The 57,671-nt window shown below is 67.7% G+C and carries 45 protein-coding genes, 1 tRNA gene and 2 pseudogenes (1 of these 48 running past the window's edge); 29 read left to right on the top strand and 19 right to left on the bottom strand.

Annotated elements, in window-relative coordinates; all coding sequences use genetic code 11:
- From pbpC to AB4120_RS26330, 4 genes are all read right to left on the bottom strand, one after another.
- Positions 1 to 1,075: the beginning of a penicillin-binding protein 1C gene (pbpC, locus tag AB4120_RS26345; protein ID WP_441643033.1), read on the bottom strand. The gene continues 1,151 nt to the left of window position 1, outside the view; 1,075 of the gene's 2,226 nt are visible here — the first part of the coding sequence; the start codon lies at positions 1,073 to 1,075; its stop codon lies off the left edge, out of view.
- Complete coding sequence (locus AB4120_RS26340) at positions 1,072 to 1,785, bottom strand: lysoplasmalogenase (protein WP_441643032.1); 714 nt, start codon at positions 1,783 to 1,785, stop codon at positions 1,072 to 1,074. Before AB4120_RS26340 ends, pbpC begins: the two co-directional genes overlap by 4 nt.
- A complete protein-coding gene (locus AB4120_RS26335; RefSeq protein ID WP_441643031.1) occupies positions 1,782 to 7,823 on the bottom strand; it encodes an MG2 domain-containing protein in 6,042 nt (2,013 codons plus the stop codon). Before AB4120_RS26335 ends, AB4120_RS26340 begins: the two co-directional genes overlap by 4 nt.
- A gap of 93 nt (positions 7,824 to 7,916) precedes the next feature.
- Positions 7,917 to 8,396, bottom strand: a complete 480-nt coding sequence (locus AB4120_RS26330) for an Lrp/AsnC family transcriptional regulator (protein ID WP_092292059.1) — start codon at positions 8,394 to 8,396, stop codon at positions 7,917 to 7,919.
- A 141-nt stretch (positions 8,397 to 8,537) separates the two neighbouring features.
- On the opposite strand from AB4120_RS26330, the gene phhA reads away from it, so the two are divergent.
- From phhA to AB4120_RS26310, 4 genes are all read left to right on the top strand, one after another.
- Positions 8,538 to 9,461, top strand: a complete 924-nt coding sequence (phhA, locus tag AB4120_RS26325) for a phenylalanine 4-monooxygenase (protein ID WP_441643030.1) — start codon at positions 8,538 to 8,540, stop codon at positions 9,459 to 9,461.
- A 36-nt stretch (positions 9,462 to 9,497) separates the two neighbouring features.
- Positions 9,498 to 9,821: a 4a-hydroxytetrahydrobiopterin dehydratase gene (locus AB4120_RS26320; protein ID WP_255370721.1), complete on the top strand. Its 324-nt coding sequence runs from the start codon at positions 9,498 to 9,500 to the stop codon at positions 9,819 to 9,821.
- Between the two features lie 109 nt (positions 9,822 to 9,930).
- Positions 9,931 to 10,635: a response regulator transcription factor gene (locus AB4120_RS26315; RefSeq protein ID WP_092290948.1), complete on the top strand. Its 705-nt coding sequence runs from the start codon at positions 9,931 to 9,933 to the stop codon at positions 10,633 to 10,635.
- Positions 10,574 to 12,280 carry a sensor histidine kinase gene (locus AB4120_RS26310; protein ID WP_392388472.1) on the top strand — a complete coding sequence of 569 codons (1,707 nt, stop codon included), beginning with the start codon at positions 10,574 to 10,576 and terminating at the stop codon, positions 12,278 to 12,280. Before AB4120_RS26315 ends, AB4120_RS26310 begins: the two co-directional genes overlap by 62 nt.
- Before the next feature lie 13 nt (positions 12,281 to 12,293).
- Here AB4120_RS26310 and AB4120_RS26305 read toward each other — a convergent pair whose 3' ends face one another.
- Complete coding sequence (locus AB4120_RS26305) at positions 12,294 to 12,791, bottom strand: SET domain-containing protein (RefSeq protein ID WP_144202715.1); 498 nt, start codon at positions 12,789 to 12,791, stop codon at positions 12,294 to 12,296.
- Positions 12,792 to 13,644: 853 nt separating this feature from the next.
- Here AB4120_RS26305 and AB4120_RS26300 point away from each other — a divergent pair.
- From AB4120_RS26300 to AB4120_RS26290, 3 genes are all read left to right on the top strand, one after another.
- A complete protein-coding gene (locus AB4120_RS26300; protein ID WP_092290955.1) occupies positions 13,645 to 13,923 on the top strand; it encodes an HU family DNA-binding protein in 279 nt (92 codons plus the stop codon).
- 241 nt (positions 13,924 to 14,164) lie between these two features.
- The gene (locus tag AB4120_RS26295) at positions 14,165 to 15,145 is read left to right on the top strand and encodes a DUF2272 domain-containing protein (protein WP_441643029.1); all 981 of its coding nucleotides are present in this window, start codon (positions 14,165 to 14,167) and stop codon (positions 15,143 to 15,145) included.
- 172 nt (positions 15,146 to 15,317) lie between these two features.
- Positions 15,318 to 16,166, top strand: a complete 849-nt coding sequence (locus AB4120_RS26290) for an aquaporin (protein WP_441643028.1) — start codon at positions 15,318 to 15,320, stop codon at positions 16,164 to 16,166.
- Here the strand turns inward: AB4120_RS26290 and AB4120_RS26285 are convergent.
- Positions 16,110 to 17,150: pseudogene (locus AB4120_RS26285) on the bottom strand (carbohydrate porin); the annotation flags it as partial. The gene AB4120_RS26290 and the pseudogene AB4120_RS26285 sit on opposite strands and share 57 nt — an antisense overlap.
- 931 nt (positions 17,151 to 18,081) lie before the next feature.
- Between AB4120_RS26285 and AB4120_RS26280 the strand changes: the two are divergent.
- The 5 genes from AB4120_RS26280 (at position 18,082) to AB4120_RS26260 (ending at position 24,739) form a co-directional block, all read left to right on the top strand.
- Entirely contained in the window at positions 18,082 to 19,221 is a 1,140-nt protein-coding gene (locus AB4120_RS26280) for a TRAP transporter substrate-binding protein (RefSeq protein WP_149137058.1), read from the top strand.
- Between the two features lie 110 nt (positions 19,222 to 19,331).
- Positions 19,332 to 20,234 carry an EamA family transporter RarD gene (gene rarD, locus AB4120_RS26275; RefSeq protein WP_149137057.1) on the top strand — a complete coding sequence of 301 codons (903 nt, stop codon included), beginning with the start codon at positions 19,332 to 19,334 and terminating at the stop codon, positions 20,232 to 20,234.
- A 121-nt stretch (positions 20,235 to 20,355) separates the two neighbouring features.
- A complete protein-coding gene (gene dinB, locus AB4120_RS26270) occupies positions 20,356 to 21,528 on the top strand; it encodes a DNA polymerase IV (protein ID WP_149137056.1) in 1,173 nt (390 codons plus the stop codon).
- A 79-nt stretch (positions 21,529 to 21,607) separates the two neighbouring features.
- Positions 21,608 to 22,801 carry an MFS transporter gene (locus AB4120_RS26265; protein WP_441643027.1) on the top strand — a complete coding sequence of 398 codons (1,194 nt, stop codon included), beginning with the start codon at positions 21,608 to 21,610 and terminating at the stop codon, positions 22,799 to 22,801.
- 168 nt (positions 22,802 to 22,969) lie between these two features.
- Entirely contained in the window at positions 22,970 to 24,739 is a 1,770-nt protein-coding gene (locus tag AB4120_RS26260) for a diguanylate cyclase (protein WP_441643026.1), read from the top strand.
- A gap of 30 nt (positions 24,740 to 24,769) precedes the next feature.
- Here AB4120_RS26260 and AB4120_RS26255 read toward each other — a convergent pair whose 3' ends face one another.
- Complete coding sequence (locus AB4120_RS26255) at positions 24,770 to 25,270, bottom strand: hypothetical protein (RefSeq protein ID WP_149137055.1); 501 nt, start codon at positions 25,268 to 25,270, stop codon at positions 24,770 to 24,772.
- Positions 25,271 to 25,646: 376 nt separating this feature from the next.
- On the opposite strand from AB4120_RS26255, the gene AB4120_RS26250 reads away from it, so the two are divergent.
- The 6 genes from AB4120_RS26250 to AB4120_RS26225 all read left to right on the top strand — a co-directional run bounded on the left by AB4120_RS26250 (position 25,647) and on the right by AB4120_RS26225 (position 31,792).
- Positions 25,647 to 26,603 carry a tripartite tricarboxylate transporter substrate binding protein gene (locus tag AB4120_RS26250; RefSeq protein WP_149137054.1) on the top strand — a complete coding sequence of 319 codons (957 nt, stop codon included), beginning with the start codon at positions 25,647 to 25,649 and terminating at the stop codon, positions 26,601 to 26,603.
- A gap of 141 nt (positions 26,604 to 26,744) precedes the next feature.
- Positions 26,745 to 27,218, top strand: coding sequence for a tripartite tricarboxylate transporter TctB family protein (locus AB4120_RS26245; RefSeq protein ID WP_144202693.1), 474 nt, complete (start codon positions 26,745 to 26,747; stop codon positions 27,216 to 27,218).
- Between the two features lie 18 nt (positions 27,219 to 27,236).
- A complete protein-coding gene (locus tag AB4120_RS26240; RefSeq protein WP_149137053.1) occupies positions 27,237 to 28,751 on the top strand; it encodes a tripartite tricarboxylate transporter permease in 1,515 nt (504 codons plus the stop codon).
- Positions 28,752 to 28,852: 101 nt separating this feature from the next.
- Entirely contained in the window at positions 28,853 to 29,293 is a 441-nt protein-coding gene (locus AB4120_RS26235) for a PaaI family thioesterase (RefSeq protein ID WP_149137052.1), read from the top strand.
- A 21-nt stretch (positions 29,294 to 29,314) separates the two neighbouring features.
- A complete protein-coding gene (locus AB4120_RS26230; RefSeq protein ID WP_441643025.1) occupies positions 29,315 to 30,241 on the top strand; it encodes a patatin-like phospholipase family protein in 927 nt (308 codons plus the stop codon).
- Between the two features lie 69 nt (positions 30,242 to 30,310).
- Positions 30,311 to 31,792: a dihydrolipoyl dehydrogenase family protein gene (locus AB4120_RS26225; protein ID WP_441643024.1), complete on the top strand. Its 1,482-nt coding sequence runs from the start codon at positions 30,311 to 30,313 to the stop codon at positions 31,790 to 31,792.
- 70 nt (positions 31,793 to 31,862) lie between these two features.
- Here the strand turns inward: AB4120_RS26225 and AB4120_RS26220 are convergent.
- From AB4120_RS26220 to def, 8 genes are all read right to left on the bottom strand, one after another.
- Positions 31,863 to 31,938, bottom strand: a tRNA-Phe gene (locus AB4120_RS26220).
- A gap of 62 nt (positions 31,939 to 32,000) precedes the next feature.
- Positions 32,001 to 32,720 (bottom strand): response regulator, encoded by a 720-nt coding sequence (locus AB4120_RS26215; protein WP_149137051.1) that lies wholly within the window; start codon positions 32,718 to 32,720, stop codon positions 32,001 to 32,003.
- A 51-nt stretch (positions 32,721 to 32,771) separates the two neighbouring features.
- On the bottom strand, positions 32,772 to 35,252 hold the full coding sequence (locus AB4120_RS26210; RefSeq protein ID WP_441643023.1) for a sensor histidine kinase: 2,481 nt from the start codon (positions 35,250 to 35,252) through the stop codon (positions 32,772 to 32,774).
- Positions 35,249 to 36,109, bottom strand: a complete 861-nt coding sequence (locus AB4120_RS26205; RefSeq protein ID WP_149137050.1) for a DUF4390 domain-containing protein — start codon at positions 36,107 to 36,109, stop codon at positions 35,249 to 35,251. The genes AB4120_RS26210 and AB4120_RS26205 overlap by 4 nt, the downstream gene beginning before the upstream one ends.
- An 8-nt stretch (positions 36,110 to 36,117) precedes the next feature.
- Positions 36,118 to 37,491, bottom strand: a complete 1,374-nt coding sequence (gene rsmB / locus AB4120_RS26200) for a 16S rRNA (cytosine(967)-C(5))-methyltransferase RsmB (RefSeq protein WP_149137049.1) — start codon at positions 37,489 to 37,491, stop codon at positions 36,118 to 36,120.
- 129 nt (positions 37,492 to 37,620) lie between these two features.
- Positions 37,621 to 38,481 (bottom strand): zinc metalloprotease HtpX, encoded by an 861-nt coding sequence (gene htpX / locus AB4120_RS26195; protein ID WP_441643022.1) that lies wholly within the window; start codon positions 38,479 to 38,481, stop codon positions 37,621 to 37,623.
- Positions 38,482 to 38,621: 140 nt separating this feature from the next.
- Positions 38,622 to 39,617, bottom strand: a complete 996-nt coding sequence (gene fmt / locus AB4120_RS26190; protein WP_441643021.1) for a methionyl-tRNA formyltransferase — start codon at positions 39,615 to 39,617, stop codon at positions 38,622 to 38,624.
- A 126-nt stretch (positions 39,618 to 39,743) separates the two neighbouring features.
- Positions 39,744 to 40,250 carry a peptide deformylase gene (gene def, locus AB4120_RS26185; protein ID WP_149137047.1) on the bottom strand — a complete coding sequence of 169 codons (507 nt, stop codon included), beginning with the start codon at positions 40,248 to 40,250 and terminating at the stop codon, positions 39,744 to 39,746.
- Between the two features lie 161 nt (positions 40,251 to 40,411).
- Between def and AB4120_RS26180 the strand changes: the two genes are divergently transcribed.
- From AB4120_RS26180 to AB4120_RS26165, 4 genes are all read left to right on the top strand, one after another.
- Positions 40,412 to 41,587 (top strand): LysM peptidoglycan-binding domain-containing protein, encoded by a 1,176-nt coding sequence (locus tag AB4120_RS26180; protein ID WP_149137046.1) that lies wholly within the window; start codon positions 40,412 to 40,414, stop codon positions 41,585 to 41,587.
- Positions 41,588 to 41,637: 50 nt separating this feature from the next.
- Positions 41,638 to 42,750 (top strand): DNA-processing protein DprA, encoded by a 1,113-nt coding sequence (gene dprA, locus AB4120_RS26175; protein WP_149137621.1) that lies wholly within the window; start codon positions 41,638 to 41,640, stop codon positions 42,748 to 42,750.
- A gap of 73 nt (positions 42,751 to 42,823) precedes the next feature.
- The gene (locus AB4120_RS26170) at positions 42,824 to 43,225 is read left to right on the top strand and encodes a thioredoxin family protein (RefSeq protein WP_149137045.1); all 402 of its coding nucleotides are present in this window, start codon (positions 42,824 to 42,826) and stop codon (positions 43,223 to 43,225) included.
- A gap of 165 nt (positions 43,226 to 43,390) precedes the next feature.
- Positions 43,391 to 46,099: a DNA topoisomerase III gene (locus tag AB4120_RS26165; protein WP_149137044.1), complete on the top strand. Its 2,709-nt coding sequence runs from the start codon at positions 43,391 to 43,393 to the stop codon at positions 46,097 to 46,099.
- Between the two features lie 67 nt (positions 46,100 to 46,166).
- On the opposite strand, the gene AB4120_RS26160 is transcribed toward AB4120_RS26165, so the two are convergent.
- Positions 46,167 to 47,081 carry a LysR family transcriptional regulator gene (locus AB4120_RS26160; RefSeq protein ID WP_149137043.1) on the bottom strand — a complete coding sequence of 305 codons (915 nt, stop codon included), beginning with the start codon at positions 47,079 to 47,081 and terminating at the stop codon, positions 46,167 to 46,169.
- A 191-nt stretch (positions 47,082 to 47,272) separates the two neighbouring features.
- Here AB4120_RS26160 and AB4120_RS26155 point away from each other — a divergent pair, with 191 nt between their 5' ends.
- A complete protein-coding gene (locus tag AB4120_RS26155) occupies positions 47,273 to 47,524 on the top strand; it encodes a hypothetical protein (RefSeq protein ID WP_149137042.1) in 252 nt (83 codons plus the stop codon).
- A 128-nt stretch (positions 47,525 to 47,652) separates the two neighbouring features.
- Here the strand turns inward: AB4120_RS26155 and AB4120_RS26150 are convergent, their stop codons facing one another.
- From AB4120_RS26150 to AB4120_RS26140, 3 genes are all read right to left on the bottom strand, one after another.
- The gene (locus AB4120_RS26150; protein WP_149137041.1) at positions 47,653 to 48,093 is read right to left on the bottom strand and encodes a hypothetical protein; all 441 of its coding nucleotides are present in this window, start codon (positions 48,091 to 48,093) and stop codon (positions 47,653 to 47,655) included.
- 206 nt (positions 48,094 to 48,299) lie between these two features.
- Entirely contained in the window at positions 48,300 to 48,494 is a 195-nt protein-coding gene (locus tag AB4120_RS26145; protein ID WP_092291010.1) for a YbdD/YjiX family protein, read from the bottom strand.
- Between the two features lie 35 nt (positions 48,495 to 48,529).
- Positions 48,530 to 50,605 (bottom strand): carbon starvation CstA family protein, encoded by a 2,076-nt coding sequence (locus AB4120_RS26140; protein WP_149137040.1) that lies wholly within the window; start codon positions 50,603 to 50,605, stop codon positions 48,530 to 48,532.
- Positions 50,606 to 50,973: 368 nt separating this feature from the next.
- On the opposite strand from AB4120_RS26140, the gene AB4120_RS26135 reads away from it, so the two are divergent.
- From AB4120_RS26135 to AB4120_RS26110, 6 genes and pseudogenes are all read left to right on the top strand, one after another.
- A complete protein-coding gene (locus AB4120_RS26135; RefSeq protein ID WP_149137039.1) occupies positions 50,974 to 52,392 on the top strand; it encodes a cache domain-containing protein in 1,419 nt (472 codons plus the stop codon).
- Positions 52,389 to 53,114: a response regulator gene (locus AB4120_RS26130; RefSeq protein WP_441643020.1), complete on the top strand. Its 726-nt coding sequence runs from the start codon at positions 52,389 to 52,391 to the stop codon at positions 53,112 to 53,114. Before AB4120_RS26135 ends, AB4120_RS26130 begins: the two co-directional genes overlap by 4 nt.
- Positions 53,115 to 53,426: 312 nt before the next feature.
- Entirely contained in the window at positions 53,427 to 54,557 is a 1,131-nt protein-coding gene (locus AB4120_RS26125; protein WP_144202647.1) for a TRAP transporter substrate-binding protein, read from the top strand.
- A gap of 103 nt (positions 54,558 to 54,660) precedes the next feature.
- The gene (locus tag AB4120_RS26120) at positions 54,661 to 55,308 is read left to right on the top strand and encodes a TRAP transporter small permease subunit (RefSeq protein ID WP_149137038.1); all 648 of its coding nucleotides are present in this window, start codon (positions 54,661 to 54,663) and stop codon (positions 55,306 to 55,308) included.
- Positions 55,305 to 57,266, top strand: coding sequence for a TRAP transporter large permease (locus tag AB4120_RS26115; RefSeq protein WP_149137037.1), 1,962 nt, complete (start codon positions 55,305 to 55,307; stop codon positions 57,264 to 57,266). The genes AB4120_RS26120 and AB4120_RS26115 overlap by 4 nt, the downstream gene beginning before the upstream one ends.
- A gap of 104 nt (positions 57,267 to 57,370) precedes the next feature.
- Positions 57,371 to 57,671, top strand: a pseudogene (locus AB4120_RS26110) (RNase A-like domain-containing protein); the annotation flags it as partial.

Here is a 57,671-nt window from a genome sequence, read left to right as displayed (position 1 = left end):
GCGTCGAGCCGGCCTGACGCGGCGCGGCGGCGTGATCGACCTGCGCCGCCGACGACAGCGCGCCCGAGGAGCCCACATAGGCCAGCACGTCGCCGCTGGCATTGTCGATGACCACCACGGCGCCGTCCTCGGCATTGCGCCCGGCCAGCTCGCGCAGATGGCGCGACAGGCTGTCCACGGCCACGCGCTGCACCTCTGCATCGAGCGTGGAGGCGATGCGCGCCGGCACCGGCCGCCCCGCTGGCAGCGCCTCGCGCGTGCGGGCGATGATCGCGCGCGCGAGGTGCGGCGCCAGGTTGGCCCGGAAGCTGGCGTCCGGCACGCTGGCCGACTTCGCCAGGGCCAGCGCCGTGAAGCCGTCCAGCCCGTCGCATTCGCGCGGCTGCTTCATCTCGCGCAGGATGCGGCACGCCCGCGCCGACACCTGCCCCGGCGCGGCGTTAGGGCTGCGCACCAGTGCCACCGCCAGCGCCGCCTCGCGCGCGTTCAGGCCGCTCGGCACCTTGCCGAACAGCGTCTGGGACATCGCCGAAAGCCCCACCAGCTCGCCCCGGAACGGCACGAGGTTCAGGTATGCCTCAAGGATCTGGTCCTTGCTCCAGCCATGTTCGAGCGAGGCGGCGCTGACCGCCTGCCCCACCTTCTGGCCGAAGCTGCGTCCGCGCGCGGCACGCAGGTCTTCGTCGAGCAGTCCGGCCAGCTGCATGGTCAGCGTGGACGCGCCGCGCGTGCGCGTGTTCCACATATTGGCCCACGCGGCGGCGGCCACGCCCTGCCAGTCCACGCCGCTGTGTGCGTAGAAGCGCCGGTCCTCGGACAGCACGATGGCCGTGCGCAGGGCCGGCGAGGTGTCGGCCAGCGTCACCCAGTCGCCACGCCGCACGCGGAAGTCGTCGCGCACGCGCGCCACCGGCTCGCCATGGCGATCCACCACGACGATGTCGGCGCTGCGCCAGTTGTCGCGCACGTCGCGGAAGGCGGGCACCGCCGCCGCCGAGGACGCGGCGGTCGCCAGCCCGAGCAGGACGAGGGGGGCGATTGGGGCAAACAAGCGGCGGCGCGACATCATCGTCATCGCTCCCCAGCTTCCCCGCGCGCCGACACCACCCCCGCCACCAGCAGCACCTGCGCCAGCGCGTAGGTCCACCAGATGCCGAGTTGGTAGGTATCGAACGGCGACAGGAACCTGGCCATGCCGATCATGGCGTCCGAGGCAACGAAACACAGCGCGCCCAGCGCGGCGAGCGGCGTTGGCAGCTGCGCCAGCAGCGCCGCGCAGGCCATGGCCGCCAGGGCGCCGATGTAGACCGTGACCGGCAGCGCCATCTCGCCAAGATTGGGCCAGAAGCGGCCGAGCAGCGCGCCCGCTGCCCCGATCACGAGCCCGCAGCCCAGCAGCCGCTGCGGGCGGAGATCGCTGGCCATGGGCACGAACAGGCGCAGGTAGGCCAGGTGCGCCAGCAGGAAGGCCCCTAGCCCGCCGAGGAACGAGATCTTCAAGCCCGGCAGCGCGAGCAGGAAATCGCCGATCGCCGAGAAGACGAGCGCCACCACCAGCCAGCGGCGCTCGCCAAGTGGACGATGGAACCATGCGGCGCGTGCCAGCATGATCGCCATCGCGGTCTTCCAGGCCGGCTGGTAGGCAATCTGGCCGGTCAGCGGCGTGCCGGCCGGCAACTCCATCGACGCCTGCATCAGCAGCACGCCATAGACCACGCCGGCCAGCGTGCCCGCGATCCACCACTCGCGCACGCGCGGCAGCATGCGCATCGCGATCCAGCTCATGGGCGGGCTCCCACTGTCACCTTGGCGTTGGGCGCGGCGCCGAACACGTCGGGTGCGTAGAGCGCCTCCACGCGCGTGGGCGGCAGCGCGAACTCGCCGGCGTTGTTGAGGCGCACCGTGTACTCCACCGCCACGTTGCCCTTGGGCAGGTAGCCGAAGTACTCGCGGTACGACTCGGGCGTGCGCTCGGTGAAAGTGGCCCACGACTTCTTTTCACCGCTTGTGGCGATCTGTGAATCACGCCCCAGCCCGCTGCCGAGGATGGTGGCGCCAGTGGGCACCGGATCATTCACCACCACCCAGGTCATGTCCGCCTGCGCGTCGATCTCAAGCCGCACGCGGTAGCTGTCGCCGCGCGACCACTTGCCCGCCACGGCCTGCTCCACCGGTGTGACGGTACGCTTGATGCGATAGCCCGCCGCCACCGGATCGCGCAGCGGCACGGCGGCCATTGCGCGCACCGTGGCCCAGGGACGGCCCGCGCCCTGCTGCTCGACCTGCAGGGCGCCGGTCGTGCCGGCAGCGGGCCACGGCAGGTCCACCGCGCCGCTCGCCACGCCATCCTTCTTCGTCGCGCCCGACCAGTCGAACGTGCGCGAGGCATCGCCCAGCGTCACGCGCGCGCCGCCCGCCACCGGTGTCTTCTCGAACACCTGCGCGTAGCGCTGCACCGCCAGCACGCCCCAGGCGTTGGCCGTGGTCGTGCCCCACGCGCCGCGCGTCTGGCGGCCCAGCAGGCCGGTCACCAGTTGCGGCACGTCGTCCTTCCAACCCGGCAGTTGCGTGGCCAATGCCAGCAGCTTCGCAGCGTTGACGTCGCCGTTGGCCATCAGCCACCACCAGTCGTCGCTGCGCTCGGTCGAGAACACCAGCCGCGTGCCCTGCACCGTGAGGCGGCTGCGCAGCAGTTGCTGGGCTTCGGCGAGGCGCTTGTCGTGCTCGGGGATGTCAGTCACGCGCGAGAGCAGCGCCAGCCAGTCGATCAACGCCGAGGTGGGCCACTGCGCGGGCAGGATCTGGATGCTGCCGAGCATGCGCGCCTGGGCGTGGCCAGTACGGGAGAGTGCTTCAAGCGCGGCCAGCTTGCGCACGTCGAGGTCCATCGACGCGGACGCCGGCGCCCAGCGCGGCAGCGTGATACGGCCGTCGACGAACGCCGTCAGCCCACGCTCCATCTGCGCGCGCTGCGCCTCGGGGAGGCGCAGCGGCAGGCCGGCCCGCGCGGCTTCGTCGGCCACGGACAGCAGGTAGGCCGTCAGCACCTCGCTGCCCGCGCTCGCGTCGCTCTGCAACGGGAAGTAGGCCGCCAGGCCGTTGCTGTCAAGGTAGGACGGCAGTTGTGCCATCAGCGCGTCCCACGCCGCCGTATCGCCCAGCCCGAGCGACTTCGACGTGCGCTGCTCCAGGCAGCTATAGGGATAGTGGCGAAACCACTCGCGCACCCCGGGCATGCCGCCCGCCAGCGACGACTGCATGGTCACCTGCATGCCGCCGCGCAGCTTGCCGGATGGATCGGTCAGCGCGCCGGCCGGGGCCTGCACCGGCACCGAGACGGTCGGCGCCATCTGCGCCAGCATCGCCTGCTGCGCGGTGACGGGCACCGCCGGCACGATCTGCTGCGAGAGCTTGAGGCGGTCGGCGGCCGCCTGGGCCGGATTCGTACCGCCCTTCTCGGTCGCCGCCACCTCCCACATCACCGTGCCGCTGCGGCTGTAGGCCAGCAGCGCCGGCGCGGTCACGTCCCAGCCAATCTCGCGCGAGGCGCCGGCCGGCAATTCCACGGTCTGCGCCGGCAGCGTCTGGGCATCGACCAGCGTGGCGCGCGCCGTGGCCTCCACGGTCATCGCCCGTTGCGTGGTGTTGCGCAGCGTGAACATGGCGCGATACTTGTCGTCCTCGCGCACCAGCAGCGGCAGGCCCGAGATCATCTGCAGGTCCTGCGTGGCGGCAACGGTGGCGCTGCCGGTGCCGAAGCGGCCCACGCCGAGGTCGGCCACGGCGACAATGCGGAAGCTCGCCAGCGAGTCATTGAGCGGTACGTCGAGCGTAGCCCGCCCTTCGGCGTCGAGTTGCACGCGCGGGTTCCACAGCAGCAGGGTGTCGAACAGTTCGCGCGTCGGGCTCTTGCCCCCGCCCCCGCCGGCCGGCACGGCCTTGCGGCCATAGTGGCGCCTGCCGATGATTTCCATCTGCGCGGTCGAGGTCTCCACGCCATAGCTGCGCCGTTGCAGCATCGCGTCGAGCAGGTTCCAGCTCGTGTTCGGCATCAGTTCGAGCAGCGCCTGGTCCACGGCGGCCAGCGCCACCTCGCCGTTGGCGGCCGGCTTGCCGTCCGGCAGTTTCACCTGCACCGTCACGCGTGCCTTGCCGCGCACCGGGTAGGTGGCCTTGTCCGGCGTCACGGTCACGTCGAGCCGGTGCGCTTCATTGCCGACGCGGATCTCGGCCAGCCCGAGCCGGAACGCCGGCTTGGACAGGTCCACCAGCGGCGATGGCGCCACGTAGTCACGCCCCTCGCTGCGGAAGGCGCGCCACCAGTCCACCGGCTGGCGCCAGCCCCAGGTGAAGAACGAGTACCAGGGCACGTCGCGCAGCCGCCCGCGCACGCTCAGCACGGACACGTAGACGTTCGGCCCCCATTCCGGCTTTACCTTGAGCCGCACCGTGGGATCGGTGCCGTTCAGCTCCACCACCTGCGTTTCGAGGATGCCTTCCCGTTCGATGGCGACCAGCGCCGTGGCATGGCGGAACGGCATGCGCACCTGGAACACGGCGGTGTCGCCGGGCGCGTAGGCGCGCTTCTCCGGCAGCACGTCCATGCGGTCGTGGTTCTCGCCGCCGAACCAGAGTTCGCCCTGGCGCGTGACCCAGACCGTGGTGGAAGCCTGCGAGACGCGCCCGTCCGCATCGCGCGCATTGGCGATCAGCTCCACCTGCCCTGCCTGCGCCAGCGACACATCGCAGCGCATGCGGCCCTGCGCGTCGGTGCGCGACTCGCACACCACGCCCAGGTCCTTGCTCTCGGTGCGGTTGTCATAGCGATAGAAGCCGCCCACCACACGCTGGCGGGCCGACGTGGTGATGCGCGCACGCGCCTTGACCTGCACCGGCGTATCGGCCACCGGCTTGCCCTGGGTGTCGAGCACCACGCCCTGCACCGACAGTTTCTGGCTCACCGATACCCAGCTGGCCGCGCGGATGCCCGCCACTACGGCGGCCGGCCACACCGGCACGGTCTGGCGCAGGGTCTGGATCTCGCCGTTCGGGTCGGCAAAGCCGGCCTCCAGCACGAGGTCGCCCGGCGTGGTGATCTTCGGCAGGTCCTTGACGGTGACCTTGCCGTTGCCGTCCTTGTCCAGCGTGACGGGCAGCTTGTCGGCGACCAGCTTCTCGCGGCTCTCGCCGGAGGTGTCCTCGCTGTCCTCGTCATCGACGGTGGCTTTCTCGTCCTGCGCGCGCGGCGGCTGGAACGAGAAGTCGTCGAAGTCGGCGAAGTTGACCGGCTTCTCGCGCAGCAGCGCCGACAGGCGCACCGGCAGGCCGGCCGCGCCGCCACCGTTCAGGTAATGGATTTCCACGCCGACCGGCACCTCGGCCGGCGCCACCAGCGCGCTGCCCTTGGCCTTCGGGTCCTTGGCCGTGCTCAGCGTGCCAGCCAGCACCGGCAGGCGGAACGCTTCCACGCGGAAGGTGCCGCCGTCGAGCGTGCGGCCATCGGCATAGACCAGCCCCACGCTGTAGACGCCCAGCTTGGCCGCCTGCGGGATCTGGAAGGTGCTCTCGGCGCTGCGCCCGCCCGTGGCCGTGGTGCGCCAGGCCAGCGGCAGTTCGTAGGTCTGGCCGCTGCCGTCATGCGTGACGACGGCCTTCTCCGGCATCGACGCCGGCAGCGCAAAGCCCTGCGCGGTCTCGCTGCGCAGCAGGTGCTTCATCGACACCGTCTCGCCCAGCCGCAGCAGCGTGCGGTCGAAGATGGTGTGCGCGCGCACGGTCTGCTTCGGGCTCATGTCGGTGGGCACGTTGAAGCGCCACGTCTCGATGCCACGGTTCCAGTTCGACATCACAAAGGCCATGTCGGCCTTGCCGCGCGCCTTCGGGTGGTCGGCGGCAATCCGTGCGGAGACGAAATAGCCGTCCATGCCGTTGCCGCAGTCCTGGTAGCGCTGGTCCGGCAGCTTGGCGAAGCGGGCGACGCCGGTGGCGTCGGTGGTGCCTTCGCCCAGCAGGGCGCCGTCGCAGCTGCGCACCGCGATGCGGGCGTTAGCGACGGGCTTGCCGTCGTCGAGGCCGGTGACCCAGGCCAGCCCGCTCATCTCGCCGTCGGCAGTGCCGCGCGCCAGCTTGAAATGAACGCCGAGGTTGGTCACCAGCGCCGCCGTGCGCACGTACATCGGCTCGGACTTGCCGAGCAGCGCGGCGCCCAGCATCGGCGAGGCGATTTCCACCACATGGAAGCCCGGCTCGGGCAGCGGAATGCCGACAACCTCGAAAGGCCGGGGCGAGGTGTCGGACGACTTCGGGATCGCCAGCGTCTGCGCGCCCGCCACGCCGCGCAACAACGGCACCGAGCGCGTCTCGATGGCCGGGGCGTTGCGCGGGCTGCGCACCGCATAGGGCGGCTTGCCGGCGCGGATCGCGTCGATCTGTTCCTTGGTCCAGGTGTTCTCGTGCATGCGCTTGACCATGCCGAACCAGCGCAGGATGGCCGTGTCGTCATCCACCTTGAGCCGCGCCACGGTGCCGGCTTCGGCGCGCACGAACGTGGCGGGCAGGTCGGCCTCCACGTTGCGCAGCGTCACGGGCAGCAGGGGCGGATAGTCGGCCGGCGACTTGCCGCGCGGCACATCGGCGAAACGCTCCACCACGCCAAACGGCGCGGCGGCGAACTTGGCCAGCGGCGGCAGCGCGCCGGTGGTCAGCTTGATCGGGAACAGGTCCGCATTGGTCAGCGGGCGGCCGCTGTCGTCCTTGATGTCGCGCGGGGCCTCGATGGTCAGGCTGGCGCGCTCGGGGAACGGCGCGGTGAAGCGGACCGACTCCACCGGGGCATCGGGCGGCTGGTCCGGGTCGAAGGTCGGCGCACGCGGGCCGGAGGGGGTCTTCAGGACGATGTGCTCGGCCACCTTGCGCGGAATCGGCGCGGTGAAGGTCACGGTCATCGGGCGCAGCGGCGTGCAGGGCGCCTCGGCCCGTTCGCGCTCGCAGGTGAAGCCAGCGGCGAAGGCTTCGCGCACGGTGTAGTCGAAGCGGCGCGGCGCCGTGGTGGCGATGCCGGAGGGTGTGGCGATGCCCGCATCGAGCACGAGCTGCATGCGCGCGCCGGCCGGCAGCTTCTGCTGGCAGGCCAGCAGGTGCACCGCCTCGCCTTCCCGTTTGGCGATCTCGTTCCAACCGACCGCCGCGATCACGTCCGTGCGCTCCTTGCCGGCCAGCAGCCGCACCGGAATGCGCTCGCCCAGGCCCTCGGCCTGGCACCACGCGTGTTCGCGGATCGACCCGGCCGTGGCCGCGCCGTTGAAACGCAGCACGAAGACCTGGTCTTCCTCCACCTGTCCGCCGGATGGCCGGGCCGAGACCACCGTGGGCCCGCCGGTCTCGAACCGGTACTCCGGCTTGCCGGTGTAGGCCTTGCCGGCCACGCTCTTGAGCCCGCTGGAAATGCGCACCGTGCAGCGCATGCCGGGCGGCAGGTCACGTTCGAAGTCGAACACCCAGTTGGTGGCGTTGACCCAGCGCCCGCTGCCGGCGGCCGCGCCGCCGGTGCAGGACACCGCCGCGGGCGGCGCGGCGTTGAGGTCGCCCATCGGCACCATCGGCTCGTCGAACCGGATTGCCACCTGCCGCACCTGGGGCACCACCCCTTCGGGCGAGAAACGCGCGATCTGCGCGGCCTGCGCTTCCCCAGCGCCCAGCCCGACCAGCCCGCCCAGCCCCGTCAACGCGGCCAGTCCGGCCAGTCCCGCGCCCAGCGCGACCCGCCTGCCAAACGTGGTGGCGTACCCGCCGCTGCGACCCGAGGTGACAATCGTCCCCATCATCCTTTCCTTGTTGGATTTGGCTCGGGGCGAGGGTGACATGCGCGGATGGCAAGCGCAAGCCTCTGCACATTTGGGATTTGGTATAGGGCTGATTCAGCGCAAATGTGACAGCGGCAGCGGTCCTTCGCGCTTCAGCGCGGTCAGCACGATGTTGGACCGCACGCTCTCCACGCCGGGCACGCGCATCAGGCGCTTCATGGTGAACTCGGCCAGCGTGGGCAGGTCCGGCACCACCACGCGGACGAGGTAGTCGGCCTCGCCAGCCACCGAGTAGCACTCCTGCACTTCTTCGAGCAGCAGGATTTCCTCGCGGAAGCGTTCGATGATGGTATCGCCGTGGTGGGCCAGCTTCACACTAATAAAGACCAGCACGCCCAGCCCCAGCGCTTGTGGCGAAAGATTCACACGGTAGCCGGTGATCACGCCATCGGCTTCGAGCTTGGCCAGCCGGCGGCCGACCTGGCTGGGCGACAGGTGCACCCGTTCCGCCAGTTGCTGGTGGGTGGAGCGCCCGTCAGCCTGCAGGGCGGTCAGCAGGGCGAGGTCGTAGGGGTCGAGGCTGGCAGTGTTCATGGTGCGCAGCAAATCCGCATTCTGGATCAGAAATATGCAGGTTACCTGCATGCGCCGACGAAACCAAGCCGTTTATGCGGCCTGAATGCACGCCCACGCGCCTACACTGTGCATAAATTCCGCATCGCTGGAGACGCACAGATGAACGCCACCCCGGACACCACCGCCGACTTTGCCGGCACGATGACCGCCAAGCTCAGGGAACAATTCGAGGCCGGCCTGCTGTCCGGCGACGAACTGCGTCCCGACTTCACCATCGCCCAGCCGGTGCACCGCTACACCAGCACCGACCACGCCATCTGGCGCAAGCTCTACGACCGCCAGGCCTCGATGCTGCAGGGCCGGGTCTGCGACGAGTTCCTGCAAGGGCTGGCCACGCTGGGCATGGAGCGCGACCGCGTGCCCGAATTCGACCAGCTCAACGAGACGCTGATGCGCGCCACGGGCTGGCAGGTGGTGGCCGTGCCGGGCCTGGTGCCGGACGAGGTGTTCTTCGAGCACCTGGCCAACCGCCGCTTCCCGGCCAGCTGGTGGATGCGCAAGCCCGAGCAGCTGGACTACCTCCAGGAGCCGGACTGCTTCCACGACGTGTTCGGCCACGTGCCGCTGCTGATCAACCCGATCTTCGCCGACTATATGGAGGCGTACGGCAAGGGGGGCCTGAAGGCGGCCAAGCTTGGCGCGCTGGACATGCTCGCGCGCCTGTACTGGTACACCGTGGAATTCGGCCTGATCCAGACCCCGGCCGGGCTGCGCATCTTTGGCGCGGGCATCCTGTCCAGCCAGGGCGAATCGATCTACAGTCTGGATTCGAACAGCCCGAACCGGATCGGCTTCGACCTGCACCGCATCATGCGCACGCGGTACCGGATCGACACCTTCCAGAAGACCTACTTCGTGATCGACAGCTTCGAACAGCTGTTCGACGCCACGCGGCCGGACTTCACGGACCTGTACCCGCAACTGCGCGCGCTGCCGACGCTGGGCGCCGGCGATGTGGCCGAGGGCGACCGCGTGCTGAACGTCGGCACCCGCGAGGGCTGGGCCGACAGCGACGATATTTGACAGCGACATCCGACAGCGACATCCGCGCCGCAGAACATTCATAACACCGAGGCCATCATGACCCCTCTTTCGCAAGACGCCCGCGCCAGCCTGCTGGCCGGGCTGCCCGGCTGGACCCCGGTCCAGGACCGCGACGCCATTCACAAATCCTTCAAGTTCGCCGATTTCAACGCGGCGTTCGGCTTCATGACGCGCGTGGCGCTGCATGCCGACAAGGTCGACCACCATCCCGAATGGTTCAACGTCTACAACCGGGTGGACATCACCCTGTCCACCCACGACGCCAACGGCCTGACCCAGCGCGATATCGATCTGGCGCGCTTCATTGAGCAGGCCTTCAGCGGCCCGCCGGCGCGTTGAAGTCACGCTATAGATAACTGCTGCCCGCTGAAGGGCAACTGAAAGGCAGCGCGTGGGGCTGCCCTGTACAATCGGCGGCATTGCCCCACAACGCCCCGAGCCCCCTGCCATGCGTATCCTGCTGATCGAGGACGACCGTCAAATCGCCAGTGGCGTGGAGGCGGGCCTGACCCGCGCCGGCCACCAGGTACGCGTGGTCCATGACGGCGTGTATGCCACGGATCACCTGCTGCGCGAGCAGCACGACCTCGTCATCCTCGACCTGGGCCTGCCCGGCATCGACGGCATGACGCTGCTGGCCCGCTACCGTGCCCGCAACCGCACCACGCCGGTCATCATCCTCACCGCCCGCGACGAACTCGAAGACAAGCTGTCCGGCCTCAACGCCGGCGCCGACGACTACCTCGTCAAGCCCTTCGCGCTGCCCGAGCTGGAAGCGCGCGTGCGCGTGCTGCTGCGCCGCAGCCAGCATGGCGAGGCCGCGCCCGAGCGCGACGTGCGCCTGGGCCGCCTGCGGCTGTCCGGCAACGACCGCCGCATGTTCGTCGATGGCAAGCCGCTGGAGCTGTCGCCGCGCGAGTTCGCGGTGCTGGAGTTGCTGCTCCAGCGCCAGGGCCGCGTGGTGAGCAAGGCGCAGATGCAGGACCACCTGGCCACCTTCGCCCACCCGGCTGGCGAGGGCGGCGATACCGTCGGCGACACCGCCATCGAGGTCTATGTGCACCGCGTGCGCAAGAAGCTCGAGGAAGCGGATGTCGAAATCGTCACCGTGCGGGGCTTCGGCTACCTGCTCCAGATTCGTGGCGGACACTGACTCTCCCTCCTCCGCGCGTTCGCGGCAGGTCCGCGCCTCGAACCCGAGCCTGCGTGTCCACCTGTTGCGCGCGCTGGCCACGCCGCTGTTCGCGCTGGTGCTGGTCAGTGGCTCGCTCTCCTACTGGCTCGCGGCGCACTACACCACCCAGGTCTTCGACCGCGCGCTCTACGGCGTGGCGAACAATATCGCCCAGCAGATCCGCATTGCCGGGCCGCGCCTGGATCAAGATATTCCGACGATCGCCCAGACGCTGGTCGAGGCCGAAGGCTCCGACCGCATCTACTGGCGCATCCACGGCCCGGACGGGCTGATCGGCGGCATGGACACCTGGCTCGGCTACGGCACGGGCCAGACCACGCTCCACGACGCGCGCCTGTTCTACGCGTGGTTCAGCGGCCGCCAGGTACGCGCCGTGCGCCTGCCGGTGACGCTGCCGAGCCCCGCCTCGGACGAGTTCGGCACAAGTAGCGAGGGCACGCTGTCGCGCGGGCCCATCGTGGTGGAAGTCGCCGAATTGCTAGACCGCCGGGAGACCGCGGCGAACGAGATCCTGCTGTCGGTGTCGGTGCCGCTGATCCTGCTGCTGCTGGTGGGCAGCCTGATCCTGTCGCACGTGCTCAAGGAGGAACTGGTGCCGCTCCAGATCCTGACCGACAAGCTCAACCGCCAGACCGCGCGCTCGCTGGCCGCGCTGGACGAGACCCAGGTGCCGGCCGAGGTCGAACCGCTGATCCGCGGCCTGAATGCACTGCTGGCGCGCCTGCGCGATGCGCTGGACGCCCAGCGCAAGTTCATCGCCGATGCCGCGCACCAGCTGCGCACGCCGCTGACCGCCGTGAAGCTTCATGCGGACCGCGCGCTCGATGCCGAGTCCCCCGACGTGGCCCGCCACGCGCTGCGCGAGGTGCAGACCGCCGCCGACCGCGCGGTGCGGCTGTCGAACCAGTTGCTGTCGCTGGCACGGGCGGAGCCGGGGCTGTCGCTGGAGCGGCTGGGCCCGGTCGAACATTTTGATCTGGCCGAACTGGCCTTCGAGATTGGCGCGGAATGGGTGCCACAGGCGCTGGCCCGGCGCGTGGACCTGGGCTTCGAGATCCTGCCCGGCCCCACTTTCACCGGCAGCGCGCCGGCCACGGTGCGCGGCAACCGGCTGCTAATGCGCGAGGCGCTCTCCAACCTGATCGACAATGCCGTGAAATACGTGCCGGCTGGCGGACGCATTACGGTGCGCGCGGGCGGCGAGGCCATGGGCCATCGCGGCATGGCCGTGGTGATGGTGGAAGACAACGGCCCCGGCATTGCACCGGCGCGGCGCGAGGAGGTCTTCAAGCGCTTCTTCCGGGGCGATCACACGCCTGGCGCCCAGGCGGTACAGCAGGCTGTGCCGAGCGGTGCCGGCCTGGGGCTGGCCATCGTGCATGAGATTGTCTCGCTGCACCAGGGCACCATCCGCATCGAGGATGTGCCTGCGCCCTCCCCGACGCCTGCTCCGGCGCCGTCCGCCCTGTCAGCCGTGGTGGCTGGCCATGGGGATCACGAGGAACGGCGCGACGCGCCGGGCGCCGAACCGGCCCCCCGGCGCGCGTCGATGCGGTTTGTGATCCGCATCCCCTGCGAAGCGCCCGGCACGCCTGCGGGCTGATCTTCCCGACGTCTTACTTGCGTTCCTTGGGTGCCAGCATGGTGCCCCGGCACTTCGGGCTGCCGCAGCGGCACTCGTATTCCTTCTTCAGCTTCTTGGTATAGCGCGCGTCTATCACCAGGCCATAATCATAGAACAGTTCTTCGCCCTGGGCGATATCGCGCAGCGCGTGGATGAACACACGGCCCTTCTTCTCGCGCGCCTCGCAGTTCGGCTCGCAGGCGTGGTTGATCCAGCGCGCGCGGTTGCCGCCGAACTTGGCGTCGATCACGTCGCCATCGTCCAGGCTGAAGTAGAAGGTGTGATTCGGGTCGGCCGGATCATGCGGATGGCGCTTGAGCGCCTCTTTCCACGAGATGTGCTCGCCCTTGTACTCGATCACGCGCTCGCCCTCGGCGATGTTGCCGATCGCGTATACGCCCTTGCCGTGCACGCCTGACTGGCGCACCTCGATGCGGTCACTGGCGCTCTTCTTCTTGCCCGCCTTCTTTGCCTTGCCTTGTTCCGACATGTCGCTGTTTCCCCGTCAAACCGATAACTGCCGGTCCACCCGGCGCGCCCCGGATGATACCTGCCAACCATGTCGGCGCGACACCCCTTTTCGGCCCCGGTATACCGCCGCCCATGTGGATAAACCGGCCAAAATCTGTGGATAAGCGCGCGGGTTTGGTGTGGGCGGCAAGGGGGTGACATGGGGATGGCGCAGGAACAAGTCGACGAGGTATACGGCCCACCCTCCTCCGGAGGGTTGAGTCATCCACGCCGGCCAACAACTGCTCCCTGTGCTTTCGGTATACGTAAACATCTGATCCGATTGAGGTATACGTGGTTATCCACAGAAACGGGCGCCCTCTATTGACTACTACTATTCGTATACATAAAAGAAAGATGTAAACCGAAAGCACGAGAGCCGGGAGCGCAGCGAGGTATACGTCCGACACCCTCCGACTTTTGGAGGAAGGCCGTTTTGGACGTCGATGAAAATTTGAGCAGCCCCCATTTTTCCCGTATACCGGCAAACAGCGCGGGAGGCAGCGCGGGAGGCAGCGGCACGCGGACGCCCTGGAAGCCCTTCAGACGCTTTTGGCCGCGTATACGTCCCCAGCCCCCTGCGCGGCGCGTATACGCCTCTGAAGGGCTCTGAGCGCTTCCAGGCCCCTACGGCGTGACGCGTATACCGCTTCCAGACCGCCCTGGCGCGCCCTCTCGCCAAGGCCTGGCAATGGCTGACGTAACAATCTGTTCCCGGTGCGCCTTCCCCGACACGGTATGATGTGGCCCGCGGCGTCTTTGCCGGTGCGGGTTCCAGCGGAGCCGGCGCGGCTGGGACGTCAGTGTTTTTTCAACTCGAGACGGAGTGAAGCATGACGAAAACCGAACTGATCGACGCGATTGCAGCTGGCGTGGACGGTCTGACCAAGGCCAAGGCGGAACAGGCACTCAACGTGACGCTTACCGCGATCATGGATGCCGTGGCCAAGGGCGATACCCTGAGCCTGATCGGCTTTGGCACCTTCAGCCAGGGCGAGCGTGGCGAGCGCATGGCGCGCAACCCGCGTACTGGCGAAGAAATCAAGGTGGAAGCTGCCAAGACCGTGAAGTTCAAGGCGGGCCAGAAGTTCAAGGACGCCGTCAACCAGTGATGCTTGCGGGCCGATGAATCAGCCCGGTTTGCAAGACCCCGCCGTGCCGCCACCGGACGCCGTCTCCGGCGCAGGTGCGCGCCAGGCGGGGGACGTTATCCACAACAGTATTCCCGCCTCCGTGCGCGGCAAACCGCACAGCCCCAACGTGCCGTCTGATGGCGGCCGCAATGCTCCTCAAAATGGCGTCCGGACGTGGCCAGCACTAGGATCCTCGGGCGCCGCCCTCCGTGGCCCCGCCATGCCGTCCAGCCCGCTCGCATCCAGATTTCCACAGCGTTATACACAGCGCTTTCCACACAAGGCTCCACAGCTTTCTCCACAGGCACTGACTCGGCGTTTGCTGAGTGTGGTGACACTTGCCGCGGTGGCCGTGCTATGGGGTTGCAGCGCCGCGCCGCCGCGCACGGCGCGTCCGCAGGCCGTGCCGTTGCCCGACCTGGAGCGCGTGGTCACCACGCCCGGCGCCACGCCGCGCGAGCGCATTGTCGAGATCGCCATGCAGGAGTGGCGCAAGTGGGGCAGCCAGACCATGCGCATTGGCCGTGACGATGCCGCCTGCGTGACGCACAGTCCCCTGCCCGCCCCGGTGGTCGCCCAGCCGTTTACGCCCATCGCCCCGGAAGGCGCCCAGTCGGCGGACGATGAAACGGACGAGAACGGGCATGCAACCGATTGCATACGCTTTCCCGATGGCACCGGCATGGAAGCCACCGCGCAAGGCTGCCGGATGGCCCAACGTTACTGGGGCATCGTGGGCGAGGCGCCCGATTGCCGCCAGGTGACGCAAGGCGCGTGGGCGTGGTCGGCCGTGTTCATTTCCTGGGTGATGCGTAAGGCCGGGCTCAACAACGACCAGTTCCTGACCGGTCAGTCCCATGCGATGTATGTGGTGGATGCGCGGGACGGCAAACTGCCGCGCCCCGCCTTCCATATCGAGCCGATGCCGGCGCTGCCGCGGCCTGGCGATGTCATCTGCGCGCCGCGCGGGCGTGACAAGTACCTCGAGAATCTGTCCGAGATCGGCTTCGGCACCACGCCAATGCATTGCGACATCGTCGTGGCCGTGGACCCCGCCGCGCGCGTGGTGCGGGCCATCGGCGGCAATGTGCAGCAGTCGGTGACCATGAGCGAGATCGACCTCAACGATGCCGGCCAGCTCGACGCCTTCACCAACTCCCACATGCCGTGGCTGCTGGTGATGCGAAACGATTTGCAGTGATGGGACGAATCACGTGGATCAAATTTCACGTGGGTTCATCTGTACCATGAATGATTAGGCCAACCGGCCCCCATTCCAAACCCACGGTTCATTCACACCATCGCTGCCACGCGTTGATCGGCAGGCGCTGACGCGGAACACTGCGCGGTCCCTCTTTATCCCGCCTGCCGCGATGCGCCGCCTGCCTCCCAGCCCCCTGCCGTCCCTGCCCACCCTCGCCCGCCGGCTGGTGGCCGAAGGGATCGGCACGGCCTTGCTGGTCGCCATCGTGGTCGGCTCCGGCATCCGCGCGGAACGGCTGGCCGATGGCGATACCGCGTTGGCGCTGCTCTGCAACGCGCTGGCCACCGCCGCGGGTCTGCTGGCGCTGCTGGTTTCGTTTGGATCGATCTCGGGCGGACACCTGAACCCGGTGGCCAGCCTGTCCGCCTGGCTGCAAGGCCGCCTGACGGCGCGCGAGGCGCTGGCCTATGGCGTGGCGCAAAGCACCGGCGCCGTGGCCGGCGTGATGGCGGCCCATGCGATGTTCGGCTTGCCCGTGCTGGAGATGTCCACGCAGGTGCGTACCGGCGGAGGAATGTGGTGGAGCGAGTGCCTGGCCACTTTCGGCCTGGTCGGACTGGCGATGGCCACCGCGCGTACCCGGCCCGCCAGCGTGCCGTTTGTCGTGGCCGGCTATATCACGGCGGGATACTGGTTCACGTCCTCGACGTCATTCGCCAATCCGGCGCTGACGCTGGCGTGTGCGCTGACCGATACGTTCGCAGGGATTCGTCCGGGCGATGTGCCGGCTTTCGTGCTGGCGCAACTCGGCGGCGCGCTGGTCGCCACCCGGCTGTTCCAGTGGCTGTGCCCGGCGGAGTGTTCGGCTGAGTGTCCGGTCGAGGGCCTGTTACCAGCGGCGGTTGAGCTGCACGCCGAAGATCGAGCCGCTGGTCTGCGTGGCCCAGGCTTCGGCGGGCGTGGCGAACGTGATGCCATCGACGTCGCTGGCGCGGCTGTAGGTGTAGAACGCGCGTAGGTTGGCGTTGCCGGTGGACTTGCCGAGCGTGAAGGTCGGCGCCACGGTCAGCGCGGTGCGCTGGCCACCCACGCCAAACCCGGACGAGATCTGGTCGTGTGCGACCTCGAAGTTGAGCCGGAACTGGTCGTTGGCCACATAGGCCGGACGGAAGCGTGTGGCTGCCCATTGCAACGTGCCAACCGGCGAGCGGTCCAGCTGCAGGCTCGATTCCACCGAGCCGCCGATGCCCGAGCGGCCTTTCCACTCCATCGATTCCGCCACGCGCACGCGTGAGAGCGATGCGCCCATGCCCGTGTAGCCGGTCATGGCCATCCGCGCCCCCTGCCCGTACTGCACGCCCAGCCGGTTGGTGCCCATCAGCACGCCCTTCTGCTCGTGCATGGCCGAGGCCCACCAGGCGCTGCCGGTGTCCTCCATGGCCGAGAGCGGCTCCACACGCGTGAAGCCCAACTGGACATTGCCCTTGTCATTGGTGTCGATCGGGGCGCTGCGCAGGCTGTGATAGCTGGGCAGATGGGCGCCGTTCAGATCGTTACGTGCGGTGTATTGATAACTGAGTCCGAAATCGCCCAGCTTGGCGTTATCCACCCCAAACCGCATCGAGGGCGAGTTGGGTGGCAGCAGGCCGGACGACATCAGGAACGGGTTGCTCTCGCGCCGGCCGGCCCAGACGCTGGCGCCATCGAGCACGGACACGCCCGAGAGGCCGGTGACGGCGGTATAGAACTGCGGCACCAGCGCGTAGGGGTCCACGGCGGCTGCGTTGCCGTTGACCGAGGTGGCGTTGGTGCCCTTGGCCTGCGCCACGAACTGGACCTGGGTGCCGCCGCCGATGTCGGCCAGCGATTCGCGGATCTTCACCTCGCCGGTGCTGGTGCAGGCCAGCCCGCCACCCAGCCCGACCGACGGCGTGCCGCCGCCGGGGCAGGCGCGCTGCGTGCTGGCGCGGTCCTCGACCGCCGCGCGGCCGCTGTAGCCCATGCGCCATACCGTGTCGCCGGCAAGATCCTCGGCTGGCAACTGCGAGCGGAGCACCGGGGGTGCATCGGAAACCGTACCCGCTTCAGCGGTATCGACTTGATCGCCGGCGTTCGTCCCATCGGCGGCAGTCGCGCGTGCCGGCTGGACCGCCTGCGCGGGGAATTCACCCAGCCGATGCGGGAACAGGACCAGCGGCGGTGGCGGTGGCGGCGGGGCGGCGGCGGATTCGGGCGGGCCAACGAAGTCGGGGTCCACGGTGTTCTCCGCCGTGACGGTTGCCGGGGCATCGGCGGGTGCTGAATCCGTCGCATTTGCCCCATTCGCCCCATTCGCCCCATCGGCAGGCTTGCTCGCACCTGGGGCGATGGTTGGCTGGATCAGGTCGTACAGCGGGTCAGTCGCCGGCGCGGCGGCTGCCACGGGCGCAGCGGTAGGTACGCTCGCCGACGCCGAACTCGACGCCGTGGCCGTCGACGGCACCGTGCTGGCCGAGATTTGTGGTGGTGCTGCCACTTGGCTGCCGGTTTGCGCGCAGGCGACCATGCCCCAGGCTGCCATGACGGCAAACGTGAGACGGCGGGAGCGCAGGCGAGCGAATCGGGGTACAGGCAGCAGCATGGAGGCGGTGACGGCGCGCGGAGCGCCGGATGGGGGCTCCGTTTTTTAACAGGCGAACTTTTTGACCGCAAGACGGGTTACAAAATCCATCAAACCGTGCGGCATCTCACATTGCGAAAAGATCACCTCGCATAGCCGCGACGCAGCTTGGCAGTCTCTCCGTAAACCGTTGCAGAAGTGCGAATCCCTAGCGAAAACCCGCAGTCTGGAGTGTGGTCGTGCGCAAAACGCCACCGCTATAATCGACCGGCTGTTTTGGACTTGTCCTATGGGTGGGGCAGTCAACGCACATATATCTATAAGAGGAGATGTCATGGAACGTCGTTCCTTCCTGTTGAAAGCATCGGCTGTGGCCGCTACGGGGGCCCTGGCCGCGTGCGGCAAGGAAGACAAACCTGCCGCGCCCGCGGCGTCGGCGAGCGCACCGGCTGCGCCGGCCGTGGTCGGCAGCAACCCGGCGGTGGAATGGCGCCTGGCATCTAGCTTCCCGAAGTCGCTGGACACCATCTACGGCGCCGCCGAACTGTTGTCCCAGCGTGTGAAGGAGCTGACCGACGGCAAGTTCAACATCAAGGTCTTTGCCGCCGGTGAAATCGTGCCGGGCCTGCAGGTGCTGGACGCCGTGCAGAACCAGACCGTGCAGATCGGCCACACGGCCGGCTACTACTACTTCGGCAAGAACCCGACGCTGTGCTTCGACACCACCGTCCCGTTCGGCCTGACCGCGCGCCAGCAGACCGCCTGGATGATGCAGGGCAACGGCATGAAGCTGATGCGCGAGTTCTTCAAGGAATACAACGTCGTCAACTTCATGGGCGGCAACACCAATGCCCAGATGGGCGGCTGGTTCCGCAAGGAAATCAAGACCGTGGCGGACCTGCAGGGCCTGAAGTACCGCATCGCCGGGTTTGCCGGCGTGGTGCTGCAGCGCCTGGGCGTGGTGCCGCAGCAGATTGCCGGTGGCGACATCTACCCGGCACTGGAAAAGGGCACCATCGACGCGGCCGAGTGGGTGGGCCCGTATGACGACGAGAAGCTCGGCTTCTACAAGGTGGCGCCGTACTACTACTACCCGGGATGGTGGGAAGGCAGCGCCCAGCTGTCGTTCTACGCTTCCGCACCGGAGTTCGAGAAGCTGCCGGCGCAGTACAAGCGCGCGCTGGAGACGGCCACCATCGAGGCCCACACCAACATGATGGCCAAGTACGACACCGTGAACCCGCAGGCGCTGGCCCGTCTGCTGGAAAACGGCGTGAAACTGCGCCCGTTCTCGAAGGAGATCATGGAGGCGTGCTTCAAGGCCACGCAGGACGCGTACGCCGAGGAAACTGCCAAGAACCCGTCGTTCAAGAAGATCTATGACGACTGGCGCGTGTTCCGCAACAACGAGGCCGCCTGGTTCAACGTGGCCGAGCAGGGCTTCGCGCAGTTCAGCTTCGCCCGCAAGCTGTAAGGCATTGCTGTGATCTGATGTGATGCAATCGCCTCTCCCGCACGGGGGAGGCGAGTCTCAACGCCAATTGCGGCGTCCCGGTAGAATCCGCGCACCTACCGGATACTCCCATGCAACTCGGCATCTTCTACGCGCTGCTCGCGTACGTCATCTGGGGCCTGCTGCCCCTCTATATCAAATCCCTCCACGGCGTGGCGCCGCTCGAGATCCTGCTCCACCGGATGGTGTGGTCGCTGGTCTTCCTGGGCGCGATCCTGCTCTGGCGGCGGCATTTCGGCTGGCTGCGCGAGGTAGCTGGCAATCCGCGCCTGATCCTCGGCTTTGCGGCGAGCGCCGCCCTGCTCTGCGCCAACTGGTTCCTCTATATCTGGGCGGTTTCGGCCGACCGCGTGGTCGATGCGAGCCTGGGCTACTTCATCAATCCGCTGTTCAGCGTGTTGCTGGGCGTGGTGTTCCTGCACGAGCGGCTGCGGCCCGGGCAGTGGCTGTCCATCGCCATTGCGGCGGGGGGCGTGGTGTGGCTGACCGTGAGCGCCGGGCAACTGCCGTGGATCGCGCTGGCGCTGGCGGCGTCGTTCGGCGGCTACGGGCTGCTGCGCAAGACTGGGGCGCTGGGCGCCCTGGAGGGCTTGTCGCTGGAGACGCTGCTGCTGTTCCCGATCGCGGCCACCGCGCTGGGCGTGATTGTCTTCACCGGCCAGGACACCTTCCGCAGCGCAGCACCGGGTACGCAGGTCCTGCTGCTGCTGGCCGGCCCGATCACGGCGGTGCCGCTGCTGTTCTTTGCCGCCGGCGCGCGCCGGATTCCGCTCTCGCTGCTCGGCCTGCTCCAGTACACCGGCCCGACGCTCCAGCTGCTGCTCGGTATCTGGCTGTGGCATGAGCCGTTCCCGGCCCAGAAGCAGCTCGGCTATGCGCTGATCTGGGTATCGCTGCTGATCTACGCCCTCGAAGGGGTGTGGGTCTCTCGCCGCAATTCCCTCAAATCCATCAGGGCGACAAATGAAGTGTAGGTGTAAATCTATGTATCGATTCTTCCAGAGAATATCAGGCTAACCCCCTCTCGGCACGCGAGGGCCGACGCACTATACTGTACGTTTATACAGTACCGACGACGCGCACGCCCCCTTCGCCATGTCCAGCCCCGTCCGGCGCATCGCCCACCTCGACATGGACGCCTTCTATGCGTCCGTCGAACTGCTCCGTTATCCCGACCTGCGCGGCCAGGCGGTGGTCATCGGCGGCGGCCGCAATGCCGTGCCGGAGACGCTGCCCGATGGCTCGCGCCGTTATGCCCGCCTGCGCGACTACGTGGGGCGTGGCGTCGTCACCACTTCCACCTACGAAGCCCGCGCGCTGGGCGTGTTCTCGGCCATGGGCATGATGAAGGCCGCCAAGCTGGCGCCGGACGCCATCCTGCTGCCGACCGATTTCGATGCCTACCGCCGCTACTCGGGCCTGTTCAAGGCCGCCGTGCGCACCTTCACCGAGCAGGTGGAAGACCGTGGCATCGACGAGATCTATATCGATCTGACCGAGGTGCCCGGCGAGCCGGCCGAGGTCGCCGCGCGCATCAAGGCGGCCGTCAGCGAGGCCACCGGCCTGACCTGCTCCATCTGCGTGGCACCCAACAAGCTGCTGGCGAAGATCGGGTCCGAACTCGACAAGCCGGACGGCCTGACGCTGCTCACCCCGGCCGACATCCCCCGCCGCATCTGGCCACTCGCGGCGCGCAAGGTCAACGGGATTGGGCCGAAGGCGGCCGAGAAGCTGGCCGGTATCGGCATCGAAACCGTGGGCGACCTGGCCGAGGCCGACCAGGGCGTGCTCCAGACCCACTTCGGCCGCAACTACGCGAGCTGGCTGATCGAGGTGGCCCATGGGCGCGACGACCGCCCGGTGGTGGTCAGCTCCGAGCCGAAGTCGATGAGCCGCGAAACCACCTTCGAGCGCGACCTGCACCCGCGTGTGGACCGCCCGCTGCTGTCCGAATCGTTCACCAGGCTCTGCATGCGCGTGGGCGAGGACCTGCGCCGCAAGGGCTATGTGGGCCGCACGGTGGGCATCAAACTGCGCTTTGACGATTTCCGCACGGTCACGCGCGACCTGACCATGCCGGCCCATACCGCCGATGGCGCGGCGATCCGGCGCGGCGCCACGGAATGCCTGAAGCGGATACCGCTCGAGCGGCGCATCCGGCTGCTCGGCGTGCGCGTGAGCGCCCTGATCCCGGCGGACGAACAGGGCGACGACCCAGCGCCGGTGCAGGAGGAGTTCCGCTTCGAGGACGAGCGGCCGGATGCCTGATGGGGCACGGGAATGACCCTTCCGACGCATCTATTTGTCTCCCAGTAGAATCGGCGGCTTCGAACCAAGGCCGCCCCCCATGACCTCCACCGCCACTGAGCGCGCTGCCGCGCCCGCCGCCTGGATCACGCCGCTGCTGGCCACGGCCTGCGGCATGATCGTCGCCAATCTCTACTACGCCCAGCCGCTGATCGGCCCCATCGCCCGATCGCTCCACCTCTCGCCCGAGATTGCCGGGCTGATCGTCACGCTGACCCAGATGGGCTACTGCGTGGGACTGGTGCTGCTGGTGCCGCTGGGGGACCTGGTCGAGAACCGCAAGCTGATCCTGACGCTGATCGGCGCCTGTGCCGTGGCGCTGACCGCGGCGGCGCTGGCCACCCACGCCAGCGTGTTCCTGGTGGCAGGCTGCGCCATCGGCCTGTGCTCGGTGGCGGTGCAGGTGCTGGTGCCGTTCGCGGCGCACCTCGCTCCGGACCATATCCGGGGTCGCGTGGTCGGCAACGTCACCAGCGGGCTGCTGATGGGGATCATGTTGGCGCGGCCGGTGTCGAGCCTGGTGGCCGGCCTGACGGGCGGCTGGCACACCATCTTCGCGGTCTCGGCGGTGGCCATGGTGCTGCTGGCGCTGGTGCTGGCGCGCAAGCTGCCGCGCCGCCAGCCGGCGCGGGGCGTGAGCTACGGCCAGATGCTGGCGTCGATGGCGCACCTGCTCCGTACCCAGCCCGTGCTGCGCCGGCGCGCGCTGTACCAGGCCAGCATGTTCGGCGTCTTCAGCCTGTTCTGGACCACCGTCCCGCTGTACCTGGCCGGGCCCGCGTTCCGCATGTCGCAGACCGGCATCGCCGTGTTCGCGCTGGTCGGGGTGGCCGGCGCCATCGCCGCGCCGATGGCCGGCCGCTATGCAGACCGGGGCCACAGCCGCCTGATGACCGCCATCGCGCTGGCCATCGGCGCCGGATCGTTCCTGCTGAGCCGGGTGGGCGCGGAGGGGTCGATGGCCTCGCTGCTGGCGCTGACCGCGGCGGCCATCCTGCTCGATTTCGGCGTGTCCGCGAACCTGGTGGTCGGCCAGCGCGCCATCTTCACGCTCTCGGCGGAGCACCGCAGCCGGCTGAACGGCCTGTATATGGCGATCTTCTTCGTCGGCGGCGCCACGGGCTCGTGGCTGGGCGCCTGGGCCTTCGCGCGTGGCGGCTGGCCGCTGGCAAGCTGGATCGGCTTCGCGCTGCCGGCGCTCGCCCTGCTCTACTTCCGGACCGACCGGCACTGAATTCGACACCAAGCCCGGCCATGAGCCCGGCACTGAGCGCGGCGCGCTGACCGCGCGCCACCCCCTCCCGAAGTCCCGTTTGCTGCACTACACTGGCCGAGCGTTGTCCTCGATCGTCACAGTTTCGTTGCAGTGCCCGCTCAGGCGGGACTTGCCCGGAGGCCCCCGATGCCATGGCGCAAACTGGTGCCGCGTCCGCGATGGCTACCGCGCGCGGCGGTCATGCGCCCGCAGCGGGTCGTGATCTGGTGTTTCAGCCTCGTGCTGGCGCTGACGCTCGCCGTTGGCCTGCGCGACCTCTACACGCTGCGCGAGCGCGTGATTGCCAGTCATCAGCACAATCTCACGCTGCGTGCGATGGGGCTGGAGGCTGCGGTGTCGTCGGAGCGCTTCCGGCTGTCGTTCGTGCGCGACTACGCGCGGCAGTTGATGCGGATGGAGGCCGTGCAGGCAGTCGATGTCTCGGACCCCGCCATCGAACGGGCCTTCGCCGCGCGCAACGAGCCGATCTGGCAGATGGAAGTCCCGCTCGGCGATGCCCCCGTGGTCGGCGTGTCACCGCAGACCCTGACCGGCCTGCCCGGCTTCGAGCGCCGCGTGGACGACCTGCGCGCCGACCTCTTCGCCGCACGCCAGTTGAGCCACGTGCTGGGGCTGACCATGGGCGTGGACGAGATCCGCGGCTCGGTCACGTTCATTTCCAACAACGGTTTTTTTGTGACCTATCCCCCGGTGCCGACCGACAAAGCGCCCGCGTTGCTGCAACGTTTCGCGAGCATGCCCTACTACCGCGACCTCCTGCCCGACCGCAATCCGGACCAGCAACTGCGCTGGGCGCCGCCCTATCGCCAGTTCGAAAGCACCGAGCTGCGCACCACGCTGAGCGTGCCGATCTATGTGGAGGCGCGCTTTCGCGGCGTGGTGGCGGTAGACGTCTCGCTGAAGCATATCCAGGCGCTGCTCGGCGCGCCGAGCGACGACTCCCCGGCCCTGAACCGCTACCTGATGGACAGCGCCGGCCGGCTGATCGCGGCAAACCATGACCACCCGAGCACGGACCTGCGCTGGCCCGACGTGCTGGGCGACGCGTGGCCCGACGTGGGGCCGCAGACACTGTTCGCCAGCGACGGCCCCGGCATGCGCAAGGGCGAGGGCGGCTATCTGTTCTACCAGCGGCTGGGCGCCAGCCAGTGGATGCTGCTGGAGGCAGTCTCGACCGCCCAGCTATACGGCGAAGTCTTCTCGCGCATCAGCAAGCCGCTGCTGTACGTATGGATCGCGCTGCCGCTGCTGATGTGGATCTCGGTGAGGGTGGTCTCGCTGCTGTTCAGCTACTACCTCGCGCTGGGCGACAAACTCCGGCAACTGGCCGAGCGCGATCCGCTGACGGACCTCGCCAACCGGCGTCATTTCGGCGACCAGTTCGCGCAGGCGGCGGCGCGGCGCGAGCGCGACGGCAGCGCGCTGTCGATGCTGATGCTCGACATCGACTATTTCAAGAAGGTGAACGACCGCTGGGGCCATGCCAGCGGCGACCATGTGCTCCAGCGCCTGGCCACGGCACTGCGCGAAAACATGCGCGCGATGGATGTGCCGGCCCGCCTGGGCGGCGAGGAATTCGCTGTGTTGATGCCCGGCGCCACCCTGGCCGAGGCCACGGCCAGCGCCGAACGGCTACGCGTGACCCTGGCCGCGATCCCGGTGGAGCCCGCCCCGGACGCGCCCACGTCAGCCACGCAGGGCGACCCCGGGGCGCGCATCCGCTTTACGGTGTCGATAGGCGTGGCCGAAGCCGGGAGCGACGGGGGCCAGACACTCGATGCCATGCTGGCGACGGCCGACCGCCGTCTTTATGCCGCCAAGGCAACGGGGCGAAACCGGGTTTGCGCGGAGGATGCGCGGGCCGGCAATGCAGAGGCACCGCCGGTTGCGGGGTGAGGTGCAGGCAGGTCATGGCGGTCTCCCCTGTCAGCGCAGCAGGAAGGCGATGTCCTCGACGGCAATCACGGAGACCGGAATGCCCTTGCGGCGCTGGAACAGGATGTGCTGCTGCACGCGGCTGCGCTGCTCCGCGAACACGGCCGGGTCCACCGGCGTGCCGCTGCGCGCGTAGTGCTGCACCAGCAGCTTGTAGGCGCGATGGCGGATCTGGAGGGTCTCGTTCTCGGCGCGCAGGCGCTGCCATTCGGCAGGGCTGAGGTCGAGGGTGTGATTGAGTTCGTCGAGCGTACGCGAGTGGAGGTCGCGGTAGAGATCGCGTTCGGCTTCGGCGCGATGCAGCTCGTCGCGCAGCGCCATGATCTTGTGCTGGAGCTTCAGTGTCTGCCCCACCGCCGCCTGCATGCCCTTGGCGGCCTCGAGCGCCTGGCTTGCTGCCGCCATGGTGCTCTTCCACAGTCCACGGTCGGTACCCGCGCCCGTCTCCAGCTCCGGCGGCCACACGTCGGCGGCCTTGATCGTCGTATCCATTGTTGACCCCAGTTGACACCCATCAGGCCCGTCGCCTCGTTGTGCGCGGGTCCCTTTTTCATCGTTTGTCCGTTGCCCGTTCCACACTGCAACGTGCGGCAGGCAACTGTGGTCAATCGTAGTGATATGTCTGACGTCAGCCAAGTCAAAGATGTTTAGATCAGATTTCCTCGCGCTTGTCTGTGGTGAAAACCATGCAGTGGGTAGCGCGCGGCCCGTCCGGCGCATGCCGGCGCGGCCAGACAAAGCAGACAACCCCCACGTAAACCCCATGAGAATTCCTGTCGGTTTGACAGGCTTTTGACAGTTACCGACCTCTAGAATCCAGCCCACAGCTATCACTAGCTATCCATTCCAAAAAAGACAGGAGACCGCGATGCCTCGCACGCTTGCCCGCTTTGCCTATGTCGCCCTTGCCGCCGCCACGCTGGCCGCGGCCCCGGCCTATGCCGTGGACAATCTGAAGGTCATGATCGGCGCCAACCCCGGCGGCGGCTACGACCAGACCGGCCGTACGATCGGCGCGGCGATGATCGCGGCGGGCACCGCCAAGACCGCGTCCTATGACAACAAGGGCGGCGCCGGCGGCACCATCGGCCTGACCCAGTTCGTCAACACCGACAAGGGCAACCCCAACGCGCTGATCGTGACCGGCGCCGTGATGGTCGGGGCCATCGAGACCAACCATCCGCCGGTGACGCTGAAGAACGCCACGCCGATCGCCCGCCTGTACGCCGACACCATGGTCCTGACCGTGCCGGCCAGCTCGCCGCTGAAGTCCATCAAGGACCTGACCGCGCAGCTCAAGGCCAACCCGGGCAGCGTGAGCTGGGGCGGTGGCTCCAAGGGTTCGATCGACCACATCCTGGCCGGCCTGATCGCCAAGGACGTTGGCGTGGATCCGAAGAAGATCAACTACGTGCCGTTCGCGGGCGGCGGCGAAGCCTCCGCGTCGATCATGGGCGGCCACGTGACCGTGGGCATCGCCGGCGTGTCCGAGTTCCTGCCCTTCATCAAGAGCGGCAAGATGCGCGCGCTGGCCGTGACCTCGAAGGACCGCACCGCCGACATCCCCACGCTCAAGGAGCAGGGCGTGAACGTGGAGATCTATAACTGGCGCGGCGTGTACGGCGCGCCCGGCATCACGCCCGAGCAGCGCAAGGCGATGATCGACGCCGTGGTCAAGGGCACCGAGAACAACGTCTGGAAGGACGCGCTGAAGAAGAATGACTGGACGCCTTTCCTGCTGACCGGCGACGAGTTCGCCAAGTTCGTGGATGACGAGTCGACCCGCCTGGGCGGCACGCTGCGCGAACTGGGCGTAGCCAAGTAACGCCGGCTGATTCATCGCCCACGGCACGACTCGCTTCACCCGCCTCACCTGCCCCACCCGCACGCCTCAACAATAATCACAATCCTGTCACGCTAGCAGCCGTGACCGCGCGGGTGGTGGCCATCCCTCCGGGAGCCCACCATGAAACCATCGCATGTCTCCATCGGCATCGCCGTCCTGGCGTTGTCCGCCTTCTTCCTGGCCGGACTGTCCGGCATCTCGGGCGAGGAAGGCTATGCCGGCCTGTCGCCGCGCTTCGCGCCTACGCTGGTGGCCATCGGCCTGGCCGTGTGCGGCGCGCTGCTGACGTGGCAGGGTGTACGCGGCGGCTTCCGCAATATGCCGGAGGAAGATGCCGAGCTGCCCGCGGCGCCGCACAACTTCAAGGGCTTCCTGTGGGTGGCGGCGGGCCTGGTGCTGAACATGGCGCTGATCGGCACGCTCGGCTTCGTGATCTCCTCCTCGCTGATGATGGTCTGCGTGGCGCGTGGCTACGGCAGCCGCCGGCTGGTGCGCGATGCGCTGATCGGCCTGGGCCTGACGCTGCCGATGTGGGCGTTGTTCGAATTCTTGCTCGGCATCAACCTGCCGCTGCTGCCGGTCGCCGGCTTTTGATTGGCGGGAGGAATTGCCATGGATACCCTGAACCAGTTGATGCACGGCTTCGCCGTCGCCATCACACCGATCAACCTGATGTGGGCCCTCGTGGGCTGCTTCCTCGGCACCGCCATCGGCGTGCTGCCGGGCATCGGCCCGGCGCTGACCGTGGCGATGCTGCTGCCGCTGACGGCCAAGGTGGAACCCACCGCCGCGCTGATCATGTTCGCCGGCATCTACTACGGCGCGATGTACGGCGGCTCGACCACGTCCATCCTGATGAACACGCCGGGCGAGTCGTCCACCATGGTCACGGCCATGGAAGGCAACCTGATGGCCAAGAACGGCCGCGCCGGCCCGGCGCTGGCCACGGCGGCGATCGGCTCCTTCGTGGCGGGCACCATCGCCACCGTGCTGCTGTCGATGTTCGCGCCGGTGGCGGCGGACGTGGCGCTGCAGTTCGGCCCGGGTGAGTACTTCATGATCATGCTGCTGGCCTTCACGACCGTCTCGGCCGTGCTCGGTTCGTCGCTGCTGCGCGGCATGACCAGCCTGTTCCTGGGGCTCGGCATCGGCCTGATCGGCATTGATTCGCTGTCCGGCCAGACCCGTTACTCGATGAACATCCAGGAGCTTTACGACGGCGTGGACATCGTCGTGGTGGCCGTGGGCCTGTTCGCCGTGGGCGAGGCGCTGTTCAACGCGTTCTTCCCGCAGCCGGAGGGCTCGTTCAACAAGCTCAGTTCCGTCCACATGACCAAGTCGGACTGGAAGCGCTCGGTGCCGGCCTGGCTGCGCGGTACGCTGATCGGCTTCCCGTTCGGGCTGATTCCGGCTGGCGGCGCGGAGATCCCGACCTTCCTGTCGTACGCCACCGAGAAGAAGCTCTCCAACCACAAGGACGAGTTCGGCAAGGTGGGCGCCATCGAAGGCGTGGCCGGCCCCGAGGCCGCCAACAACGCTGCCGTGACGGCCACGCTGGCACCGCTGCTGACGCTGGGCATTCCCACCTCGAACACCACCGCCATCCTGCTGGCGGCGTTCCAGAACTACAACCTCCAGCCGGGTCCGATGCTGTTCCAGACCTCGGGCGATCTGGTCTGGGGTCTGCTGGCGTCGCTGTACATCGGCAACGTGATGCTGCTGGTGCTGAACCTGCCCGCCATCGGTCTCTGGGTGCGCATGCTGCGCGTGCCCACGCCGCTGCTGTACGGCGGCATCCTGATCTTTGCCGGGCTCGGCGCGTACGGCATCCGCCAGTCGTGGTTCGATCTGCTGCTGCTGTTCGTGATCGGCCTGCTGGGCATGGCCATGCGCCGCTTCGACTTCCCCACGGCGCCGGTCATCGTCGGCCTGATCCTGGGGCCGATGGCCGAGAAGCAGTTGCGCAATGCACTGTCGATTGGCCAGGGCGACTGGAGCCTGTTCGTCAAGCAGCCGATCTCCGCCACGATCCTGGCGATGACGGTGGCCGTGGTGGTGGTGCCGCGCGTGCTGCGCTGGCATGCCAGCCGCAGCAGCGCCCGCGCCGCCGCCGACAACGCGGCGTAGCCGAAGCCGTTACCCACCCCGGCCGGCGGGGTCTTGCAGTGCATCACACGGGGGGCTGCGGCCCCCTGTATCATTGGCGAAACCCGCTCGACAGGATCGCCATGCCGGAACCGACCTCCGCACCGACCGCAGCGCCCGCCTTCACCCTGGCCGATGTCGATGCCACGCTGGAACGCGTGCTCGCCCCGTGGGTGCGCCAGCTTGGCCTGCGTGCCGAAGCGGTGGACGACCAGGGCGTGACGCTGCGCCTGCCGTTCAGTGAGACCTTGCGCCATGCCGGCGGCGTGGTGTGCGGCCAGGTGCTGATGTCGGCGGCGGACACCGCGATGATCGTCGCCATCTCCCGGGTGCTCGGGGAATTCCGCCCGATGACCACGGTCAGCCTGACCACCAACTTCATGCGGCCCGTGATCGACGGCGACGTGCGCGTGCGCGCCAACGTGCTGCGGCTCGGCAAGACCGTGGTGTTCGGCGAGATCGAGCTGACCGGCACCGACGGCAAGCTGGCGGTGCAGGCCACCACCACCTACGCGCTGCTCTGACATCCAAGACATCCGACGATAATGACTGGCGCCGCGCCGACGCTCTCCGCCCTTCCCCAGCCGCTCTCCCAGCCGTTCGACCAGATCGTGTTCGCCGGCGGCGGCAACCGATGCTGGTGGCAGGCCGGCTGGTGGGACACGGTGGCGCCCGAGCTGGCGCTGCGGCCGCGTGTGATTGCAGGCATCTCTGCCGGGGCGGCCACGGCGTGCATGGTCCATGCGCACGATTCGCACCAGACCATGGCCTATTACCGCGACATCCTGGCCAACAACACGCGCAACGCCTACTGGGGCAACCTGCTGCGGCGCGAGCGCGTGTTTCCGCATTACGGCATCTATCGCAACGCGCTGCTGTCGCTGTTCGGCGATAACCGGCTCGCGCGGCTCCAGGCCGCGCCCGAGATCCGCATCGGCGTGGCGCACATCCCGCCATGGAGCGGCCCGCGCCTGGCCGTGGCCGCCGGGCTGCTCGCCTACAACATCGACAAGCACATCCTCAAGACGCTGCACCCGCGGCTGGGCCGCAAGCTGGGCTTCCGGCCCGAGTTCGTGCGCGCGCAGGATTGTGCGTCGCCCGAGGATCTGGCCGACCTGCTATTGCAGTCGGCTTCCACGCCGCCATTCACGCCGGTGCTGAAGCGTCAGGGGCGCGCGGTGCTCGATGGCGGGCTGGTGGACAACGTGCCCGTCGATGCGCTCGACCCGGCCCCTGGCAACGTGCTGGTGCTGGTGACGCGGCTGTATCCGCGCCCGCGCCGCTTCGTGCTGGCGGAGGGGGGCCAGCGGCGGCTGTACCTGCAGCCGTCGCAGCGCGTGCCCATCTCGAGCTGGGACTACACCCGGCCCGAGGCCATGACACATGCCTACGATCTGGGCCGGCGCGACGCGGAAGCGTTCCTGCGCGACTGGCCTGCGATCCGGGACGAGGAATTGTTGCCGGCGCCCTGAGTGGTTGTGCCCAGGGGCGCCGGTCGGTCGTGTTGAATGCGGCGCTGCGCCGCGTACAAGGAGACATGGATGACAAAGCGCCAGGCAACACCCGAGACCACCACCCCGGCACCGGCCAAGGAGCGCCGCCGCGCGCGCGCGATCAGCGCGGCGCCCGTGGTGGAGAACGTGCCGCGCCGCAAGCGCAATGGCCGGCCGGGCAAGGCGCGCGAGGCGGACCTCGTCGTCATCGGCGCGGGCTCCGGCGGCGTGGCGGCGGCCCGGCGCGCGGCGTCGCTGGGCGCGCGCGTGATCCTGGTCGAACGTGGCGCCATCGGCGGCACCTGCGTCAATCGGGGCTGCGTGCCCAAGAAGATGTTGTCCTATGGCGCCACCTGGGCGGCCATCCTGTCTGATTGCCTGTCCCACACGGGCGGCAAGGAGGACTGGCGCGACGCCATCGTGCGCGTCAATGCCGAGGTCGCGCGTCTCAATGCGTCCTATGCCCAGCGGCTGACCGAGGCCGGCGTGGAAATCCTGCACGGCGAAGCACGACTGACGAGCCCGACCGAGATCGTCGTCGGCAGTGAAACCCTGCACACCCGCAAGACGCTGATCGCCACGGGCGCGCGGCCGCGCGTGCTGCCGGTACCCGGCGGCGAGCTGGCCAGCACATCCGACGATGTGTTCACGTGGCAGACCGTGCCGGCCTCGATGGTGGTGATCGGCGGGGGCTATATCGCCGTGGAACTGGCCTCGATCCTGTCGCGCTACGGGGTCAAGGTGGACCTGCTCGTGCGCGAGGACCGGCTGCTGCCGCGCTTCGACCATGACGTCTCCGCCGCGCTGGCCGGGGCGCTTGCCGCCAAGGGCATCCGCCTGCATTTCAATACCGAGGTGACGCTGCTTTCGCAGGCCAATGGCGCGACGGAGGTCTGCTACACGCAGGATGGCAACCCGGGCCGTACCCAGACCGTGCGCGCCCAGGCGGCGCTGGCGGCAATCGGCCGGCAGGCCAATGTGGAGGGGCTGGGGCTTGAGGACATCGGCATCGAACTGGGCGAAAAGGGTGGCATCCGCGTGGACCGCCAGTTCCGCAGCTCGGCGCGCGCGCTGTACGCGGTGGGCGACTGCATGGCCGATAACCTGCACCTGACGCCGGTAGCTATCGCACAGGGCCGCTGGGTGGCGGACCGCCTGTTCGGCAAGCGCGGCGACCTGGCCGATTTGGACATCGTGCCGACGGCCGTGTTCTGCGAGCCGGCCATCGGCGTGGTAGGCATGACGGAGGCGCAGGCCATCGAGGACGCGGGGAAGCCGGAGCGCATCCGCACCGAAATCAAGCGATTCGTCTCATTGGAGAACCGCTTCGGCGGCAGCTCGCAACAATCGATGATCAAGCTGGTGCTGAACGCGCGCAGCGGCCGGGTGCTCGGCGTGCATCTGATGGACAACGCCGCACCCGAGATCATCCAGGCCCTGGCAGTCTCCCTGCGGCTGGGCCTGAAGGCCTCGCACCTGAAGACGACCCTGCCGCTGCACCCGACGGTGGCGGAGGAGATTTTCGGGTAGGCGCTGGCGGGCGCTAAATCATTGACCCCAAACGCAAAAACGGACGCCGAAGCGTCCGTTTTCTTGTATCTGGTGGCCTGGGACGGAATCGAACCGCCGACACAAGGATTTTCAATCCTCTGCTCTACCGACTGAGCTACCGGGCCAAAGAAGCGAAACTATATCAGCGCGAAATCCGTCAGTCAAGCGTCCCGTGCATCACTGCCGGTCATTGTTCGGTGGGCTCGGGCTTGTTGCGCCCGAGTTCCACGCCGAGCTGCTTGAGCTTGCGGTACAGGTGGGTCCGCTCGAGGCCGGTCTTCTCGGCCACGCGCGTCATGCTGCCATGCTCGCGCACCAGGTGATATTCGAAATAGGCACGCTCGAACAGGTCGCGCGCCTCCCGCAGTGGCATGTCGAAGGAGAAGTGCATCTCGGCCTCGGGCAGGCGTGCCGGATTGCCGTTCGCGGTGGTCTCCGCGGGCATCTCGGCGGGCGCCAGCGCGGCCGCGACGGCTTCGCCCGTGGCAGAGGTGGCGGCGGGCGCCGCGCTGGCCGCCGTCGGCGCTGTACGCGGGCGTTCGATGCCGCGCGCCAGACCTTGCTCCACGGCGGACAGCAGCTTCTGCAGCGCGATGGGCTTCTCGAGGAAGTTCAACGCGCCAATCTTCGTGGCCTCAACGGCCGTGTCGATCGTGGCGTGCCCGGACATCATGATCACCGGCATCGTCAGGTAACCCTGTGCCGACCATTCCTTGAGCAGGCTGACGCCATCGGTATCCGGCATCCAGATATCGAGCAGTACCAGATCGGGCGTCCCGGCCGCACGGTACTCGCGTGCCTGCTGGGCGTTCTCCGCCACTTCGACCACATGGCCTTCGTCACTCAGGATCTCCGAGAGTAATTCCCGGATGCCCATTTCGTCGTCGACTACGAGGATGGTTGCCATACTTCCCCTCTTAACCCCACCGCAGCGCCACCGGACGGTGACGCAGTTTGACTATGCCAGTTTAACGAACAGGATCGAGATCTGCGCCCCGATGATCTCGGCGCCATCCATGCGATTGCGCAATTCAATGCGCGCGCCGTGTTCGTCAATGATCTTTTTTACCATCGCCAGCCCGAGACCCGTACCCTTGGCTTTCGTGGTCACGTACGGTTCGAACGCCCGACTGAGAATACGGGGTGCGAATCCGGGACCATTGTCCGCGATGGACAGCTTGACGGCCTGCCGGTCTTCGCCAGCAGAATCTTTGTATTCTACAGTCTCGGTGTGCAGAGTGATATGGGGCGCCGCCCTACCGGCCGCCACGTTGTCCGCCACCGCATCCTGCGCATTCTGCAGCAAGTTGTGGATCACCTGCCGCAACTGGGTCGGATCGCCCTTTATCTCAGGCAAATCGGGCCCCAGCGTCGAATGGATCACGGGATGCTCGTGCACCCCGGGCTCGTCGATCCCATACAGATGCAAGACTTCTGCCACCAGGTGATTCAGCGCCAGCGTCTGCACCACGGCGGGCGGCGTGCGCGCGTAATCGCGGAAGTCGTCCACCATGCGTTTCATTGCCGCCACTTGGTTAACGATCGTTGCGGCCCCGCGCTTTAGCACTTCCGCATCGCTTGTCTCCAATTTCGGCGAAAGCTTCATCTGCAGGCGCTCCGCCGAGAGCTGGATCGGGGTGAGCGGGTTCTTGATCTCGTGGGCCAGCCGGCGCGCCACCTCGCCCCATGCGACCGAGCGCTGGGCCGAGATCACATCGGAAATATCGTCGAAAACCACCACGTAGCCGGGCTCGTCGCGGCTGCCGCCCGGCAGGTGGGCACCGCGCACCAGCAGCGTGAGCGGCTGTTCCTCGTCGCCCTGCGGCAGTTCGATCTGCTTCTGCCAGTGCCGCGCGCCGCCCAGCACCTCGCTGGTGTTCTGCTCGGAAAACGCCTGGCGCACGATCTCGGTGAACTCGCCCAGCCCCGGAATCTGCTCGGCCGGCTGGCCCAGCACGCCTGCGAAGGGTTGGCGGAAGATGCGCTCGGCGCCGGGGTTGGCGGTCAGCAGCGCAAAGCGCCGGTCGAACACCAGCACGCCGGCGGTCAGGTTCTGCAACACGCTTTCCAGGTAGGCTTTCGACTGCTCGAGCGCGGTGCGGTTTTCCTCCACGGCGATGCGGGCCTCGGACAGCTGGCGCGTCATCGCGTTGAACTGCTGCGTCAGCATGCCCAGCTCGTCGCGGCTTTTGAGTTCACGCTTGGGCGAGAGGTCGCCCTCGGCCACCTCCTTGGTCCCCTGCAGCAGCATCAGCAGCGGCCGGGCCAGCTGGCCGCCCAGCAGCAGGGCGAGCATCACGGCGATGAACACGGCCAGGAACAGCGTCAGGGTCAGCGTGCCGATGTACATCTTGCGCAGGCCGGTGCGGCCCAGCGCCTTTTCCTGGTACTCCTGGTAGGCCCGCTGCACCTCGTCCGCATTGCGCGCGAGCACGGCCGGCACCGGGTGCAGCACCTGGAGGTAGCGCTCCTCGCGCACCGTGTCGCCCATCAGGCCGAAGCCGGTGGCCGGTGCGTCTTCCGGGCGGCGCTCCACGGACAGCCCCGACCCGGCCCAGCGGGCGCCGGGCGCGGACATGCCGGTACGCGGGGGGCGCTGGGCACGCTGGACCGCGGCGGCCGCGGCCACGGCGGCCGCCTGCGCCTCCGCGTCGGTCGCGTTCTGCGACGGCGCCGGCCCAAGCGGAATGATCACGCGGATGCGGTACAGGTGGGTACTGTCGATGGGGCCCGTGCGCTTGCCGTCCACCGAGGGCTCGGTGCCGCCCTCCACGGCCGCATAGCCGCCGGCCAGGCGCGCCTGCTCGGCGAGCAGGCCCGACGGCAGGTCCGGCACCAGCGAGGCGTAGCTGCTCGACGCGGTGGCCATCACGCGCCCGCTGCCGGTGAAGATCGCGGCCTCCTGCACGCCGTACTGCTCGCGCAGCCGGTTCAGCTGCAGCGACGTGGCCATGCCCGACGACCCCGTGAGCTGGTCCGCCATCAGCCGGGCCTTGCCCTGCAGATCGGCCAGCTGGCTGTCGATGGTGGACCGGCCCAGGTTCAGCCCGGCCTCGAGCGCCGTTTCCACGCGCACGTCGAACCAGGATTCGATGCTGCGCGAGACGAACTGCAGCGAGACCAGGTAGATCAGCACGCCCGGCAGCACGCCCACCACGCCGAAGAACACGGCCAGCTTGGTCATCAGCCGCGTGCCGAACTTGCCGCGCCGGTAGCGTACCCACAGCGTCACGGCCAGCGCGCCCACGGTCAGCACCAGCAGCGCGCCGACGACCAGGTTGACCTTGAACAGCAGCGTGAAATAGCGATCGAAGAATTCGGTGTTGGCCGATGCCCCGGCCAGCAGGCCCACCAGGACCAGGGCCAGGAAGACGATGATCCCCACCACGACGCGATAGAGCACGCGGCGGAATCGGCTGTCCCAGATCGCTCCGTTCATGGCTGGCTCGATGTGGGCTGTACCAGTTGGCTCGGAGACAGGACCGTGGAGACGGTCTGCGAGAACGGCGTGCGAGCCTCAGCGGACGGCGCAGAGGCCGCGGCGGGCGCGGAGCCGGGAATGGCTGGGGCAGCAGGTGGCGCCGGCGGAGCGGCTGGCGGCGAGGCCGGCATGGGCGCCGGCGGCGCGGGTAGCGGCTGGGGCGCGTCGAGGTTGGTCGGCACCGTGTAGTTGAAACGCTTCCACTCGGACGACAGGTTCCACTCGCGCGTGTTCACCGCGTTGATCTGGAACGGTTTCGGCAGCTGCGTGAGGTCGAGCCGCATGCGCAGCTCGGCGTGATAGGTTTCGCCGCGCCGCACGTCGCCACGCTCGAACACGCGCCAGCCACGCACCTGCTGGATGAACTGCAGCGCGCCCTTGAGGCGGTTGAACGGCAGTTGCAGTCCGCCCGTGGAGACGCGGTACTGACGCGTCAGCGGCTGATACGACAGGCGCACGCTGCGGCTGGTGTTGACCGGCTTTTCGTCGAACCAGTACCAGCGCGGGCGCGTCAGCTGGAACTCGACCACGAAATAGAGCGGGATGCCCTTGTGCAGCGCATCTTCCAGCGCCGGTGGCAGGTCGAAATCGAATGCGGCGGCCAGCTCGAAGCCGCCGTCCTGGTATTCGATCTTCGCTTCGGAGTTCTCGATCAGCTGCGCGGTCGCCCGGGGGCTATGCCCAAGCCCGAGGGCCAGGAGCAGGAAGGCCGCGATGGCCCAGGTGCGCAGGATCGTGGCCAGCGCGAGCGCCGGCGCCTCGCGCGTTGCGCGGCCCGGGACTCGGTGGACGAACAAGCGCAGCGGGCTCGGCATCGGTGGGATCAGGCGCGTTTCTGGAAGCGGGCGTAGTAGAAGCCATCGTGGTCGGTAGGCAGACCCGATGGCGAACCGGTCGGCAGGCTGGCCGTTTCAGGCGCCTTCGTACCGGGCAGCAGTTGTCCCGGCGCTTGCAATCGTATCGCATCTGGTAGCTGCGCACCAAACCAGAGCGCCTGCTCCTCGCCTTCCGTTGGGAAAATAGAACAGGTCACGTACACCAGAATGCCGCCCGGCTTCAGCAGCGGCCAAAGTTGAGACACGATGCGACGCTGCTCATTGACTAGGCGCGCGATATCTGTCTCGCGCCGCAGCCAGCGGATATCGGGATGGCGTCGCACAATGCCCGACGCCGAGCACGGCACGTCCGCCAGGATGCGGTCGAACGGCTGGCCGTCCCACCAGTCCTGGGGCCGGCTCGCATCGCCGACGATCACGTTGGCGCGCTGGCCCAGGCGGGCGAGGTTGTCGTGGATGCGGGCGGCGCGTTGCGCGTCGCTCTCCACGGCAGTGACGTCGATATCGGCCAGTTCCAGCAGGTGGCCGGTCTTGCCGCCGGGGGCCGCGCAGGCATCGAGCACGCGCATGCCATCAGACAATTCGCACAGGGGCGCGGCCAGTTGCGCGCCGGCGTCCTGCACCGACACGTCGCCTTCGGCAAAGCCGGGCACCTGCGAGACCGGGAAGGCGCGGACCAGCCGCACCGCCTGGTCGCCCACGGCCGTGCCGGCCAGACCGGCGTTGGCCAGTTCGGTCAGATACTGCGGCACCGATATGCGCCGCGTGTTCACGCGCAGCGTCATCGGCGGCCGGGCGTTGACACTCTCCGCCAGCGTGGTCCACTGGTCCGGGTACGCCTTGCGCAGTTGCGCCAGCCACCAGGATGGCAGGTTGTAACGCGCTTCCTCGTCCTGGTTGACGGTCTGCATCAGTTGCTGGCGTTCACGCAAAAAGCGGCGCAGCACTGCGTTCACCAAACCGCGCGCGTGGGCGGTCTTCGGCTCGGAAGCGGCCGCGCTGACGGCCTGGTCGACCACGGTGAAATCGCTGTAGCCGCCGCGCCCCACCTTGCTGCCATCGCCCTCCTCGCCTTCCAGCAGCAGCGCCAGGGCCACGGCCAGCAGCGAATCGACGAGCGCGCCGGGCGGGCGCGTCACCAGTTCGGTGACCAGGGCGCGGGTGGTGCCGAACTGGCGCACGGTGCGATAGGCCAGGTCCTGCACGGCGCCGCGCGTGGCGGCGTCGCGCACGCGGTCGAGCCGCAGGTGCGTGGCGACGTCTTCGATGGCCTGCGGCAGGGCCGTGCCTTCGTTGACGCCGCGTACCGCCGCGGCGGCGCCGAGCATCTGGAAGGCAAGTGAATCGTGTTGCAGGCGCATGGAATACGAGAAATCTGAAAATGCTGTGAATGACAGTGATCCGGCACGGCGTGCCGGTCACAAAAAAAGCCCGCCGGTTCCGGGGAACACAGCGGGCAGTTTACCCGGAGTCGGGGCGCGCGGCCGGCCTCAGGCGGGATAGGTGCCCGTCTGCGCCATGTGCATCAACCGCGCAATGCGCTCCTCGGTGGCCGGGTGGGTCGAGAACAGGTTGGCGATGGCGCCGCCCGAGAGCGGGTTCATGATCATCATCTGCGCCGTGGCCGGGTGCTCCTCGGCCGCCTGGAACGGGATGCCCTGCGCATAGCGGTGGATCTTGTCCAGCGCGCTGGCCAGTGCCTGCGGGTCGCCGCTGATCTCGGCGCCGCCCCGGTCCGCCTCGAATTCACGCGCCCGGGAGATCGCCATCTGGATCAGCGAGGCCGCCAGCGGGGCCAGGATTGCCACGGCGATGCCCGCGATCGGATTGGTCCGATTGCCGTTCTCGTCACGGCCGCCGAAGAACATCGCCATGTTGGCCAGCGCCGAGATCGCACCGGCCATCGTGGCCGCGATGGTCGAGGTCAGGATGTCGCGGTGCTTCACGTGCGCCAGTTCGTGCGCCATCACGCCGCGCAGCTCGCGGTCGGACAGCACGCGCAGGATGCCCGTGGTGGCCGCCACCGCCGCATGCTCGGGGTTGCGCCCCGTGGCGAAGGCGTTCGGCGCGTCCTCGTTGATCAGGTACACGCGTGGCATCGGCAGGCCGGCGCGCTGGGACAGCTCCTGCACCATGTTGTAGAACTGCGGCGCCGTGCCGGCGTCCACTTCCTGCGCGTTGTACATGCGCAGGACCATCTTGTCCGAGAACCAGTAGGAAAAGAAATTCATGCCCAGCGCGATCAACAGCGCGAACATCATCCCGCTGCGGCCCCCGATCATGCCCCCGATGACGATGAACAGCGCCGTGATGGCGGCCATCAGCATGAAGGTCTTGACCCAGTTGAACATGGAAAAGTCTCCCAAATCGACAATCGACGTACAGCCCCGCGTACCCGCCCCTGCGGGACGCGTTGACGGTTAGATCGGGTCCGATTGCCGGAAATTCAATGTCCGTAGCAGGGTTTTTGCAGGCCGATATGGAGATTGCATCACGCTGGCACGAGGCAGCGCGTGCCCGGCGGCAGGGGCTGCCCCTGCAGGAACTGCTGCGCCGGCTGGCGGCGGCCGCCCGGCTTCTGGAGTTCGGTGACCTGGAGCGCGCTGCCCTCGCCGCAGGCGATGATCACGCCGCTGGCGTCGGCGGCCAGCACGGTGCCGGGCGGGTGCGGCAGCGGGGTCGAGGCGGCCAGCGGCAGCGCCTGCCAGCACTTGATGACGGTGTCGCCGACCTGCACCGTGGCCCCGGGGAAGGGGTTGAAGGCACGCACCTGGCCGGCCAGCGCCGTGGCCGGGCGGCGCAGGTCGAGCGGGGCTTCGTCCTTGGCGATCTTCTCGGCGTAGGTCACGCCGGTCTCGGGCTGGGGCGTGGCCGCCAGCGGCTGGCCGGCCGCCAGTTGCTGCAATGCCGCGACGATCATCCGCCCGCCCAGCGCCGCCAGCGTGTCATGCAGCGTGCCAGTGGTGTCGTGGGGGCCGATCGGCACGGCTTCGCGGGAGAGCATGCCGCCCGTGTCGAGCCCTTCGTCCATCTGCATCAGCGTGATGCCGGTCTCGGCGTCGCCGGCTTCGATGGCGCGGTGGATCGGGGCAGCGCCGCGCCAGCGCGGCAGCAGCGAGGCGTGGATGTTCAGGCAGCCGTGGCGCGGCAGGGTCAGCACCTCGGCCGGCAGGATCAGGCCGTAGGCGGCCACCACCATGACATCGGGCGCCGTGGCCGCCAGCGCATCGACAGCCGCGCCGGCTTCCTCGGGATACTTGCCCTGGCGGCGCAGCGAGCGCGGCTGGAGCACCGGCCCCAGGCCGGCATCGAGCGCGAATTGCTTGACCGGGCTTGCCTGCAGCTGCATGCCGCGGCCCGCCGGGCGGTCCGGCTGGGTCAGCACGGCCACCACCGGGAAGCCTGCGGCGTGGATGGCCTCCAGGGCGACGCGGGCGAATTCCGGGGTGCCGGCGAAGGCAACGCGCAGTGGCTGGGCTTGGGTCATGGCAGAGTTCCGCGATAAAAACGCCACCGGCCGCATGGTGGCGGCCGGGTGCATTGGGTGCTTCGGAGGGGTTAACGATAGCAGACGGCGCCGGCGCGGCGGCACCGCTGTTACATCCGCGCGGGCTTACATCCGCGAACGGACGCGCTTCTGGAGCTTCTGCTTGATGCGGGTGACCTTGAGCGGCGACAGGTACTCGACGAACACCTTGCCCATCAGGTGATCCATCTCGTGCTGTATACATACAGCGAGCAGGTCGTCGGCCTCGAGTTCGAAGGTTTCGCCCTTTTCGTTCAGCGCGCGCACGCGCACGCGGTCCGCGCGCTCCACGCGGTCGTAGACCTCGGGCACGGACAGGCAGCCCTCTTCCCAGACCTTGCGGTTGTCGCTGGCCCAGACGATTTCCGGGTTGATGAAGACCTGCAGGGCGTCGCGCGACTCGGAGAGGTCGATCACGATCACGCGCTCGTGCACATCCACCTGCGTGGCGGCCAGGCCGATGCCCGGCGCTTCGTACATGGTCTCGGCCATGTCGCGCACCAGGGTGCGGATGCGGTCATCCACCACCTCCACGGGCTTGGCCACTTTGTGCAGGCGGGGATCGGGGTAGGTGAGGATGTCGAGTTTTGCCATGATGCTCGGGCGCAACGCCAGGTGCTGTCTACTGCCCGGCCGCGTTGCGGCGACCGGTGTTTACATGCAGAATCGGGGCGCAAGTACAAAAAATCAAGGCGGGCCGCAGCAGGCACGCTCTCTAGGGTCAATCCGGTCGCTACACCGACCGGTTCACGAAAATGCGCGATCTTACCAAAGAACAAGCGGCGTCGGGCCGCAGGCTGCACGCGTTCACCCTTCTCATGCTAAGAGTCGCCGGCATCACTGCCGGGGCGGGCATGACCGTCCAGGCCGCGGACCTCAGTGTCTCGCCGGCGCAGCAGGCGCAAGCCGACCGGACGGCACAGCAAGGCATTCCCGTTGCCGATCTGGCGCCCAGCGCGCCGGGCCAGTACACGGTGCGCTCCGGCGACACCCTGTGGGGCATCTCGGGCCGCTACCTGCGCCAGCCCTGGCGCTGGCCCGAGCTGTGGGGCATGAACAAGCAGCAGATCCGCAATCCACACCTGATCTATCCCGGCCAGATCCTGTATCTGATTACCCGCGATGGCCGTGCGTACCTGAGCACGACCGCACCGGGCGGCGCGGGCGGCGATGGCCGCCTCTCGCCGCGCATGCGGGGCGAAGGCACTGACGGCGACGCGATCCTGAGCATTCCGGCGGCGGACATCGAGCCGTTCCTGATTCGCCCGCTGGTGGTGGACAAGGGCACCGTCGATACCTCGGCGCGGCTCGTGGCCCTGCCCGATGCCCGCGTCTACATGGGCCGTGGCGATACCGGCTACGCGCGCGGCATTGGCCCCGGCGAGGCAGCCATCGGCAGCGACTGGCAGGCCTTCAAGCCGGCCCTGCCGGTGCGTGACCCGGTTACCAACAAGGTGATCGGCTTCGAGGCTGAATACCAGGGCAGCGTGCGTATCTCGCGTCCGCCCGAGGGCCCGGACGCCGTGACCACGGTGCAGGCCACCCAGTCGCTGCAGGAAATGGGCCCCGGCACGCTGCTGCTGCCCCAGCCCCCGCGCGAACTGGTGCGCTACGTGCCGCACGCGCCCGAGACCGACGTGAATGCCCGCATCGCGGCCGTGTATGGCGGCGTGCAGTACGGCGGTGCCAAGCAGGTAGTGGTGCTGAACGTGGGCGCCGATGCCGGTTTGGAGCCAGGCCATGTGCTGGCGCTTTCACGCGACGGTGGGCTGGTCAAGGATCCGACGGACAGCAACCGTACCATCAGGCTGCCCGACGACCGTTACGGGCTGGCCTATGTGTATCGCGTGTTCCCGGGCATCTCGTACGCGCTGGTCACCGATGCCACGAACCTGATGAAGGTTGGCGACATCGCCACGACGCCACGTTGACCGGTTGGCGCGCGCCGGAGGGCGCGCAAGTCTCCGGGCCGGCCCTGGGCATGGATGCAGGGCTGGCCGACGTTGCGGCGTGGCTGCGGCTGATCGCCACGCCAGGACTGACCGCGGCGGCCGCGCGCCGGCTGCTGGGCGCATTCGGCCTGCCTTCGGCGGTGCTGGCGCAGCCTGCCGCCCGGCTGCATGGCCTGGTGCCGCACGCCGTGGCGCAAGTCCTGACCGCCCCGCCCGATGCCACGCTGGCAGCGCTGATCGCGCGCACTGAGGCATGGCTCGCCGCACCGGACCATCACCTCGTCACACTCGCCGATAGCGACTATCCGGCGCGGCTGCTCGATCTCGCCGATCCCCCGCTACTCCTCCACGTCAATGGCCGGCGCGATGCGCTGGCAGCGTCGTCCATCGGCATCGTTGGCGCGCGCAAGGCCACCGTGCAGGGGGCGAAGGACGCGCACGGGTTTGCCGCCGCCTTGTCCGGGGTTGGGTTCACGGTGGTGTCCGGCCTCGCGCTCGGCATCGACGCAGCGGCCCATGCGGGGGCGATATCCGGCCCTGGCGGCACGATTGCCGTCATCGGTACAGGCGTAGATGTGGTGTATCCGGCACGCCATCACGCGCTGGCGCACGAGATCGTGGACCGTGGCGGCGCCATCCTCAGCGAGTTTCCCCTTGGAACGCCGCCATTGAGCCACCACTTCCCCAGGCGTAACCGACTGATTGCGGCATTGGGCCAGGGCGTGCTGGTGGTCGAGGCGGCCGAGCGCTCGGGGTCGCTGATCACGGCGCGGCTGGCCTCTGAGCTGGGGCGCGAGGTGTTCGCGATTCCCGGGTCGATCCACGCGCCGCTCTCGAAGGGCTGTCACCGGTTGATCCGGCAGGGCGCGAAGCTGGTGGAAGGCCTCGAGGACATCGTGGAAGAGTTTCCCGATCTCCCCGCGCCATCGGCCAGACCCGCCGGGGCGAACGCGGCGACCGACCCGCTCCCCACCCCCGCCGACGCATTGGGCGCCGCGCTCGCCTATGATCCTGTGACACTCGATGCCTTGTGCGCCGGCAGCGGATTATCGGCAGAAGCGGCGTCGGCAGCGCTTTTGCAGCTGGAAATGGCCGGCGCGGCGGAGCGATTGCCGGGCAACCGCTACCGGCGGCTCGGGTAAGGGGCGCCAAACTCTATACAATCTGCCGGCATTGCCGCGGCTGGTGCCGTAGGCTGCTCATGTTTTGACTGCCATGACCGTTTACTTTCCCGAACAAGACGCCGCAGCGCTGCGCCAGGCGCTGGCCGCGCGGCCGGCGGGCCGGCTGGTGGCCTGCCTGTGCGCGGACTGGTGCGGGACGTGCAAGGACTATATGAGCGGCTTCGCGGCGCTGGCGGCGCGCTATCCCGGCGACTGCTTTGTCTGGATCGATATCGAGACCCACGCCGACCGGCTCGGCGAGGACATCGATATCGAGAATTTTCCAACGGTGCTGATCCAGCCCGTGGCCGGCGGCGATCCGCATTTTTACGGCACCGTGCTGCCTCATCTGGAAGTGTTGGAGCGAATGCTGGACCGTGGGGCGTCGATGCCCGCGGCCGCATCGGAAATTCCTGAAGTGCTCGACTGGTTGCTCGAGAGCCACCCCGGCTGATGCCATGTGCTGCCTGAGCCCCAGGCGGCGTTTGCTTGCACCGCCGACGGATGCGCGCTTATTATTGGCGCCTCAAAGCCCAGGCGTGCTGTTTACATAATTAGCAGTGCCAATCAAGAGGCGCTGGCTTCCCCTGGAGGGAGCCGTGCCGCAAGGACCCGTTCAATGTCTAAAGCCCTCATCATCGCGGAAAAGCCATCGGTCGCCGCCGATATCGCGCGCGCCCTCGGGGGCTTTACCAAGCACGACGAGTACTTCGAGAGCGATGACTACGTGCTGTCTTCGGCCGTGGGCCACCTCGTGGAGATTGCCGCGCCGGACGACTACGAGGTCAAGCGCGGCAAGTGGAGCTTCGCCAATCTGCCGGTGATTCCGCCGCATTTCGACCTGCGCCCGATCCAGAAGACCGAGTCGCGGCTGAAGGTGCTGAACCGGCTGATCAAGCGCAAGGACGTGACCGGCCTGATCAACGCCTGCGATGCGGGGCGCGAGGGGGAGCTGATCTTCCGCCTGATCGCGCAACAGGCCAAGGCCAAGCAGCCGGTGCGCCGGCTGTGGCTGCAGTCGATGACGCCGCAGGCCATCCGCGACGGGTTTGCGCAGCTGCGCGACGACCAGGAAATGATGCCGCTGGCCGATGCCGCGCGCTGCCGGTCTGAGGCCGACTGGCTGGTCGGCATCAACGGCACGCGGGCGATGACCGCGTTCAACAGCAAGGGTGGCGGTTTCTTCCTGACCACGGTGGGCCGGGTGCAGACCCCGACGCTGTCGATCGTGGTGGAGCGCGAGGAGAAGATCAAACACTTCGTGCCGCGCGACTACTGGGAAGTGCACGCCGAGTTCATCGCCGCCAAGGGCCTGTACGAAGGGCGCTGGTTCGACCCGAAGTTCAAGAAGAACGAGTTCGACCCCGAGGCGCGCGAATCGCGCCTGTGGAGCGAGGCCGAGGCCAAGAGCATCGTGGCGGCCTGCCGCGACAAGCCGGGCACCGTCACCGAGGAATCGAAGCCGTCGACGCAGCAGTCGCCGGCGCTGTTCGACCTGACCACGCTCCAGCGCGAGGCCAACTCGCGTTTCGGCTTCTCCGCCAAGAACACGCTGGGCCTGGCCCAGGCGCTGTACGAGAAGCACAAGGTGCTGACGTACCCGCGTACCGACGCCCGCGCGCTGCCCGAGGACTACCTGGAGACGGTCAAGGAGACCATGGGCATGCTGGCCGACAGCTCGCCCAACTACCTGACGCATGCCAAGAAGATCCTGGCCAGCGGCTGGGTGAAGCCGAACAAGAAGATCTTCGACAACAGCAAGATCAGCGATCACTTCGCTATCATCCCGACGTTGCAGGCGCCCAAGAACCTGTCCGAGCCCGAGCAGAAGCTGTATGACCTGGTGGTGCGCCGCTTCCTGGCGGTGTTCTTCCCGGCCGCCGAGTTCCAGGTGACCACCCGCATCACCGAGGTGGCCGGTCATCACTTCAAGACCGAGGGCAAGGTCCTGGTCAACCCCGGCTGGCTGGTCATCTACGGCCGCGAGGCGCAGGGCAAGGACGACAAGGACGCCAACCTGGTGCCGGTGGACAAGGGCGAGCGCGTCAAGACCGACAAGGTCGAGTCCGTCGGCCTGACCACGCGCCCGCCGGCGCGCTACAACGAAGCCACGCTGCTGTCGGCGATGGAAGGCGCGGGCAAGCTCGTCGACGACGACGCGCTGCGCGAGGCCATGGCCGGCAAGGGCCTCGGCACGCCGGCCACGCGCGCGGCCATCATCGAAGGGCTGCTGACCGAGAAGTACCTCGTGCGCGAGGGCCGCGAGCTGATCCCGACCGCCAAGGCGTTCCAGCTGATGACGCTGCTGCGCGGCCTGGGCGTGCTCGAACTGACGCAGGCCGAGCTGACCGGCGAGTGGGAGCACAAGCTGTCGCAGATCGAGCGCGGCCGGCTCAAGCGCGATGAATTCATGCGCGAGATCGCGCAGATGACGCAGCAGATCGTCAAGCGCGCCAAGGAATACGACAGCGACACCATTCCGGGCGACTACGCCACGCTGGACACCCCGTGCCCGCAGTGCGGCGGCCAGGTCAAGGAGAACTACCGCCGCTTTGCCTGCACCGCGTGCGAGTTCTCGATCAGCAAGATCCCGGGCGGCCGCCAGTTCGAGATCGAGGAAGTCGAGGAACTGCTGCTGAAGAAGGAAATTGGCCCGCTGCAGGGCTTCCGCAGCAAGATGGGCCGGCCGTTCGCGGCCATCCTGAAGCTGGCCAAGGGCGACGATGGCAACTGGAAGATGGAGTTCGACTTCGGCCAGAACGACGACGATGCCGATGGCGAGCCGATCGACTTCAGCGCCCAGACCCCGGTGGGGTCGTGCCCGAAGTGCAGTGGCGCGGTCTACGAGCACGGCATGAAGTACGTCTGCGAGAACGCCGTGGGCAGCGAGAAGACCTGCGATTTCACGACCGGCAAGATCATCCTGCAGCAGGAAATCTCGCGCGAGCAGATCGGCAAGCTGCTGACGGCTGGCAAGACGGACCTGCTGACCGGCTTCAAGTCGTCCCGCACGGGCCGCAACTTCAAGGCCTTCCTGGTGAAGCAGCCAGACGGCAAGATCGGTTTCGAGTTCGAGGCCCGCGAGCCGAAGGCCGGCGCCAAGGGCGCCGCAGCCAAGACCGCCAAGGGGGCGAAGGCCACGGAAGCCACCGAGGCGGCCGAGACCGAAGCCGCGCCGGCCAAGCCGGCGGCGAAAAAGGTAGCCGCCAAGAAGGCGCCCGCCAAGAAGGCTGCAACCAAGACGGCGACCAAGACCGCCGCTGCCAAGACCCCGGCCGCCAAGAAGACCCGCGCCGCCACCAAGGCGACGGCCGACGCCGAAGAGTAAGTCCGCGTCCGGCGTTACCCCTCTCCCGGCATGCGGAGAGGGGTTTCTAACCTTCCTTCTTTTTCCCCTACTTCTGCCCGCCGGCTTCCCCGGCCCGCTTTGTGCCTTCCTCGAGCAGGAAGTCGATGAAGGCGCGCACCTTGGTGGGCAGGAACTTGCGGCTGGGATAGACCACGCTCACGTCGCGGCGCGGGAGTTGGTATTGGGGCAGGATATGCGCGAGGCGGCCCGCTTCGATGTTGGGCCGGGCCAGGTAGGAGGACAGCATGGCGATGCCCATGTTGGCCAGCGCGGCCTGGTGGGCCAGTTCGGCGTTGCTGCACAGCAGGCCGGGCCGGATCGGGACCGTGACGTCGCCTTCGGGGCCGGACAGCGTCCATTCGTGCTCGGCCGTGGGCAGGCGCATGGCGATGCAGCGGTGGTTGGCGAGGTCCTGGGCGTTGCGCAGCGGCGGGTGCGCGCGCAGGTAGCCGGGCGAGGCACAGAGGATAACCTCGGCCGAGATCAGCGGCCGTGCCACCAGGTGCGAGCCGAGTCCCAGGTCGGACAGCATCACGCCCACGTCGCGGCCTTCTTCCACGATATCGACGATGCGGTCCGAGAGCAGCACGTCGAATACCACATCCGGGTAGAGCTGCTGGAAGCGTTCCAGCGTCTGCGGGAGCAGGTGCAGGCCGAACATGACCGGCGCCACCAGCCGCAGCGTGCCCGAGAGCGACTGGCTGCGCGCCGTGACCACCGATTCGGCTTCTTCCACATCCTCGAGGATCTGGCTGCAGCGCTGGAGGTAGGTTTCGCCGGCGTCCGTCAGCGACAGACTGCGCGTGGTGCGGTTCAGCAGCCGGGTGCCCAGGTGGCTTTCCAGGTCCGCCACATAGCGCGTGACCACGGCATTGGACATTTCCAATTGCTGCGCCGCACGTGCAAAACTGCCAAGTTCCACCACCTTGGCGAAGACGCGCATCGATTGAAGCCGATCCATGACATAGTCTCCCGATTCACCCGTGAACTTTTACACGATCCGGGGGATTTATTGTGAAAAGCACAATCAATCATTGTGGATGGCAATATTTATTCATATCAGGGGAATGCCTAATATCGCATCACCTGATGCCGCATCGCAACATCCACATTCCGAGCGCCGGCATCCATCGAATAAAGAAAGGATTCGCCATGAAGCGCCAATTTGCCCTGACCGTTGCCCTGGTTGCCGCCCTCTCCGCCGCCCCGGCATTCGCCAAGACCTCGTTCGACCCGTACACCGACGGCGCAAAGGCCACCAAGTTCGACGCGTTCACCGATGGCGCCCGCGCCGGCAAGTTCGATTCCTTCGGTGAAGGTGCCCGTACCGGCAAGTTCGACACCTTTGGCGAAGGCGCCCGCGCTGGCCAGTTTGACGTCTACACCGACGGCGCCGCGCTCTGATCTAGGCCGCCAGTCGCCAAAAAGCCCGTACCTGACCGGTACGGGCTTTTTGTTTATGCGCGCGATGCTTGCCGCGCGCCATGGAAAAACGGGCCCTCGGGCCCGTTTTTTCGTTGCCAGCCAATGACTTAGTCGTCGTGGCGATGGCCACGGTGGCGATGCTTGCCCTTCTTGTAGTAACGGCGATCGTCGTCGTACGAATTGCTGCGCGAGACGTTGCCGCCCAGTGCCGCACCCGCCGCGCCGCCCAGGCCCGCGCCAACCAGGCCACCCGTGCGGCCGCCCATGGCGTTGCCGGCTGCCGTGCCGGCGCCGCCACCCAGGGCGCCGCCGATGATGGCACCGGTGCGCTCGCGCTTGCTGGAGGTCAGCGCGCCGCCGGCGCCGCCGCCCACCGCGCCGCCGATCACGGAGCCGGTGCTGCCGCCCAGCGCGCCGCCCACGGCTGCGCCAGCCACGCCGCCGAGGCCACCGCCGAGTGCATTGTTCAGGTCACCCCCTGCGAACGCCGGCAGCGCAGCCGCCGAGAGGGCAAGGGCCAGAGTGAGGGTGCGAAGATGGCGAGACATCGTATTTTCCTTTATCAGTCGTGCATCTGGAACCGGAGTGTAGAGAACGAGCCGTGCCGTTGCTGTAACCAGTTGTGAGGCCCTGTAACCCGCTCCAGAAACGGTATCCGTTGGTTAAAAATCGCGGTGTAAACGCAACACCTGATTATGCAGGATGAAAAAAGCGACCCCGGAGGGTCGCTTTCGTCACGTCATTGTGGATGACGTCAGCAGCACTTGCCCTGCCCGCCGCCGTACCGCGCTTCCTGACGTTCGCGGAAGAATTCCTCGTACGTCATCGGCGCGCGGTCCGGATGGGTGGACTCCATATGGGCCACGTAGGTCTGGTAGTCGGGCAACCCGACCATCAGCCGCAGCGACTGGCCAAGGTAGCGGCCCATGGTCCCGATTTGATCCAGCATGGTGGCCTCCTGTGGATGGCGATCAATGTGCTTAATCAGTGCTGCGCGGCCGAGGTGCCGGCCGGCAGCGGCTCGAACGGCGTTTCGCTGTCCGTGCGCTTGGTGATGCCGCGTGCCTGCATGGCCGTCTTGAAGCCGTAGAAGACAATCGACAGCACCACGAACATGAACAACGCGCACAGGCCGGCGTCCAGGTAGTCGTTGAAGACGATGCGGTGCATCTGCTCCATCGTCTTGGCCGGGGCCAGCACCTTGCCTTGGGCGATGGCGTCGCTGAACTTGGCCGCGTGGGTCAGGAAGCTGACCTTCGGATCGGTATCGAACAGCTTCTGCCAGCCGGCAGTCAGCGTGCAGATCAGCAGCCACACGGTCGGCAGCGCGGTCACCCACGCGTACTGGCCACGCTTCATCTTCACCAGCACGCAGGTGCCCAGCACCAGCGCCACGGCAGCCAGCATCTGGTTGGAGATGCCGAACAGCGGCCACAGCGTGTTGATGCCGCCCAGCGGATCCACCACGCCCTGGTACAGGAAGTAGCCCCAGGCCGCCACGGTCAGCGCGGTGGCGAGCAGGTTGGCCGGCAGCGATTCCGTGCGGCGCATGGACGGCACGAAGCTGCCCAGCAGATCCTGCAGCATGAAGCGGCCGGCGCGGGTGCCCGCGTCCACGGCGGTCAGGATGAACAGGGCTTCGAACAGGATGGCGAAGTGGTACCAGAACGCCATCATGGCCTGGCCGCCCACCACTTGGTGCAGGATGTGGGCGATGCCCACGGCCAGCGTCGGCGCACCGCCGGCGCGCGAGATGATCGTGTTCTCGCCGACATTCTTGGCGGTTTCGATCAGCACGTCAGGGGTGATGACAAAGCCCCACGTCGACACGACCTGGGCCACGGCTTCCGGCGTCGTGCCAATCACGGCCGCCGGGCTGTTCATCGCGAAGTACACGCCCGGCTCGATCACCGAGGCGGCCACCAGCGCCATGATGGCGACGAAGGACTCGGCCAGCATCGCGCCGTAGCCGATGAAGCGCGCGTGCGACTCGTTCTCCAGCAGCTTGGGCGTGGTGCCCGACGAGATCAGCGCGTGGAAGCCCGACACCGCGCCGCAGGCGATGGTGATGAAGAGGAACGGGAACAGGTTGCCCGACCACACCGGCCCGCCACCCTGCGCGAACTGCGTGAACGCCGGCATCTTCAGCTCCGGCGCGACGATCAGGATGCCGATGGCCAGCGCGATGATCGTGCCGATCTTCAAGAAAGTGGACAAGTAGTCACGCGGCGCCAGCAGCAGCCACACCGGCAGCACGGCGGCAATGAAGCCGTAGATGATCAGCATCCACGTCAGGGCCTTGCCGTCGTAGGTGAACAGCGGCGCCAGCATGGCGCTCTCGTGCACGTACTGGCCGCCGATGATGGCCAGCATCAGCAGCACGAAGCCGATGACGGAGACCTCGCCGATGCGGCCCGGGCGGATGTAGCGGGTGTAGATGCCCATGAACAGCGCGATGGGGATGGTCACCGCCACGGTGAAGGTGCCCCACGGCGAGCCGGCCAGCGCCTTCACCACGATCAGCGCGAGCACCGCCAGGATGATGATCATGATCATGAAGCAGCCGAACAGCGCGATCATGCCGGGCACCGTGCCCATTTCGGACTTGACCAGGTCGCCCAGCGAGCGGCCGTCGCGGCGCGTGGAGATGAACAGGATCATGAAGTCCTGCACCGCACCGGCGAACACCACGCCGGCCAGGATCCACAGCATGCCGGGCATGTAGCCCATCTGCGCGGCCAGCACCGGGCCCACCAGCGGACCGGCGCCGGCAATCGCGGCGAAGTGGTGGCCGAACAGCACCGCCTTGTTGGTCGGCACGTAGTCCAGGCCGTCGTTGTGGCGCCACGCGGGCGTCATGCGTTTGGGGTCGAGCTGCATCACCTTGTCGGCGATGAAGCGGCTGTAGTAGCGGTAGGCGATCAGGTAGATGCAGAGCGCGGCAACCACGATCCACAGCGCACTGACGGCTTCCCCGCGCGACAGCGCGACGGTGGCGAAGGCAAACGCGCCGAGCACGGCGACGGCCAGCCACAACAGGTGTTGTCCGATGCGATTCATGATGAAGGGTCTCCTCAGACCGGAAATGAAAAACCTGGCGACGCGGATGGCGGGCAGAGGTGGGGGTGCCGGGGCGGCGCCGGACGATCCTGCGAGGAAAGGGGGTCTCCTGGATGTCTGCGGCGTGCCCGGTCTGTTCTCGTCTGTTCCGGATCTGGTCGGCAGGCAGGAGCGCACCGAACCGCGGGCGCGGCGCGCTGACTGCAACGGATTGTGCGGCGCGGGGGCGCACCGCCAATCCGGCGTGTAGTATTGACACCCGCTCCAGCCGGCACAAGCGCGTAACTACGCAACGCGCTTGCGTAGTACTACGTAAGGCCACGGTGCCATGCGGCCTCGCCGTCGTCGGTGTTTACCCCCCGGTTCAGATGAAACTCCGCCAGAAGATCCTGTTGCTCGCCGTGGCGCCCCTTGCAGTGGCCATGTTCGGCATCGCCTTGGCCGTGCGCTACCAGGCCACCGCGCTGGCCCGCCACGAGCGCGCGCTGGTGGAGGCGGCCTACCTCCAGAGCAAGGAAGTGGAGCTGCGCCACTATGTGGAACTGGCGCAGAGCGCCATCGCGCCGATGGTCGACTCCGGCCGCAACGATGCCGACACGCGCCGCGCCGCCATGGAGGCGCTGGCGCGGCTCGACTACGGCCCGGACGGCTACTTCTTCCTCTATGACCTCCAGGGCCGCAACCTGATGCACCCGCGCCAGCCCGAGCTGGTCGGCCAGGATTTGTGGCTGATGCGTGACCCGCAGGGCGCGCTGACCATCCAGCAGTTGATCGCGGCGGCCAAGGCCGGCGGCGGCGCCGTGCGCTACCAGTGGAAGAAGCCGTCTTCCCAGCTGCTCGCCCCGAAGCTCGGCTACGTAGTGGCCGTGCCCGCGTGGAACTGGATGCTCGGCACCGGTATTTACCTGGACGATGTGGAGCGTACGCTGCGCCAGCTCGACGCGCGTGCCGAAACCGACATCCGCGAGACCATGGCGTGGATCGGCGTGATTGCCGGCATCAGCATCCTGCTGGTGGCGGCGAGCGGCCTCGCGCTCAATGTGAGCGACCACCGCGAGGCGGACGCCAAGCTCCACCAGCTGGCCCGGCGCGTGGTGCAGTCACAGGAAGAGGAGCGCGCGCGGCTTTCGCGCGAGCTGCACGATGGCATCAGCCAGTTGCTGGTGTCGGTGAAGCTGGTGCTGGAGGCCGCCACGAACCGGCTCAAGCTGGCGCCGACCGAGGGCGCGTCGGTCGCGCCGGTGCTGGGCATGGCGCTGAACCGGCTCGACTCGGTGTTCAACGAGGTGCGACGCGTGGCGCGCAACCTGCGCCCCGCCCTGCTCGACGACCTGGGTTTGTTCGCTGCGCTGCAACACCTGGCGCGCGAGATGCAGGCCGGCAGCACGCTGGAGATCCACGTCACCCAGACCGGCCAGCCCTGCGAGTTGGCCGACGAGCAGGCCACCGCGCTGTTCCGCATCGCCCAGGAGGCGCTGACCAACGTGGAGCGCCACGCGCATGCGCGGCGCGTGGAGGTGGCGCTCGCATTCGAAGACAAGCAGACGCGGCTGACCGTGCGCGACGATGGCGCGGGCTTCGACGTCGCCCGCATGCAGTCTGACCCGCAGCGCGGCATCGGGCTGCGCAACCTGCGCGAGCGCATGGCCGCGCTCGACGGCCAGTTTGTGCTGAGTTCCTCGCCGGCCGGCACCCGGCTGGTGGCCACGCTGCCCACGCGTCTTTCCGCCCAACCGTCCGCCGCGCCGCCCGCCCCCGCCCCCGTATCGGAAATTTCGCAGTCATGACCGCATCGCACGACGACGCCACGACCTCCCCGGCGCCTTCCTCCGCACCTTCCTCCGCGCCTTCCTCCGCACTCGCCTCGCCGGCCCGCGTGCTGTTGATCGACGACCACGCGCTGGTGCGCGACGGCATGCGCATGCACCTGACGCTCCAGCCCGGGCTCGAAGTGGTGGGCGAGGCCGATGGCGGCGAGGCGGCGCTCGGCTGGCTGGCCGCCGCCGGCCCCGGACGGCGCCCGGACCTGGTGATTACCGACATCGGCATGCGCGGCATGGGTGGCATCGCGCTGGCCGGCGCGCTGCACGACCGTTATCCGGAACTCGCCGTGCTGATCGTGTCGATGCACGACAACCTTGAATACGTGCGTCAGGCGATGCGTGCCGGCGCGCGTGGCTACGTGCTCAAGGACGCCCCGGCCGACGAACTGCTGGCCGCCATCCAGGCCGTGCTGGCCGGGCGCGTGTTCTACAGCGCCCGGATCGCGCGCGGCATGGCCGAGCAGACCGTGGGGCCGGTGGACGCGCTCACGCCCCGCGAGCGCGACATCCTGGCCGGCATCGGCAGGGGGCTGGCCAACAAGGAAATCGCGGCGCAACTCGGCGTATCGGTGCGCACGGTGGAGACCCACCGCCTCAACCTCAAGCGCAAGCTCGGCATCGAGGGCCGCGCCGGGCTGGTGAAGTACGCCGTGCAATCGCTCGCCGGCGAGCAGGACGGCAACTAGCCTTTTCCCGCTTCCCCCCTTTTTCCCCTTTTCCTGCCTTTTCTTCATTGCCGACTGCGGCCTGCCGCACGCGGAATCGGGTATCCCCTACATTGTTGGCGCGATGCCTGTTGCCTAACATTCAGACAACTGAAGGTCGGGGGAATGTCTCATATTGTCCGCACTCGCATGCTGCGGACCCTTCCCACTGCCTCGCGCTACCTCTTTCCTTCCACTGTTCTCAGCCGTGCGTGCAGGCGCCATGCCTGCGCGCACGGGTGTCCGTGCGGTTCGTCGATTGGTCCATCCAATACAGATAATGGGGAGACAGTCATGGCAGCAAAGCAGAAAGGCAGCGCGGTGTCACGACGCAAGTTCATGGGCGGTGCAGGCGCCGCCGCCGTGGGTACCGCGACGATGGGCTTCCCTGCCATCGTCAAGGCGCAAGGCCCCGTGACGATGCGTTGGCAGAGCACCTGGCCCACCAAGGATATTTTTCACGAGTTCGCGGGCGACTTCGTCAAGAAGGTCAACGACATGTCCGGCGGCGAACTCAAGATCGAGCTGCTGCCGGCGGGCGCCGTGGTCAAGGCGTTCGACCTGATCGACGCGGTCAGCAAGGGCACCCTCGACGGCGGCCACGGCGTGATTGCCTACTGGTACGGCAAGAACTCGGCGCTCGCGCTGTGGGGGTCGGGGCCGGCCTGGGGCATGGACCCGAACATGCTGCTGGCCTGGCACAAGTACGGTGGCGGCAAGGAGCTCCAGGAGGAGATCTACCGCAGCCTGAACCTCGACGTGGTGTCCTTCCTCTACGGCCCCATGCCCACGCAGCCGCTGGGCTGGTTCAAGAAGCCGATCACCAAGCCGGAAGACTTCAAGGGGCTCAAGTTCCGCACCGTGGGGCTGTCGATCGACATCTTCACCGGGCTGGGCGCGGCGGTGAACGCGCTGCCCGGCGCCGAGATCGTGCCGGCACTGGACCGCGGGCTGCTGGACGCGGCCGAGTTCAACAACGCGAGTTCGGACCGCGCGCTGGGTTTCCAGGATGTGTCGAAGGTCTGCATGCTGCGCAGCTTCCACCAGTGTTCGGAACAGTTCGAGATCATCTTCAACAAGAAGCGCTACGACGCCCTGAACCCGAAGCTGCGCGCCCTGATCGCCAATGCCGTGGACGCGAGTTCGGCGGAGATGTCGATGAAGGCCATCGACCGCTACTCGAAGGACTACCTGGCGCTGCAGCAGCAGGGCGTGAAGTTCTATGCCACGCCCAACTCGGTGCTGCAGGCGCAGCTCAAGGTCTGGGACGAGATCGTGGCGCGCAAGGAAAAGGAAAATCCGATGTTCAAGAAGGTGAACGATTCGATGAAGGCGTTCGCGCAGCGCAGCACGCGCTGGCAGAACGACACCAACGTCGACTATCGGATGGCGTCTTCCTACTACTTCGCGCCGAAGAAGGGCTGAGTTCGAGGCTGGGTCCACGCTAGAAGGCAGGTGGCGGGGCGCGCGTGATCGCGCGGGCCCGCCGCCGGCCGTCCTCCTCACCGTTCCCTGAAAAGGCATCTCCGTGCAAAAGCTCCTGTTCGGGATCGACAGGATCAGCACCTTCGTCGGCCAGGCGGCGTCGTGGCTGATCATCGTGCTGACACTGATCATCAGCTACGAGGTTTTCTCGCGCTACGCGCTGGGTACGCCCCATGCGTGGGTGTTCGACGTGAGCAACATGCTCTACGGCACGCTGTTCATGCTGGCCGGCGCCTATACGCTGGCCAAGCGCGGCCATGTGCGCGGTGACATCCTCTACGGTTTTCTCTCGCCACGCGCACAGGCGGGCATCGACCTCGTGCTTTATTTACTTTTCTTCTTCCCGGGCGTGATCGCGCTGGCCTGGGCGGGCATCGACTTCTTCGAGGTCTCGCTGGCGCAGAACGAGCATTCGTCAGTGGCCGCGGACGGACCGCCCATCTACCCGTTCAAGGCCATGATTCCCGTGGCGGGCGCCTTCCTGCTGCTGCAGGGCCTGGCCGAGGTGCTCCGTTGCCTGGTCTGCCTGAAGCGGGGCCGCTGGCCGGCGCGCGAGGATGACGTGGAGGAAGTGGATGTGGACAAGCTGCGCCAGATGGTGAGCAGCGAGGACGTGCTGGCGACGCCCGCGTTGCCACCCGAGCCCGCTCCCGCCAAGACTTCGGAAAAATACGAGGGCATCGCGCGATGAGAAAGGAACTGTGGTTCGGCCTGACGCTGATGGTGTTGATTGTCGGCGCCGTGTTCGTGTTCATGCCATCGCCCGAAAACTGGACGAACGGCCATCTCGGGCTGCTGATGCTGGCGCTGATCGTGGTGGCGATCATGCTCGGCTTCCCGACCGCCTTCACGCTGATGGGCATGGGCGTGCTGTTCGCCTGGCTCGCGTACCGGCATGCCAATCCGGATATCGCCGTGGCGCAGACGCTGGACCTGATGGTGCAGCGTGCCTACGCGGTGATGACTAACGATGTGCTGATCTCGATCCCGCTGTTCGTGTTCATGGGCTACCTGGTGGAGCGCGCGAACCTGATCGAGAAGCTGTTCCGCAGCCTGCACCTGGCGCTGGCGTGGATACCGGGCTCGCTCGCGGTGGCCACGCTGATTACCTGCGCGGTGTTTGCCACGGCCACGGGCATCGTCGGGGCGGTGGTCACGCTAATGGGGCTGCTGGCGTTCCCGGCCATGCTGCGGGCCGGGTACAGCACATCGATCTCGGCCGGCGCGGTGACGGCGGGCGGGTGCCTGGGCATCCTGATTCCGCCGTCGGTGCTGCTGATTGTCTATGGCGCCACGGCGGGGGTGTCGGTGGTGCAGCTCTACGCGGGCGCGTTCTTCCCCGGGCTGCTGCTGGCGGGGCTCTATATCGTGTATGTGGTTGTGCTGGCGAAGCTGCGGCCGGCGCTGGCGCCGCCGCTGTCGGCGGAGGAGCGCACGGTGCGCCTGTCGCCGCTGGCCACCACGCTGCGCGACACCGTGAGCCGGCGCGCGCTGCCGGCGCTGCTGGTGGGGCTCAAGGGCCGGCGCAATGTCGATGTGCCGATGCGCGACGTGGCGCGCCAGCTCGGCGTGGTGCTGATGCCCGCGATCTTCGTGGCGGTCTCGATGAGCCTGATGTACGCCGCCGTAACCTCCCCGCTGGTGACCGCCGGCACGGGCGGACTCGAGGAAATGGGCGCGGTGTCGTCGTCCTCTTCCGAGGGGGCGGCATCCTTCGACAGCCTCCAGGCGCCCCCCGAGGAAGCCAGCCCTGCCCCCGAGGCGCTGACGCCGGCCACGCCCGCCGCGCCGCCCATCGCCCAGGTACCGGCCCCGGCACCCGCCGAGGCCAAGCCGACGCTGGCGACGCCCGCCGCCGATGTGACTGCCGCCGCCGACGTCACCGGCGAATCCCGGCCCGCCCCCACGTGGTTCTGGGTCACGCTGGCCGTGGTGGCGCTGCTGCTGGTGTATTTCTACTGGCGGTTCGACTTCGCGCGGCTCGAGATCTTCAAGATGCTGCTGTCGTCGTTCTTCCCGCTCGCGGTGATGATCCTGGCGGTGCTGGGGTCCATCGTCTTCGGCCTGGCCACGCCTACTGAAGCGGCGGCGGTCGGCTCGCTCGGCGGGGCCCTGCTGGCGCTGGCCTACGGCCAGCTCAACTACAGCGTGGTGCGCGACTCGGTGTTCCTGACCGCCAAGACCAGCGCGATGGTGTGCTGGCTGTTCGTCGGCTCGTCGATCTTCTCCGCCGCCTTCGCGCTGCTGGGCGGCCAGGCACTGGTCGAGGAGTGGGTGCTGTCGCTGAACCTGACCCCGGTGCAGTTCATGATCCTGGCGCAGGTCATCATCTTCCTGCTTGGCTGGCCGCTGGAATGGACCGAGATCATCATCATCTTCATGCCGATCTTCATCCCGCTGCTTGACAACTTCGGCATCGACCCGCTGTTCTTCGGCCTGCTGGTGGCGCTGAACCTGCAAACGGCATTCCTTTCCCCGCCGGTGGCGATGGCGGCGTTCTACCTGAAGGGCGTGGCCCCGCCCCACGTCACCCTGAACCAGATCTTCGCCGGCATGCTCCCCTTCATGGCCATCCAGATCCTGGCGCTGGCCCTGCTCTATATCTTCCCGGCGATTGGACTGTGGCTGCCGCAGGTGTTGTATCGGTAGGCCCCATCGAAGTTTCCTTGTTCCTGAGCGGATTTGCGCCATCTCAATAGTGCGCGGGTGCTGAGTCGGTAGCGTCGGGCCTCTCTTTTCTTGGGAGGAATCCGATGGCTCAGGCAGATGAGATGGACGGCGTGCGCGTGGTCATGAGCGCGCCGCAACTGGCAGCGGTGCTGGCGCACCGGTCGATCAGTCCGAGTGAGATGATGTCCAATTGCATATGGGGCGGGTGGGACATCGTCGGTGGCGTGCTGGAGATGGTCTGGACCGGGCACGACACTGCAACACTGACTCAGCAGGGCGCCGCCAAGCTCGCCGAAACCATGCGGGCGCCGCCGGACATGGCCGGCAATATCGGGCTGTCGCTGGATATTGGCGTGGGATTCGGCCTCGCTGGCATGCTGAAGG

The sequence above is a fragment of the Cupriavidus sp. 2KB_3 genome, assembly GCF_052115685.1.
In the GTDB taxonomy this organism is placed as follows: Bacteria; Pseudomonadota; Gammaproteobacteria; order Burkholderiales; family Burkholderiaceae; genus Cupriavidus; species Cupriavidus campinensis.
The sequence above is the reverse complement of the archived record's forward strand: the minus strand, read 5'-3'. Positions and strand labels throughout refer to the sequence as shown.

Excerpts from the sequence above, each read along its gene's own strand:
- rarD (WP_149137057.1), top strand. The coding sequence starts at position 19,332 with ATGCAACTCGGCATCTTCTACGCGCTGCTCGCGTACGTCATCTGGGGC.
- AB4120_RS26130 (WP_441643020.1), top strand. The coding sequence starts at position 52,389 with ATGACCGCATCGCACGACGACGCCACGACCTCCCCGGCGCCTTCCTCC.
- fmt (WP_441643021.1), bottom strand. The coding sequence starts at position 39,617 with ATGACCCAAGCCCAGCCACTGCGCGTTGCCTTCGCCGGCACCCCGGAA.
- AB4120_RS26160 (WP_149137043.1), bottom strand. The coding sequence starts at position 47,081 with ATGGATCGGCTTCAATCGATGCGCGTCTTCGCCAAGGTGGTGGAACTT.
- AB4120_RS26140 (WP_149137040.1), bottom strand. The coding sequence starts at position 50,605 with ATGAATCGCATCGGACAACACCTGTTGTGGCTGGCCGTCGCCGTGCTC.
- AB4120_RS26225 (WP_441643024.1), top strand. The coding sequence starts at position 30,311 with ATGACAAAGCGCCAGGCAACACCCGAGACCACCACCCCGGCACCGGCC.
- AB4120_RS26240 (WP_149137053.1), top strand. The coding sequence starts at position 27,237 with ATGGATACCCTGAACCAGTTGATGCACGGCTTCGCCGTCGCCATCACA.
- AB4120_RS26265 (WP_441643027.1), top strand. The coding sequence starts at position 21,608 with ATGACCTCCACCGCCACTGAGCGCGCTGCCGCGCCCGCCGCCTGGATC.
- AB4120_RS26210 (WP_441643023.1), bottom strand. The coding sequence starts at position 35,252 with ATGAACGGAGCGATCTGGGACAGCCGATTCCGCCGCGTGCTCTATCGC.
- rsmB (WP_149137049.1), bottom strand. The coding sequence starts at position 37,491 with ATGCGCCTGCAACACGATTCACTTGCCTTCCAGATGCTCGGCGCCGCC.
- AB4120_RS26255 (WP_149137055.1), bottom strand. The coding sequence starts at position 25,270 with ATGGATACGACGATCAAGGCCGCCGACGTGTGGCCGCCGGAGCTGGAG.
- AB4120_RS26230 (WP_441643025.1), top strand. The coding sequence starts at position 29,315 with ATGACTGGCGCCGCGCCGACGCTCTCCGCCCTTCCCCAGCCGCTCTCC.
- AB4120_RS26340 (WP_441643032.1), bottom strand. The coding sequence starts at position 1,785 with ATGAGCTGGATCGCGATGCGCATGCTGCCGCGCGTGCGCGAGTGGTGG.
- AB4120_RS26250 (WP_149137054.1), top strand. The coding sequence starts at position 25,647 with ATGCCTCGCACGCTTGCCCGCTTTGCCTATGTCGCCCTTGCCGCCGCC.
- htpX (WP_441643022.1), bottom strand. The coding sequence starts at position 38,481 with ATGTTCAACTGGGTCAAGACCTTCATGCTGATGGCCGCCATCACGGCG.
- phhA (WP_441643030.1), top strand. The coding sequence starts at position 8,538 with ATGAACGCCACCCCGGACACCACCGCCGACTTTGCCGGCACGATGACC.
- AB4120_RS26305 (WP_144202715.1), bottom strand. The coding sequence starts at position 12,791 with ATGTCGGAACAAGGCAAGGCAAAGAAGGCGGGCAAGAAGAAGAGCGCC.
- AB4120_RS26235 (WP_149137052.1), top strand. The coding sequence starts at position 28,853 with ATGCCGGAACCGACCTCCGCACCGACCGCAGCGCCCGCCTTCACCCTG.
- AB4120_RS26290 (WP_441643028.1), top strand. The coding sequence starts at position 15,318 with ATGCGCCGCCTGCCTCCCAGCCCCCTGCCGTCCCTGCCCACCCTCGCC.
- AB4120_RS26165 (WP_149137044.1), top strand. The coding sequence starts at position 43,391 with ATGTCTAAAGCCCTCATCATCGCGGAAAAGCCATCGGTCGCCGCCGAT.
- AB4120_RS26205 (WP_149137050.1), bottom strand. The coding sequence starts at position 36,109 with ATGCCGAGCCCGCTGCGCTTGTTCGTCCACCGAGTCCCGGGCCGCGCA.
- AB4120_RS26115 (WP_149137037.1), top strand. The coding sequence starts at position 55,305 with ATGAGAAAGGAACTGTGGTTCGGCCTGACGCTGATGGTGTTGATTGTC.
- AB4120_RS26280 (WP_149137058.1), top strand. The coding sequence starts at position 18,082 with ATGGAACGTCGTTCCTTCCTGTTGAAAGCATCGGCTGTGGCCGCTACG.
- AB4120_RS26155 (WP_149137042.1), top strand. The coding sequence starts at position 47,273 with ATGAAGCGCCAATTTGCCCTGACCGTTGCCCTGGTTGCCGCCCTCTCC.
- AB4120_RS26335 (WP_441643031.1), bottom strand. The coding sequence starts at position 7,823 with ATGATGGGGACGATTGTCACCTCGGGTCGCAGCGGCGGGTACGCCACC.
- AB4120_RS26135 (WP_149137039.1), top strand. The coding sequence starts at position 50,974 with ATGAAACTCCGCCAGAAGATCCTGTTGCTCGCCGTGGCGCCCCTTGCA.
- AB4120_RS26315 (WP_092290948.1), top strand. The coding sequence starts at position 9,931 with ATGCGTATCCTGCTGATCGAGGACGACCGTCAAATCGCCAGTGGCGTG.
- AB4120_RS26330 (WP_092292059.1), bottom strand. The coding sequence starts at position 8,396 with ATGAACACTGCCAGCCTCGACCCCTACGACCTCGCCCTGCTGACCGCC.
- AB4120_RS26180 (WP_149137046.1), top strand. The coding sequence starts at position 40,412 with ATGCGCGATCTTACCAAAGAACAAGCGGCGTCGGGCCGCAGGCTGCAC.
- dprA (WP_149137621.1), top strand. The coding sequence starts at position 41,638 with ATGGATGCAGGGCTGGCCGACGTTGCGGCGTGGCTGCGGCTGATCGCC.
- AB4120_RS26245 (WP_144202693.1), top strand. The coding sequence starts at position 26,745 with ATGAAACCATCGCATGTCTCCATCGGCATCGCCGTCCTGGCGTTGTCC.
- AB4120_RS26300 (WP_092290955.1), top strand. The coding sequence starts at position 13,645 with ATGACGAAAACCGAACTGATCGACGCGATTGCAGCTGGCGTGGACGGT.
- AB4120_RS26170 (WP_149137045.1), top strand. The coding sequence starts at position 42,824 with ATGACCGTTTACTTTCCCGAACAAGACGCCGCAGCGCTGCGCCAGGCG.
- AB4120_RS26125 (WP_144202647.1), top strand. The coding sequence starts at position 53,427 with ATGGCAGCAAAGCAGAAAGGCAGCGCGGTGTCACGACGCAAGTTCATG.
- AB4120_RS26260 (WP_441643026.1), top strand. The coding sequence starts at position 22,970 with ATGCCATGGCGCAAACTGGTGCCGCGTCCGCGATGGCTACCGCGCGCG.
- AB4120_RS26150 (WP_149137041.1), bottom strand. The coding sequence starts at position 48,093 with ATGTCTCGCCATCTTCGCACCCTCACTCTGGCCCTTGCCCTCTCGGCG.
- AB4120_RS26145 (WP_092291010.1), bottom strand. The coding sequence starts at position 48,494 with ATGCTGGATCAAATCGGGACCATGGGCCGCTACCTTGGCCAGTCGCTG.
- def (WP_149137047.1), bottom strand. The coding sequence starts at position 40,250 with ATGGCAAAACTCGACATCCTCACCTACCCCGATCCCCGCCTGCACAAA.
- AB4120_RS26295 (WP_441643029.1), top strand. The coding sequence starts at position 14,165 with ATGCCGTCCAGCCCGCTCGCATCCAGATTTCCACAGCGTTATACACAG.
- AB4120_RS26215 (WP_149137051.1), bottom strand. The coding sequence starts at position 32,720 with ATGGCAACCATCCTCGTAGTCGACGACGAAATGGGCATCCGGGAATTA.
- AB4120_RS26310 (WP_392388472.1), top strand. The coding sequence starts at position 10,574 with ATGTCGAAATCGTCACCGTGCGGGGCTTCGGCTACCTGCTCCAGATTC.
- dinB (WP_149137056.1), top strand. The coding sequence starts at position 20,356 with ATGTCCAGCCCCGTCCGGCGCATCGCCCACCTCGACATGGACGCCTTC.